The organism is Micromonospora vulcania, assembly GCF_042658605.1.
Taxonomy (GTDB): Bacteria; Actinomycetota; Actinomycetes; order Mycobacteriales; family Micromonosporaceae; genus Micromonospora; species Micromonospora vulcania.
Window position 1 is genome coordinate 6,849 of the sequence record NZ_JBHSQS010000034.1, and the last position, 40,575, is coordinate 47,423.

At 71.4% G+C, this 40,575-nt stretch carries 35 protein-coding genes; 24 read left to right on the forward strand and 11 right to left on the reverse strand.

Going from position 1 to position 40,575, the window contains the following annotated elements:
* Positions 1 to 2,087: tetratricopeptide repeat protein (locus ACFQGL_RS29850; protein WP_377515965.1), on the reverse strand; the 2,087-nt coding region annotated here is incomplete at its 3' end.
* A gap of 208 nt (positions 2,088 to 2,295) precedes the next feature.
* Here ACFQGL_RS29850 and ACFQGL_RS29855 point away from each other — a divergent pair.
* On the forward strand, positions 2,296 to 4,437 hold the full coding sequence (locus ACFQGL_RS29855; protein WP_377515966.1) for an FUSC family protein: 2,142 nt from the start codon (positions 2,296 to 2,298) through the stop codon (positions 4,435 to 4,437).
* A 6-nt stretch (positions 4,438 to 4,443) separates the two neighbouring features.
* Here the strand turns inward: ACFQGL_RS29855 and ACFQGL_RS29860 are convergent, their stop codons facing one another.
* The 4 genes from ACFQGL_RS29860 to ACFQGL_RS29875 form a co-directional block, all read right to left on the reverse strand.
* On the reverse strand, positions 4,444 to 5,385 hold the full coding sequence (locus ACFQGL_RS29860) for a redoxin domain-containing protein (RefSeq protein WP_377515967.1): 942 nt from the start codon (positions 5,383 to 5,385) through the stop codon (positions 4,444 to 4,446).
* Positions 5,386 to 6,606: an epoxide hydrolase family protein gene (locus tag ACFQGL_RS29865; protein ID WP_377515968.1), complete on the reverse strand. Its 1,221-nt coding sequence runs from the start codon at positions 6,604 to 6,606 to the stop codon at positions 5,386 to 5,388.
* A gap of 70 nt (positions 6,607 to 6,676) precedes the next feature.
* Positions 6,677 to 7,393, reverse strand: a complete 717-nt coding sequence (locus ACFQGL_RS29870; protein WP_377515969.1) for an ElyC/SanA/YdcF family protein — start codon at positions 7,391 to 7,393, stop codon at positions 6,677 to 6,679.
* 106 nt (positions 7,394 to 7,499) lie between these two features.
* Positions 7,500 to 7,928, reverse strand: a complete 429-nt coding sequence (locus ACFQGL_RS29875; protein WP_377515970.1) for a hypothetical protein — start codon at positions 7,926 to 7,928, stop codon at positions 7,500 to 7,502.
* 105 nt (positions 7,929 to 8,033) lie between these two features.
* Between ACFQGL_RS29875 and ACFQGL_RS29880 the strand changes: the two genes are divergently transcribed.
* The gene (locus ACFQGL_RS29880) at positions 8,034 to 9,071 is read left to right on the forward strand and encodes an aminotransferase class V-fold PLP-dependent enzyme (protein WP_377515971.1); all 1,038 of its coding nucleotides are present in this window, start codon (positions 8,034 to 8,036) and stop codon (positions 9,069 to 9,071) included.
* 45 nt (positions 9,072 to 9,116) lie between these two features.
* On the opposite strand, the gene ACFQGL_RS29885 is transcribed toward ACFQGL_RS29880, so the two are convergent.
* Positions 9,117 to 10,289, reverse strand: coding sequence for an acyl-CoA dehydrogenase family protein (locus tag ACFQGL_RS29885; protein ID WP_377515972.1), 1,173 nt, complete (start codon positions 10,287 to 10,289; stop codon positions 9,117 to 9,119).
* Positions 10,290 to 10,387: 98 nt separating this feature from the next.
* Here ACFQGL_RS29885 and ACFQGL_RS29890 point away from each other — a divergent pair, with 98 nt between their 5' ends.
* From ACFQGL_RS29890 to ACFQGL_RS29900, 3 genes are read left to right on the forward strand one after another with little or no spacing between them, the layout of a single operon-like run.
* Complete coding sequence (locus ACFQGL_RS29890; RefSeq protein WP_377515973.1) at positions 10,388 to 11,044, forward strand: TetR/AcrR family transcriptional regulator C-terminal domain-containing protein; 657 nt, start codon at positions 10,388 to 10,390, stop codon at positions 11,042 to 11,044.
* Between the two features lie 56 nt (positions 11,045 to 11,100).
* On the forward strand, positions 11,101 to 12,558 hold the full coding sequence (locus ACFQGL_RS29895) for an aldehyde dehydrogenase family protein (protein WP_377515974.1): 1,458 nt from the start codon (positions 11,101 to 11,103) through the stop codon (positions 12,556 to 12,558).
* Positions 12,555 to 13,697, forward strand: a complete 1,143-nt coding sequence (locus ACFQGL_RS29900) for an alcohol dehydrogenase catalytic domain-containing protein (protein ID WP_377515975.1) — start codon at positions 12,555 to 12,557, stop codon at positions 13,695 to 13,697. Before ACFQGL_RS29895 ends, ACFQGL_RS29900 begins: the two co-directional genes overlap by 4 nt.
* Positions 13,698 to 13,740: 43 nt before the next feature.
* Here the strand turns inward: ACFQGL_RS29900 and ACFQGL_RS29905 are convergent, their stop codons facing one another.
* Complete coding sequence (locus ACFQGL_RS29905) at positions 13,741 to 14,598, reverse strand: SPFH domain-containing protein (RefSeq protein WP_377515976.1); 858 nt, start codon at positions 14,596 to 14,598, stop codon at positions 13,741 to 13,743.
* 224 nt (positions 14,599 to 14,822) lie between these two features.
* Here ACFQGL_RS29905 and ACFQGL_RS29910 point away from each other — a divergent pair, with 224 nt between their 5' ends.
* The 8 genes from ACFQGL_RS29910 (at position 14,823) to ACFQGL_RS29945 (ending at position 22,535) form a co-directional block, all read left to right on the forward strand.
* Positions 14,823 to 15,584: an ABC transporter ATP-binding protein gene (locus tag ACFQGL_RS29910; protein WP_377515977.1), complete on the forward strand. Its 762-nt coding sequence runs from the start codon at positions 14,823 to 14,825 to the stop codon at positions 15,582 to 15,584.
* On the forward strand, positions 15,571 to 16,263 hold the full coding sequence (locus ACFQGL_RS29915; RefSeq protein ID WP_377515978.1) for an ABC transporter ATP-binding protein: 693 nt from the start codon (positions 15,571 to 15,573) through the stop codon (positions 16,261 to 16,263). Before ACFQGL_RS29910 ends, ACFQGL_RS29915 begins: the two co-directional genes overlap by 14 nt.
* 51 nt (positions 16,264 to 16,314) lie before the next feature.
* Complete coding sequence (locus ACFQGL_RS29920; RefSeq protein WP_377515979.1) at positions 16,315 to 17,565, forward strand: ABC transporter substrate-binding protein; 1,251 nt, start codon at positions 16,315 to 16,317, stop codon at positions 17,563 to 17,565.
* A gap of 55 nt (positions 17,566 to 17,620) precedes the next feature.
* Entirely contained in the window at positions 17,621 to 18,502 is an 882-nt protein-coding gene (locus ACFQGL_RS29925) for a branched-chain amino acid ABC transporter permease (protein ID WP_377515980.1), read from the forward strand.
* Entirely contained in the window at positions 18,499 to 19,512 is a 1,014-nt protein-coding gene (locus ACFQGL_RS29930) for a branched-chain amino acid ABC transporter permease (protein WP_377515981.1), read from the forward strand. Before ACFQGL_RS29925 ends, ACFQGL_RS29930 begins: the two co-directional genes overlap by 4 nt.
* A gap of 76 nt (positions 19,513 to 19,588) precedes the next feature.
* Positions 19,589 to 20,266, forward strand: coding sequence for a transcriptional regulator (locus tag ACFQGL_RS29935; RefSeq protein WP_377515982.1), 678 nt, complete (start codon positions 19,589 to 19,591; stop codon positions 20,264 to 20,266).
* A gap of 80 nt (positions 20,267 to 20,346) precedes the next feature.
* Positions 20,347 to 21,915: an MFS transporter gene (locus ACFQGL_RS29940; protein WP_377515983.1), complete on the forward strand. Its 1,569-nt coding sequence runs from the start codon at positions 20,347 to 20,349 to the stop codon at positions 21,913 to 21,915.
* 11 nt (positions 21,916 to 21,926) lie between these two features.
* A complete protein-coding gene (locus ACFQGL_RS29945) occupies positions 21,927 to 22,535 on the forward strand; it encodes a TetR/AcrR family transcriptional regulator (protein WP_377515984.1) in 609 nt (202 codons plus the stop codon).
* Between the two features lie 207 nt (positions 22,536 to 22,742).
* On the opposite strand, the gene ACFQGL_RS29950 is transcribed toward ACFQGL_RS29945, so the two are convergent.
* Together ACFQGL_RS29950 and ACFQGL_RS29955 are read right to left on the reverse strand one after the other, a co-directional pair.
* On the reverse strand, positions 22,743 to 24,665 hold the full coding sequence (locus tag ACFQGL_RS29950) for a helix-turn-helix domain-containing protein (RefSeq protein ID WP_377515985.1): 1,923 nt from the start codon (positions 24,663 to 24,665) through the stop codon (positions 22,743 to 22,745).
* A 14-nt stretch (positions 24,666 to 24,679) separates the two neighbouring features.
* Positions 24,680 to 25,462 (reverse strand): 3-hydroxybutyrate dehydrogenase, encoded by a 783-nt coding sequence (locus ACFQGL_RS29955; protein ID WP_377515986.1) that lies wholly within the window; start codon positions 25,460 to 25,462, stop codon positions 24,680 to 24,682.
* A gap of 280 nt (positions 25,463 to 25,742) precedes the next feature.
* Between ACFQGL_RS29955 and ruvC the strand changes: the two genes are divergently transcribed.
* The 8 genes from ruvC to ACFQGL_RS29995 all read left to right on the forward strand — a co-directional run bounded on the left by ruvC (position 25,743) and on the right by ACFQGL_RS29995 (position 35,158).
* The gene (gene ruvC / locus ACFQGL_RS29960; protein ID WP_377515987.1) at positions 25,743 to 26,270 is read left to right on the forward strand and encodes a crossover junction endodeoxyribonuclease RuvC; all 528 of its coding nucleotides are present in this window, start codon (positions 25,743 to 25,745) and stop codon (positions 26,268 to 26,270) included.
* On the forward strand, positions 26,267 to 26,869 hold the full coding sequence (gene ruvA, locus ACFQGL_RS29965) for a Holliday junction branch migration protein RuvA (RefSeq protein ID WP_377515988.1): 603 nt from the start codon (positions 26,267 to 26,269) through the stop codon (positions 26,867 to 26,869). Before ruvC ends, ruvA begins: the two co-directional genes overlap by 4 nt.
* Entirely contained in the window at positions 26,866 to 27,933 is a 1,068-nt protein-coding gene (gene ruvB / locus ACFQGL_RS29970) for a Holliday junction branch migration DNA helicase RuvB (RefSeq protein ID WP_377515989.1), read from the forward strand. The genes ruvA and ruvB overlap by 4 nt, the downstream gene beginning before the upstream one ends.
* Before the next feature lie 122 nt (positions 27,934 to 28,055).
* The gene (yajC, locus tag ACFQGL_RS29975) at positions 28,056 to 28,412 is read left to right on the forward strand and encodes a preprotein translocase subunit YajC (RefSeq protein WP_377515990.1); all 357 of its coding nucleotides are present in this window, start codon (positions 28,056 to 28,058) and stop codon (positions 28,410 to 28,412) included.
* Between the two features lie 280 nt (positions 28,413 to 28,692).
* Positions 28,693 to 30,609, forward strand: coding sequence for a protein translocase subunit SecD (secD, locus tag ACFQGL_RS29980; RefSeq protein ID WP_377515991.1), 1,917 nt, complete (start codon positions 28,693 to 28,695; stop codon positions 30,607 to 30,609).
* A 1-nt stretch (position 30,610) separates the two neighbouring features.
* A complete protein-coding gene (gene secF, locus ACFQGL_RS29985; RefSeq protein WP_377515992.1) occupies positions 30,611 to 31,804 on the forward strand; it encodes a protein translocase subunit SecF in 1,194 nt (397 codons plus the stop codon).
* 106 nt (positions 31,805 to 31,910) lie between these two features.
* Entirely contained in the window at positions 31,911 to 32,477 is a 567-nt protein-coding gene (locus ACFQGL_RS29990; protein ID WP_377515993.1) for an adenine phosphoribosyltransferase, read from the forward strand.
* A 170-nt stretch (positions 32,478 to 32,647) separates the two neighbouring features.
* The gene (locus tag ACFQGL_RS29995; protein WP_377515994.1) at positions 32,648 to 35,158 is read left to right on the forward strand and encodes a RelA/SpoT family protein; all 2,511 of its coding nucleotides are present in this window, start codon (positions 32,648 to 32,650) and stop codon (positions 35,156 to 35,158) included.
* Between the two features lie 78 nt (positions 35,159 to 35,236).
* Here ACFQGL_RS29995 and ACFQGL_RS30000 read toward each other — a convergent pair whose 3' ends face one another.
* Positions 35,237 to 36,076: a peptidylprolyl isomerase gene (locus tag ACFQGL_RS30000; RefSeq protein WP_377515995.1), complete on the reverse strand. Its 840-nt coding sequence runs from the start codon at positions 36,074 to 36,076 to the stop codon at positions 35,237 to 35,239.
* 56 nt (positions 36,077 to 36,132) lie between these two features.
* The gene (locus tag ACFQGL_RS30005; RefSeq protein WP_377515996.1) at positions 36,133 to 37,017 is read right to left on the reverse strand and encodes a peptidylprolyl isomerase; all 885 of its coding nucleotides are present in this window, start codon (positions 37,015 to 37,017) and stop codon (positions 36,133 to 36,135) included.
* A gap of 266 nt (positions 37,018 to 37,283) precedes the next feature.
* Between ACFQGL_RS30005 and ACFQGL_RS30010 the strand changes: the two genes are divergently transcribed.
* From ACFQGL_RS30010 to ACFQGL_RS30020, 3 genes are all read left to right on the forward strand, one after another.
* Entirely contained in the window at positions 37,284 to 38,003 is a 720-nt protein-coding gene (locus ACFQGL_RS30010) for an MBL fold metallo-hydrolase (RefSeq protein ID WP_377515997.1), read from the forward strand.
* A 68-nt stretch (positions 38,004 to 38,071) separates the two neighbouring features.
* Positions 38,072 to 39,400, forward strand: coding sequence for a histidine--tRNA ligase (gene hisS / locus ACFQGL_RS30015; protein ID WP_377515998.1), 1,329 nt, complete (start codon positions 38,072 to 38,074; stop codon positions 39,398 to 39,400).
* Between the two features lie 71 nt (positions 39,401 to 39,471).
* A complete protein-coding gene (locus ACFQGL_RS30020) occupies positions 39,472 to 40,413 on the forward strand; it encodes an acyl-ACP desaturase (protein WP_377515999.1) in 942 nt (313 codons plus the stop codon).
* Positions 40,414 to 40,575 lie beyond the last annotated feature (162 nt).

Sequence of the window (40,575 nt, forward strand, 5' to 3'; positions counted from 1 at the left end):
TGTTCGTTGCCCAGGGTCCGTTCGCGTGCGGTGAGGGTGGTTTCGTAGAGCGGGATGGCTTCGGTCAGCCGCCCTGCTGTTTGGTAGGCGCTGGCGAGGTTGTTTCGGGACGTGAGGGTGCCGGGGTGTTCGTTGCCCAGGGTCCGTTCGCGTGCGGTGAGGGTGGTTTCGTAGAGCGGGATGGCCTCGGTCAGCCGCCCTGCTGTTTGGTAGGCGCCGGCGAGGTTGTTTCGGGACGTGAGGGTGTCGAGGTGTTCGTTGCCCAGGGTCCGTTCGCGTGCGCTGAGGGTGGTTTCGTAGAGCGGGATGGCTTCGGTCAGTCGTCCGGCTGCTTGGTAGAGGGCGGCGAGGTTGTTTCGCGATGCCAGGGCGTTCGGATGCTCCTCGCCGAGCAGGCTTGAGGCCTTGGCGCTCACCTGCTCGCCGTGGTCGATGGCGGTCAGATAGAAGCCGCGGGCAAACAGGTGATAACTCAGGCCATTGTTGACTCCGACCACGGCAGAGACCACGTCGGTGCCTATGTCGATGGCCACGTCCAGAACCATTCGTGCGTGTGGTGCGAGCACCTGCCACGCAGCCCGCTGTTCGGGATTGGTGGGGCCAAGTGGCCTGGCTGCGGCGATGACCAGCCTGGCTGCCGCCTCCGTCAACGCGGTGCGTTGCCCATCCCGATCTGCCCACCAGCGGGACACCTCGGCCACCAGCGGATGCACCACGAACCCGTCCCCACCGTCGCCCACTCCCGTCGGTGCGCTCTCCAACAGACCCACGGCCCGCAGCCCCGCCAGCCCGCCGGACAACTCCGCGCGTCCCTCCTCCCCCTCGGCAAGCAGCCCCAACTCCGACAGCACTGCCGCGTCCACCATCGACACCGGGATGACCGACCCGGCCGCGAGGTACGACAACACCCGCAAGAGGATCCGTGCCCGCGTCCGGCCCTGCTTCTCCAGGGCATCCAGCGAGATCTCCCACGTCGACATCACCAGCCGGCGGGGATCCTGCTCGCCCCAGCCCGGGGCGCCCTGGTTGAGCAGGCTCACGGATCGCCTCTCCAACAGGCCCAGGTAGCCCTCCAGGCCGACCTCGGCCATCCCGGAGCCCAGGTACGAGCCCGCCAGGTGCACCGCCAACGGCAGGCGCTGCAACCGATTCACCACCTCGGTCGCTGCGGGAACCAACTCCGGCTCATCGGAGCGCGCCATCCGGTCCAGCAGCATCAACGCCGCCGGCTGCTCGTCCAGATCCCGCAACGGGAACCAGGCCGCCCGCTGACCCCAGGTGCCCCGGTCGGTCACCCGACTGGTCACCAGCACGATTCCCCGCTCGACCGACCGGAGCCAACCCGTGCCCCCGGCCACACTCGTGCCGCCCGGGGCGAGCAAGGCGGGTTCATCGGCGTTGTCGATCACCAGCAGCCACTGGCCCGATATCCGCTCCAGGCACCGCCACACCAGCCCGGCCAGGGCCAGATCTGAATCGGCCCCGGTCACCTCCTTCTCGGCCGCCCCCGCCTCCCGGGCCACCGCCGACATCCCAGCCACCAGCGTCGACTGGTCCGCCGCCGACACCCACCACACCCGCCAGCCGGCGGTGCGCGCCTCTCGGGCTGCCGCCAACGCCACCGTCGTCTTCCCGCGACCACCCATCCCCGCCACCACGCGTACCCGGGACGAGCCGGCGGTGGGCGGCGCCAGCAGGTCTCCGACCAGACCGTCGCGGCCCCGGACCACCAACGGCAGCTCACCCACCGGCGCATCCACCAGGCCGGTACCGCCCGGCAGGCTGCGGTCCTCAGGGGCAGGCAGCACCGCAGCGACATCAGGGGGAGGCGTGGCGGTGGGCGCCCGCTTGACCGACATCGCCATGACGCTCAACGCGGCGAACAGAATCGTCAGCACCAGCAGCGCGGGGAACGGATAGTCCTGGATCACGTGCAATCCCCACGGCCATCTCTTCTCGCCGCTACTCGCCTCGTTGACCGCCAGTGCCACCACCGACGTCACGGCCGCGATCAGGACCAGCACCAGGGCGGACAGCAGGGTTACGAACAGACTCGACCATCGCTGACCCCGACTGCTCGTCGTCAACGCGATCACACTCCGCCACGATCGGTTCACCTGAGGCTGACCGCCCATTGAACCGCATCAGAGCAACGGCCGCCCATCGGCCGGTGGTGCTGGTCGGGACGCCAGCTGGTGGCCGATCGCCGCGAAACGCGCCCCCGCCGCAAGGCTCGGTGGAGAATGGTTGGCCGGGGGAGGGGGAGGGGCTGCGACGAACCCGGGGGAACCAGGCGTGCTCGGAACCAGCCTCCTGGGCCGGCTTCGTCGCCGTGACCCCGGGGATGCCGTCCTGCGGCGTGCGGCACGGCTGACACTCGTCGCGTCCGGGGTCTTCTACGCCTGTCGCTACGGCGTCGGGAGCCCGATGCTCGCCACCTACGGGCTGTTCGGCGCGGTCGCCGCCGGGGCGTTCGCGCAGCTGCCCGGCCCTGCGCCGCAGCGGGCGCGAATCCTCGTCACCGCGCTGCCGGTGGTCTGGGCGCTGCTCGCCGCGGGCACGCTGCTGGCATGGAACACCTGGGCGGCCGCCGGGGGAATGCTGGTCATCGGGTTCCTGGTGGCGTTCGCCGGGGTCGGCAACCCGCGCCTGGTGGGACTGGCCAGCGCGTTCCAGCTCTTCTACATCCTGGCGTCCTTTCCGCCGTACGAGCCGGGCGCCCTGCCGGAGCGGCTGGTCGGGGTCACCATCGCCATCGTGCTGCTCGCCCTGGCCGAGGTGTTCCTGTGGCCCGATCCGGTGCCGATCTCGTACCGGCGACGAATCGCCGACGCGGCGCAAGGCGTCGCGGCGTACCTCGACGCCACGGCCGAGGAGCTGACGAACCCGCGGCCCGGTCGGGAGGCGCGGCGCCAGCGGGCGTACGACGTGGTGGCCGGGCTGTCGCTGGACCGTACCTCTCCCGAGTTGGCGCCGACCGCGGCGGACGCCCGCGACCGGGCGTTGCGGATCTGCGGTGCGGCCCTGCGCGAGGTGCTCGGCGAGGCGGACCGGCTGGCGGCGGACGTCCCGCCGGAGCCGATCCCGGCTCTGGCGGCGGTACGGCTGCTGCGGACCTGCGCCGATACGACCCGTGCCGCCGGCCGGAGCATGTCGCCCGGTGCGCCGCCGGTCGACCTCGGCGAGCTGGACGCCGCGATCGGGCGGGCCGAGGCGGCGTACCCCGTGGGGCCGGACAACCGGCGTGAGTTGCCGGACGTACCCCGGTTGTGCCGGGACGCGACCGCGCTGGCCCTCGCCGACCACGTCCGGGTGCTCGCCGTCGGCGCCCAGGTGGCCGCCGGGTCGCGGCCCGGCGGCGCGGATACCGACGCGGGGGTGTTCGAGTACGCGCGGCACGGCCCCTGGACGCTGTACTGGCGACAGTTCCGCGCCCACCTGGCACCCCGCTCGGCGCACCTGCACAGCGCGCTCCGGCTGGCCGTGGCGCTGGCGATCGCCCGGGTGGCCGCCGGAGCGTTCCAGCTCACCCACGGCTTCTGGGTGCTGCTGGCCACCCTCACCGTTCTGCGGACGTCGGCGGCGGACACACGGATGGCGCTGCGGCCCGCCGTGCTGGGCACGATCGCCGGTGCCGCCGTCAGCGGCCTGCTGCTGTTCGTCATCGAGGAGCCGATCGTCTACGCCGTCGCGTTGCCGGTGACGGTGATGCTGGCCTTCGGGGTCGGGCGGCTGCTGGGGCCGCTCTGGCAACAGGCGCTGTTCACGCTGCTGCTGACGGTCGTCTTCGTCCAGCTCAGCCCCGAAGGGTGGCGGCTCGCCGAGGCTCGTCTGGTGGACGTCGGGCTCGGCGCGGTGATCGGTGTGCTGGTCGGCGTGGCGATGTGGCCGCGCGGCGCGAGCCACGACCTGCGGCGCAACGCCGCCCGCTACCTGACGGTCAGCGGGGACGCGGTGGAGCAGACCGTCCGGGCGGTGCTCGGCGGCGCTCCGCCCGACGACGTCCTCGGCCGCGTCCGGGAGCGGATGATCCTGGTCGACTCGTCCCGCTGCCAGTACCACTTGGAGCGGCACCACCCGGCCAACCGACGGGTGGACTGGGACGCGTCGCTGGGCGTCGGGCACCACGTGCTGTCCGGCGCGGAGTCACTGCTGCGGCGCAACCCAGCCGGCTGCCTCGCCGGCTGGCCGGCCGCGGCGACGCTGCTGCGCCGCTCCGCCGCGGAACTGCGATCGGCGTACGACGACCTGGCCGACCGGGTCGCGGACGGCCGGCCCCCGGGTCCGATGCCCACCCCGGTCGGGTGCGTCGACGAACTCGACCGGATCCGTCCACTGCTCGGCGAGGTCGACTCCCACACCGCGGTCCGGCATCTGGTGGAGGTCGACGGGTGGCTCGCCAGCCTCGCCGCCGGCCTGGCCCGGATCCGCCGGTGAGGTCCGTTAACCGAAGGTGAAGGCGTACGCCTCGGCGCCGGGCCCGCCGAAGGTGATCTCCAGGGTCCGTTCGTGGACCGCGCCGGGCTCGCGTACGAGCTGGTAGAGGCGACCGTCGCGGAGCACGCCGTTGCCGTCCTCGTCGACGTCGACGCCGTGTGCCGGGCCCGGAGCCGCCCCGTCGACGAGCACCCGGAAGGGGATCGGCTCGCGTGCCCCGCAGGACAGCACGAGGTGCGCGTCGCGTGCGTGGTACCGGCAGACGAGGCTCCCGCCAGCCCGGTCGAGCAGGACGTTCTCCGACCCGATCGTCCACTCGCCACCCAGGGCCCAGTGGTTGAGGCGCAGGCGCTCGGGGACCTCGTAGCCGCGGTGTTCGTCGAGCGCGGCACCGCCCGGCGACGCGAAGTGCTCGCCGCGCCCGTAACCGAGGTACGTCTCGGGCGTACGCAGGTTGCTCCAGTCGGCCTCGGCCTCCACGCCGACCCCGGCGACGGGAACGGGCTCGCGCTCGATGCCGAGCAGTTGCTGGATGACACGCTCGGACTTCTCGTAGCGTCCCTCACCGAAGTGCTGGTCCCGGATCACACCGTCTCGGTCGACGAAGTAGAGCGCCGGCCAGTAGTGGTTGTCGAAGGCACTCCAGACCCCGTAGTCGGTGTCGATCGCGACCGGGTAGTCGATCGCTCGCGCCGCGACCGCCGGTCGTACCCGGTCGGTCTCGTACTCGAACGAGAACTCCGGTGTGTGCACCCCGATGACGACCAGCCCGTCACCCCGGTAGGCCTGTGACCAGGCACGGACGTACGGCTCCTGGCGCAGCCAGTTGATGCAGGTCAGCGTCCAGAAGTTCACCAGGACGACGTGGCCGCGCAGCTCGGCGGGGCCGAGTGGCTCGGAGTTGAGCCACTCGGTCGCCCCGCCGAACGACGGCAGGTGCACGGCCATCTACCGAAGCGACCGGAACGCGGTACGCAGTTCCTGGGTGAAGAGCGCCGGCTGCTCCCAGGCGGCGAAGTGCCCGCCCTTGTCGAGCCTGTTGTAGTAGATGAGATTGGGATACGCCTGCTCGGCCCAGCTCTGCGGGGCCTGGTAGAGCTCGTCGGGGAAGACGCTCACGGCGACCGGGACGGAGGAGACGCCCTTCGCGGCGAAGAAGGAGAGCTTGTTCTCCGCGTACAGGCGGGACGAGGAGATCGCCGTGTTGGTGAGCCAGTAAAGCGTGATGTTGTCCAGGATGTCGTCCCGTGACAGGCCCACGGTCTTCCCGTCGAAGGCCTGCGAGATCAGCTTCAGGCTGGCCGCGTCGTGGTCGAGCAGGAAGGCCGCCAGCCCGACCGGCGAATCCACCAACCCGGTCAACGTCTGCGGTCGGGTCGCCATCATGAGGGCGTACGCCACGTGCTTCCAGACGTAGTTCAACTGCTCGCACGCGCGCTTCTCGTCGGCGGACAGGTTGGACGGCAGCTTGCCGGGCGCGTCGTTCGCGCCGGTGGTGTCGGACTGGAACAGGTTGTCGATCTCGGGTGGGACCGCACCGGGCATGTTGGAGTGGATGCCGGCCAGTTCCGGAGGCGCCTGCAGGGCCATCTGGTCGACGACGAGCGCACCCCAGTCGCCGCCCTGCGCCACGAACCGCGTGTAGCCCAGGCGCTTCATCAGCTCGGTCCAGGCCTGCGCGGTGTGCTCGGCGCCCCAGCCGGAGGCGGTCGGCTTGCCCGAGAAGCCGTAGCCGGGCAACGACGGGATCACCAGGTGGAAGGCGTCCGATGCGTTGCCGCCGTGTGCCGTGGGGTCGGTCAGCGGCTCGATGATCTTCATCTGCTCGATGATCGAGCCGGGCCACCCGTGCGTGACGATGAGCGGCATCGCGTCCTCATGCTTCGAACGGACATGGATGAAGTGAATGTCCAGTCCGTCGATTTCCGTCATGAACTGCGGCACGGCGTTCAGTCTCGCCTCGACCTTGCGCCAGTCGTACTCTTTCTCCCAGTAGCGGGCGAGTGCCTGAATCGTCGCGAGCGGCACGCCCTGCGACTGGTCCGCGACGGTTTCCTTGTCGGGCCAGCGTGTGGCCGCGACGCGCGTGCGCAGATCGTCGAGTTCCGCCTGCGGAATCTCTACAGTGAATGGCCGGATATCGGTACGTGCCTTGGTTTTGACGGCCATACGTGCCTCCCTATCCGCTTTTCATTGACCGGAGGTCGAGCGGGCCTCATCTTTCGCAGCGTAGGACGGCTTACCCCGTTGTCGTGGCGATACGAGCAGGTCCTCGTGTGCTCACGAAGGGGACGAGTAGGGGTGCGTGGTGGCTCCACAGCCACCGCAGATACTGCTGAAGTTCCTCGGAGGTGGCCACCCATCCCTTGTCCTGATAGCTGAGGATGCGGGTCACTTCTCCCGGTATGAGGTCGTAGGTGTCGGCTCCGGTCTCCGGGACGGGCGCGTCCGGTGCGACGGCCACCGGGACCGGGATTACGGGGATACGCAACCCACCGTTGTCGAGCGCCTTGAGGACGGTGAGGTAGGCGCGGGGCAGGTGATAGGGCGAGACGACGAGCCCGAGGCTGGCGATGCCCAGGCCCTGCACCTGGTCGGCGATCCACGCTGCTTGCAGGCCGGTGTTGGGCGCCGGCTCGGCCTGCAAGCAGACGCCTTCGGTACGACGGAGGCCGAAGCCCCGCAGGTAGTCGAGCGTGATCTCGACGTAGGTCTTCTCGGCCGGGTTCCCGTTCGCCACCAGCAGGTGACGCAGGTCGGGGTTGGCCTCCCAGCTCCGGATCGCATGGCTGAAGCGCCATTCCTCACCCTGACCGCTCGCGATGGCGAGGGCGTCGACCTGCTCGGCAGCCGACTGCGGCAGGGCAAGAATCACCGTGAGGGCCTTCAGCACGTCCAGGATCTGGCCCGCGGTGAAGCCGGCGAGGTCCTCCTCGCGCACGATCCGACCGGTCACGGCTCCCCCTGCTGGTTACTCATCACCCCAACGGCCCAAGCTCCGCAGATCTTGGACAGTTACCGCTAGCGCCGAACGGTAACTGTCCAAGATCTCGTCGTGGTCCTCAACGCGGAGGCCCGGCGCTGTCGGGATCGGTGGGATCCCGGGTGACGAGCGCGAAGCGGCGGGCGAACTCGACGCTCTCTTGTAGGTCGAGGCTCACGGCTGGCACCTGGCTCAACGGCGGTGTGTCGATACGGACCAGGTAGCGGGTACGCACCAAAGCGTCGTCCGGGCCCTCCTCGTCGACCTCGACGAACGTCGGCGGTGTGCCAGGGAAACCGGTGCCCGAGGCCGTCCAGGTGTACCGCAGCTCCAGTTCCGCCTCGTGCGGGCAACTCCAGGTCAGTTGACTCACCGAGGCGCCGCCCGCGGCGTTGGCCCATGCGGTCCAGCCGGTGCCGTTGCCGCGCAGGCACAGCCAACTCGACTCCATCGAGCCGTAGTCGTACGGGCCGCTGTCCCACAGCCCGACCAGGTCCGCGTCCCGCATGGCTCGCATGATGTCAGGAAGCTCGTCCCCTCGCTGCTGCGCCGCAGACCGCCGGTCGTCGATTGGCCGTGCCGGTACGCGTACCGCTGGCCTAGCGTCGACGCCATGGATATCGAGCAGGCGCAGAAGCTGTGGCGGCCGGAGCCCGGCTGGCTGAACACCGCCTCCTACGGGTTGCCGCCCGACCCTGCGTGGTCGGCCATGCAGGAGGCGTTGGCCGACTGGCGGGTCGGCCGTACGTCGTGGGAGGGCTGGGGCGACTCGGTGCAGCAGGCCCGCGTGGCGTTCGCCGGTCTGATCGGCGTATCGGCCGGTGATGTGGCGGTCGGCGCGACCGCCTCGCAGATGCTCGCGCCGGTCGCGGCGGCGCTGCCGGGAGGCACCACGGTGCTGGTCCCCGAGGTCGAGTTCACCTCGAATCTCTTTCCGTGGCTGGTGCAGGAGGATCGCGGCGTCAAGGTCCGGACCGTGCCCGCGGACGGGCTGGTCGACGCGATCGACGGCGGGACCGACGTGGTCGCGTTCAGCCTGGTGCAGTCGTCCGACGGCGCGGTCGCGGCGTACGACGAGATCGTGGCCGCGGCCCGTGCGCACGACGCGTTGGTGGTGATCGACGCGAGCCAGGCGTGTGGCTGGCTGCCGTTCGACGGGAGCCTGGCCGACGTGGTGGTGGTGAGCGGCTACAAGTGGCTGATGGGCCCGCGCGGCTGCGCGTACGCCTATCTTGCCCCGGCGCTGCGCGACCGCCTGCGCCCGGACGCCGCCGGCTGGTTCGCGGGTCGCGACCCGCACGACTCCTACTACGGCCCGCCGCTGCGACTGGCCGATGACGCCCGCCGGTTCGACATCGCGCCGGCCTGGTTCAGTTGGGTCGGCGCGGTACCGGCCCTGGAGTTGATCGCCGAGATCGGTGTGCCGGCGATCCGTGAGCACGACGTGGCGCTTGCCAACCGGTTCCTGACCGGGCTGGGCCAACCGCCGGGGGAGAGCGCCATCGTCACGGTCGACGTGCCCGGGGCGCAGGAGCGGCTGGCGGCGGCCAACATCCGGGCGGCGGTACGCGCCGGGCGGGTCCGGGCCTCCTTCCACGTCTATTCCACCGAGGCCGATGTGGACGCCGCGCTGACGGCGCTGACGAGCTAGGCCGACGCGGCGCGGGCTGGCTGAGCCGGCCCGCGCCGCAGCAGCTCAGGCCAGGTGACCGCCGATCTTCGTGTATCCGCGCAGCAGGTCCCGGGAGATGATCAGTCGCTGCATCTCGTCGGTGCCCTCGAAGATCCGGTAGAGCCGGACCTGCCGGTACCAACGTTCGATGGGCAGCTCCCGGGTGTAGCCCATGCCGCCGTGGATCTGGAGCACCCGGTCGACCACCCGGTTGACCATGCCCGCGCCGTAGAGCTTGCCCATCGACGAGGCGTGCCGGGGGTCCAGGCCCTGGTCGACCGTCCACGCCGACTTCAACACCAGCCAGCGGGCCGCCTCCAACTCGGTCTCCGAGTCGGCGATCATCCACTGGATGGCCTGGTTGGTGCCGATCTTCGCGCCGAAGGTCTCCCGGGTGTTGGCGTAGTCGATCGCCATTTGCAGGACCCGTTCGGCGATGCCGATGGCGTGCGAGGGGATGGTGTAGCGGCCCTTGCCGATCCACTCCATGCCGAGCGTGAAGCCCTGCCCGATCTCACCGAGGATGTTGCGGTGCGGCACGCGTACGCCGTCGAAGATCAGCGACGCGGGCCCGCCCTCGCCCATGGTCTGGATGAACTCCGAGCGCCAGCCCATCGACCGGTCCACCAGGAACGCGGTGGCCCCGCCGTTGCGGGCGCCCTTGTCCCGGTCGGTCACCGCCACCACGATCGCGAAGTCGGCGTCGTGGCCGCCGGTGATGAAGGTCTTCTCACCGTCGAGGACCCAGTCGTCGCCGTCGCGGCGGGCGGACAGCCGGATGTTCGCCGCGTCCGAGCCGGCCCCCGGCTCGGTGATCGCGAAGCAGGAGCGCCGCTCGCCCTCGATGGTCGGGATCAGGAACTCCTGCTTCTGCTCCTCGGTGGCGTGGAACAGGATGTTGTCCGCCTCGCCGCCGAAGCGGAACGGCACGAACGTGTGGCCCAGTTCGGTCCAGATCAACGACTGGAGGACGGCCGGCAGGGCCATCCCGCCGTACTCCTCCGGCGTGGCCAGCCCCCAGAAGCCGAACTTGCGCGCCTTGAGTTGCAGCTCGCGCAGCTCCGAGTGGTCCAGGCCCGGCTGGTGCGCGCGCTCGCGGCGGAGCACCTCCGCCTCCAGCGGCATCACCTCGCGGCGGATGAACGACCGGACGGTGTCCCGTACAGCCCGCTCCTCGTCAGTCAGCGAAAAGTCCACGGTGGTCCTCCTGGCGTCGGTGCTGCCGGTCACCCTTAAACTAGCGGTGTAAGTTTTGCCGCGTCCAGACCCCACGGCCGAGACCCGCGAGGAGCGCAGTGCCCCGACCACGTCAGCCCCGGCTCACCCGCCAGCTCATCGTCGAGACCGCCACCGCGGTCATCGATGCCGAGGGCCTGCCGGCGCTGTCCACCCGTCGGCTCGCCGCCGCGCTCGGCGTGCAGGGTCCCTCGCTCTACAACCACTTCGCCACCAAGGACGAGATCCTGGACGCGGTCGCCGACACGGTCACCGCCGCCGTCGACACCAGCGGCTTCGTCAGCCGGGACTGGGTCACCGCACTGCGCGACTGGGCCTGGTCCTACCGGCGGGCGCTCACCGCGCACCCGAACATCGTGCCGTACCTGGCCCAGGGGCCCGGCCGTCGACCGGCCGCCCTGGCCATGGCCGACGCGGTCTACGGCGGGCTGGTCCGCGCCGGCTGGCCACCGGCCCGGGCCACCCACATCGGCGCTGCGCTGCGCTACTTCGTGGCCGGGTCGGCGCTCGGCTCGTTCGCCCGCGGTTTCGTCGAGGACCCCGAGCTGTACGCCGCCCACTACCCGCACCTGCGCCAGGCACACCGGCTCGCCGAGCACCAGCAGAGCGTGGACGAGGGCGCCTTCGCCCTCGGCCTGGACGCGCTGCTGCACGGCCTGGCCGCCGAGTACGCCCGCACCGTGGGCCCGGTGGAGTCCGGACGGCCCAACGGGTAGCGTCGAAACTCCCAGCGCTAGTTTCCTCGCCCATCGCCCACCCCCGAAGGGACGACATGGATCTCGCCGCCCCGCCGTCGCAGCCGCTGTCCGACGCCCTGCGCCTCCGGCACCACCTGCACATCGCCGGCGAGTGGACCGAGTCCACCGCCGACGACGTGATCGAGGTGGAGAACCCGAGCACCGGTGTGCCGATCGGGCAGGTGCCGGCCGGTACGCCGGCCGATGTGGACCGTGCCGTGGCCGCAGCCCGCGCCGCCTTCCCCGGCTGGTCGGCCGCCGCCCCCGCCGAGCGCTCCGCCCACCTCGACCGGCTGCACACCGCGCTCGCCGCGCGCGCCGACGACCTCGCCCGCACCATCGCCGTGGAGCTGGGCGCCCCGCTCAAGCTCGCCACCCGGGTGCAGGTCGGGCTGCCGCTGATCGTGCTGCGCGACCACGTCGCGCTCGCCGCCCGGCAGGAGGCCGAGGAGGCCATCGGCAACTCGCTGGTGGTCCACGAGCCGATCGGCGTGGTCGGCGCGATCACCCCGTGGAACTACCCGCTGCACCAGGTGATGGCCAAGTTGGCACCCGCGCTGGCCGCCGGCTGCACGGTGGTGCTCAAGCCCAGCGAGCTGACCCCGCTGACGGCCTACCTGCTCTTCGACGCCGTGGCCGAGGCCGGGCTGCCGCCGGGTGTGCTCAACCTGGTCCCCGGCACCGGTCCGGTGGTCGGTGAGGCACTGGCCGGGCACCCCGACGTCGACCTGGTCTCGTTCACCGGCTCCACCGCCACCGGCGGGCGGATCATGCGGCTCGCCGCCGACCGGATCGCCCGGGTCGCTCTGGAACTGGGCGGCAAGTCGGCCAACGTGATCCTTCCCGACGCCGACCTGGCCACCGCGGTCAAGGTCGGCGTCGGCAACGCGCTGATGAACTCCGGGCAGACCTGCACGGCCTGGACCCGGATGCTGGTGCACCGCGACCGGTACGCCGAGGCGCTCGACCTGATCGCCTCGGCGGTGGCCGGCTACCGCCTCGGCGACCCGTTCGACCCGGCCACCCGGCTCGGCCCGCTGGTGTCCGCCGCCCAGGCCGAGCGGGTCCGGGGCCACGTCGACCGGGCGCTCGTCGACGGTGCCCGACTGGTCACCGGTGGCCCGGACGCCCCGGTGCCGGCCCAGGGGCACTTCGTCGCACCGACCGTCTTCGCCGACGTACACCCGGACAGCGCCCTCGCCCAGGAGGAGGTCTTCGGCCCGGTGCTCGCCGTCATCCCGTTCGCCGACACCGACGAGGCGGTGGCCATCGCCAACAACTCCAGGTACGGGCTGGCCGGCGCGGTGTGGTCCACCGACACCGACGCCGCGCTCGCGGTGGCCCGGCGAATGCGTACCGGCGCGGTCGACATCAACGGTGCCCCGTTCAACCCGCTCGCCCCGTTCGGTGGCTACAAGCAGTCCGGCCTCGGCCGGGAGTTGGGCGTGCACGGGCTCGCCGAGTTCTGCGAGCTGAAGGCGATCCAGCGATGAGCGGCACCGAGCTGTCCCCGGCCGCCTCGCCCGGCGGCACCGAGCCGGCGGGCACGCCGGTCACCGTCCGCGCGCTCGTCGCGCGTGGGTCCGGTGCTGAGCTGCGGGTCGAGCAGGTACGCCTGCCCGCGCCCGGCCCCGGCGAGGTGCGGGTGACGATCAGGGCGGCCGGCGTCTGCCACTCCGACCTGTCGATGGTCAACGGCACCCTCGCCGCGAGGTTCCCCCTGGTGCTCGGGCATGAGGCGACCGGAGTGGTGGCCGCGGTCGGGCCGGGCAGCCGGCTGGCGGTCGGTACGCCGGTGGTGCTCAACTGGGCGCCGGCCTGCCGGGCCTGCTGGTGGTGCCGGCGCGGCGAGCCGTGGCTCTGCGCCGCCACCACGGCCCCCACCGTGCCGCGCGGCGAGACCGACGACGGCGTCCCGCTGCACCTGACCCTCGGCCTCGGCGCGCTCGCCGAGGCGGTGGTGGTACCCGAGCGCGCCGTCATCCCGATCCCCGCCGGGCTGCCGCCCGAGCAGGCCGCACTGCTCGGCTGCGCGGTGCTCACCGGCGTCGGCGCGGTCCGTAACACCGCCCGGGTAGCGCCCGGCGAGTCGGTCGCGGTCGTCGGGCTCGGTGGCGTCGGGCTCGCCCTCATCAGCGCGGCCCGCCGGGCCGGTGCCACGACGATCCTGGCCATCGACGTCGCCGAGGCGAAGCGGGACCTGGCGCTCGCCGCCGGGGCGACCGACTTCCTGCTCTCCGACGACCGGCTCTCCAAGGAGGTACGCGCGCGCACCGAGAGCCGCGGCGTCGACCACGCCTTCGAGTGCGTTGGCCGGGCCGCCACCATCCGGGCGGCCTGGCGGCTCACCCGGCGCGGCGGAGCGGTGACCGTGGTCGGCATGGGTGCCAAGGACGACATGGTCAGCCTCGGCGCGTTGGACATCTTCCACTCCGCCCGCACGTTGCGCTCCTCGGTGTACGGCTCGTCCGACCCGGACCGCGAGGTGCCGGTGCTGGCCGCCGAACTGGCCGAGGGCGCACTGGACCTGCGCGTGCTGGTCAGCGGCACGATCTCGCTGGAGGAAGCGCCGACGGCGTTCGACCGGCTGGCGCGGGGCGAGGGCGCTCGCTGGGTGGTCACCCTCGACTGAGGTACGGCTGACCGGCCCACCCGTGTGGGTGGGCCGGGTCCGGTCACTTGCCGGTGACGATGCCCGGGTTGATGCAGAGCCCCGGGTTGGCGCCGTTCTTCTCGGCGATCTCCAGGCAGCGGGTCACCTTGTCGACCTTCGCGTTGGTCTCGGTGATCTGCTTGGAGATCTCCGCGTTCTTACGGTCCTGCTCCAGGTTGCGGGTCTGCGCGAGCTTGTCCTGGAAGGCCCGGATGTTGGCCTCGGTCTTGTCGTCGTGGTTCACCCGGGTGATGGTCACCGAGAGGATGTCGACGTCGACGGCGAGCCGGGTGTCCGCGCTGGCCTTGATGTTCGCCGCGAACGGCTTCAGGTCCACGTTGAGGTCGCCGGTCTTGGCGTCGATCTTCTCCAGCGGGTTGTACGCGGCGAACGCGTCGTTGACCGCGCTGTCGAGCTGTACGCCCACCCGCTGGCCACGGAAGCTGTCGAAGTCTCCCTTGTAGTCCATGAACTGCTTCGGCGCGTTCTCCGGTTTGACCTGCCACTCGATGAGCACCTCGACGCAGGCGTCGGCGAGCGTCCCGGTACGGACCCGTACGCAGCTGTTGCCGCCGATGTGGTCGTACTTCTGGCGGCCGGCGTCCCACTCGCCGACCTTCTGCCAGGGTGCCACCCACTTCAGGCCCGAGCCGGTCACCTCACCGGTGGGCTTGCCGAAGCTGGTGACGATGCCGACCGAGCGGATCGGCACGGAGTGGGCGCTGGAGGTGATGCCCAGCAACAGTGTCCCGGCGAGGAGGGCGAGCGCCGCGAGGGCGGCCGTCCGCTTCACGGCACTTCTGGGGGCGACGAGCGCCAGGACGGCGCTGACCGCCATGGCGACGGCGAACACGATCGCCATGGTGAAGCCGACGGGCATGGGGTGAGGACCTTCCGCTGGGCTGTGTGGATCATCAACCTAGGAGGCCCGGTCAAGCGGGCGACGCCGGGGAGTGGGGCGCGCGCACGTCCTTCGCTGGCTGAATATGGAGTCGATCGACATGGCTCGACTCGCGGAACCCGCCGTAGGTTTCCTCCACGCGACGGGCCTGTGACCACGGTCACCGAATCGACCGTCGCCGAGACCCTGCGGAGGATGAGGCGATGGCCGGGCAAGCGCTCCTGTCGGCCCGTGGGCTGACCCGCGACTTCCGGGGCTTCCGAGCGGTCGACGACGTCGACCTCGACGTCGCACCGGAGAGCGTGCACGCGCTGGTCGGGCCGAACGGTGCCGGCAAGACCACGCTGTTCAACCTGCTCACCGGCTTTCTGCGGCCCAGCGGCGGGCGGATCGAGCTGGCCGGCCGGGACGTCACCGGGCTGCCGCCGGAGCAGGTCGCCCGACTCGGTGTGGCCCGCTCGTTCCAGATCACCAGCCTCTTTCCGCAGTTGTCCGCCCGGGAGCACGTCGCGCTGGCCCTCCAGGCCTCCAGCGGCCTGGGCTGGCGGTTCTGGCGTTCGGCGAAGCTGATGGGCCGCTACACCGAACGGGCCGACGAACTGCTGGGCATGGTGGGGTTGGCCGAGTTGGCGGACGCACCCTCCGAGTCGTTGGCGTACGGACGCAAGCGGGCCCTGGAGCTGGCCATCGCCCTGGCGCTGGACCCGAAGGTGCTGCTGCTCGACGAGCCGACCGCCGGGATGGGGCTGGAGGACGTCGACCGCACCGTCGAGCTGATCGGCCGGGTCCGCGCCGGCCGGACCGTGGTGATGGTCGAGCACAACATGAGCGTGGTCGGCCGGCTCGCCGACACGGTCACCGTGTTCCAGGCCGGCAAGGTCCTGGTGGAGGGCCCGTACGAGCAGGTCCGCGCGGACGAGCGTGTGATCGCCGCCTACCTGGGAGCCGCTGATGCTGCGCATTGAGAACCTCTCCGCCTGGTACGGCGAGGCGCAGGTGCTGCGCGACGTCAGCCTGCAGGTCGCCGCCGGCGAGGTGGTCACCCTGGTGGGGCGCAACGGCGCCGGCAAGTCCACCCTGCTGCGCTGTGTGATGGGGCTGCACTCGGGCCAACGCGGCACGGTGGAGCTGGACGGACGGGACATCGGCCGGCTCCCGGCGCACCGGCGGGCCCGGCTCGGGTTGGGCTGGGTGCCCGACGACCGGGGCAGCTACGCCACCCTGACCGTCACCGAGAACCTCACCCTGCCACCCACGGTCGGTCCCGACCCGTGGTCGCTGGAGCGGGTGTACGAGGCGTTCCCCGCGCTCTACACCCGGCGCGACTCGGCGGCCACCATGCTCTCCGGCGGCGAGCAGCAGATGCTCGCGCTGGCCCGGGTGCTGCGCATGGGCGCCCGACTGCTGCTCTGCGACGAGCCCACCGAGGGGCTCTCGCCACTGCTGGTGCAGCAGGTCGGTGACCTGCTGCGGGAGGCCAAGAAGCACGGGGTGACCGTGCTGCTGGTCGAGCAGAACCTGCACTTCGCCACCGGCGTCGCCGACCGGCACTACCTGCTGGCCGAGGGACGCGTCGCCGAGGCGATGGACAACTCCGAGGTGCGCTCGCGGGAACGCGAGCTGCTGGCGTACCTCGGGATCTGATTTTTTCTCGCAACGACGACCCGCGCGACGCGCGGAATGGATGGAGTGGGCATGCGGAGGACGGTGGGTGTGGCCGCGGCGTCGGCCGCGGTGGTGCTGGTCGCCGGCTGCGGCGGCGGTGGTCCCCAGTCCGGCGGCGACCAGAAGCTGACCGGCGACAAGATCGTGCTGGGCGTGCTCAACGACCAGTCCGGGGTGTACTCGGAGCTGTCCGGAAAGAACTCGGTCACGGCGGTGGAGATGGCCATCGCCGACTTCACCGCGAAGTACGGCGACAAGGCGGTGACCAAGAACATCTCCGCGGAGACCGCCGACCACCAGAACAAGCCGGACGTGGCCAACTCCAAGGCCCAGGAGATGTACGACCGCAAGGGCGTCGACCTGATCCTGGACGTGCCCACCTCGTCGGCAGCGCTGAAGGTCGCCGACGTGGCCAAGGAGAAGAAGAAGCTCTATTTCAACATCGGCGCGGCGACCACCGACCTGACCGGCAAGAGCTGCAACAAGTACACCTTCCACTACGCGTACGACACGTACATGCTGGCCAACGGCACCGGGAAGACCACCACCGAGCAGATCGGCAAGAACTGGTACATCCTGTACCCGAACTACGCGTTCGGTCAGGACATGGAGAAGAGCTTCTCGACCGCCATCACGGCGGCCGGCGGCAAGGTGGTCGGCAAGGACGGCGCGCCGTTCCCGAACACCAGCGGCGACTTCTCCACCTTCCTGCTCAAGGCGCCGAACCTGACCCCGAAGCCGGACGTGCTGGGCACCATGCAGGCCGGCGCCGAACTTGTCAACGTGGTGAAGCAGTACAACGAGTTCAAGCTGCGGGAGAAGGGCGTCGACCTCGCGGTCGGGCTGATGTTCCTCACCGACATCCACTCGCTCACCCCCGCCGCGCTGGCCGGAACCACCTACACCGACGCCTGGTACTGGAACTTCGACGCGAAGAACCGGGAGTTCGCCGACCGGTTCCAGCAGAAGACCGGCACCCGGCCCACCTTCGCGCACGCGGCCAACTACTCCGCCGCGCTGCAGTACCTGGAGGCGGTGCAGGCCGCCGGCACCGACGACGCGGACACCGTGGTCAAGGGCCTGGAGGGCAAGACGGTCGAGGACGTCTTCCTGCGCAACGGCAAGATCCGCGCCGAGGACCACCGGGTGGTGCACGACGCGTACCTCGCGCAGGTGAAGCCGCAGTCCGAGGTCGCCGAGCCGTGGGACTACGTCAAGGTGCTCAAGACGATCCCGGCCGCGGAGGCGTTCCGGGCGCCGTCGGCGGACTGCAAGCTGTGAGCGCGAGGAGTGCGCCGGTTCTGCGAGCCCCGCAGTCGCGAACAAGGATGACGCTGTGAGCGGATTCGCCCAGAACACGTTCAACGGGTTGGTGAGCGGGGCGTTCTACGCCCTGCTCGCCCTCGGGCTCGCGGTCATCTTCGGCATGCTGCGGGTGGTCAACTTCGCCCACGGCGCGTTCTACATGCTCGGCGCGTTCGGCGCGTACGTGCTGCTCACCGAGGCGGGCGTGCCGTTCTGGGCGGCCCTGGTCATCATGCCGGTGGGGCTGGGCCTGCTCGGCATGGCGCTGGAGCGCGTCGTGATCCACCGGCTGACCAAACTGGACCCGCTCTACAACTTCCTGCTCACCTTCGGCCTGACGCTGATCCTGCAGGACCTGGTCAAGCTGCGCTACGGCGTGCAGTCCAGCCCGTACGCGACCCCGTCGCAGTTGAGCGGGACGGTGGACTTCGGGCTCTTCGACTTCCCGACGTACCGGGTGTTCATCCTCGGCTTCGCGGTGCTGCTCTGCGTCGTGGTGTGGTGGGTGCTCAGCCGGACCCGGATCGGCATGGTGGTCCGGGCGGCCACCGAGCGGCCCGAGTTGACCCGGGCGTTCGGCATCGACGTCAGCCGCTGGGTGACGCCGGTCTTCGGCTTCGGGATCGGGCTGGCCGGGCTCGCCGGCGTACTGGCCGCGCCGATGCGGGCCGTGAACCCGCTGATGGGCGCCGACCTGATCATCGTGGTCTTCGCGGTGGTGGTGATCGGCGGGTTGGGCTCGATCTTCGGCTCGGTCGCCGCCGGCTTCGGCATCGGCCTGGTCCAGTCGTGGGGCGAGGCGTACCTGTCGGACTTTCCGATCGTGTCGCAGACGATCGTCTTCCTGGTGATGGCCGCCGTGCTGCTGTGGCGCCCGGCCGGCCTGTTCGGTCGTGAGGAGGCGCCGGCATGACCAGCACCGTGGACACCCCGCCCGACGCGAGCAGACCGGCGCCGCCGTCCGGGCTGGTCGCCGTGGCCCGCGCCCCCGGTTGGGTGCGGTACGCGCTGCTCGCCGTCGGGCTGGCCGTCGCCGCGTGGCTGCCCAACGGCCTCTATCCGGCGGTGGCGGTGGACATCCTCTGCTGGGCGCTGTTCGCCGTCGCGGTGGACCTGCTGCTCGGCTTCACCGGGCTGATGTCGTTCGGGCACGCCGCGTTCTGGGGCACCTCGGCGTACGTCACCGGTCTGGTGGCCATCCACGCCGGCCTGCCGTTCCCGGTGGCCGTGCTGGCCGGTGCGCTCGCCGCCGCCGTGCTGGCGGTGCCGATCGGCTACCTGGCGGTCAAGCGGACCGGCATCTACTTCGCCATGGTGACCCTGGCCTTCGCGCAGATGGTCTACTACATCGCCAACGACTGGCGTTCGGTGACCCAGGGTGAGAACGGCCTGCAGGGCGTGCCGCGCGAGCTGTTCGGTGCCGACCTCACCGACGACTACTACTTCTACTACGCGATCCTGCCGATCGTGCTGCTCGGGCTGGCCGCCGCCTGGCGGATCGTGCACTCGCCGTTCGGTCGGGTGCTGGTCGGCATCCGGGACAACCCGGCCCGTGCCCGGGCACTGGGCTACCCGGTGCACCGCTACAAGCTCACCGCGTTCGTGCTCTCCGGCTTCATCGCCGGTCTGGGCGGAGGGCTGTTCGCGGTCGGGCACCGGTTCGTCTCGCTGGACGTGCTGCACTGGACCACCTCCGGCAAGGCCGTCATCGTGGTGGTGCTCGGCGGGATCGGCACGCTCTGGGGCGGGGTGCTCGGGGCCGCGATCGTGGTCCGGCTGGAGGACTGGCTGTCGTTCTCCGGGTTCGAGGCGATCGGCCTGGTCACCGGCGGCATCTTCGTCCTGGTCGTGGTGTTGTTCCGGCGCGGTCTCTGGGGCAGCGCCGCCGCGCTGGCGCACCGGTTGGCGGCGCGCCGCCGGTAATTCCGACCCAGGCGCATCCACCGCGCGTCGTTCCAGCGAACCCCCGGGTAGTGAAAACTTCCCGGGGGTACGTCTGGTGCTGACCGATCCGATGCCGGCCGAGGCCGTCCAGGCCGCGCACAAGCGGGTCTCGCTGGCGGCCGAGGACCTGGATGACACCCACGTCGCCGCCGTGCTGCTGGAGTTGGCCGACGCCTGGGGTGTGCCGACGCTCTGGGAGCAGGTCTGCCAACCGCTGCTGACCCGACTGCGCGGCCGGACGCCCGCCGACATCGCCGTCGAGCACGCCCTCTGCGAGGGAGTCCGGGTCGGGCTGGACGTGTACCGCCGCGAGCCGGGCCGGTCGTTGCCCGCCGGCGGGGTGCTGCTGGCCGGCGCCGAGCAGGAGGCGCACTGCCTGGGCCTGCACGTGCTCGCCGCCGCGTTGCGGGAGCAGGGTCGCGGCTGTCTGCTGCTCGGCCCGGCGCTGCCGTGGGCCGCGCTGACCAGCGCGGTGCGCCGGGCCCGCCCGCACACCGTGGTGCTCTGGGCGCAGACGCCGGTCACCGGCCGCGCGTACCGCCTGGTGCGCTTCGCCCGGGACTTCCCGGTGCTGCGGGTGTACGGCGCCGGGCCGGGCTGGATCGAGCCGCTCAGCGAGCCGGCGCTCCACCTGCGTACGCTGCCGGCCGCCGTGGACGCCTGCCTGGCCGCCAGCCGCTCCTCCGGGGGTGACGCCCACCACATTCGATACGGATCGGTGTCGTATCGTTAATGCCGGTCGTACGCTGTCCCGAGTTACGAGTCTGACCCGTATCGTATTGCGCGGCGGGTGAACCCGGGGGAGAACTGGGCATGGAACTGCACGAGAACACCGGACACCCGAGGAGGTGGGCGATCCTGGGGGTGCTGGTGATCAGCCTCCTGGTGGTCGTCCTCGACAACACGATCCTCAACGTCGCACTGCGGACCCTCGCCGACCCGGTGCACGGCCTCGGCGCCAGCCAGGGTCAGCTGGAGTGGGCGATCAACTCCTACACGCTGGTCTTCGCCGGGCTGCTGTTCACCTTCGGGGTGCTCGGCGACCGCCTCGGCCGCAAGCGCTTCCTGATGGTGGGGCTGGCGGTGTTCGGCCTGGCGTCGTTGCTCTCGGCGTACTCGCAAGGCCCCGGCCAGCTGATCGCGGCCCGCGCCCTGATGGGCGTCGGCGGCGCGGCGATCATGCCGGTGACCCTCTCGATCATCTCCAACGTCTTCGACCCGCGTGAGCGTGGTCGGGCGATCGGTGTCTGGGCCGGCGCGGTCGGCCTCGCGGTGGCGATCGGCCCGGTCCTCGGCGGCACGCTGCTGGAGCACTTCTGGTGGGGCTCGGTCTTCCTGATCAACGTGCCGGTGGTGGTCGCCGGCGTGGTCCTGGTCGCCCTGCTGGTCCCCGAGTCGCGCGATCCGCGTCCGGGCCGCGTCGACGTGCTCGGCGTCCTGCTCTCCGTGGTCGGCCTGGTCGCCCTCTCCTACGGCATCATCGACGGCGGCGAGCACGGCTTCGACCGGCCGCTGGCCTGGGGTTCGATCCTGGTCGGCCTGGCGGTGCTGGCCTGGTTCGTGCAGCACGAGCGGCGCAGCGACCACCCGTCGCTGGACGTCCGGCTGTTCCGCCTGCCGCGCTTCGCCGCGCCGGTCGCCATCGTGGGCCTGGTCTTCTTCGCCGCGATGGGTTCGATGTTCTTCGGATCGTTCTACCTGCAGCTGGTACGCGGCTACAGCCCGCTGCAGACCGGTCTGCTCTTCCTGCCCTTCGCCGGTGCTCAGCTGATCTTCGCACCGCGCAGCGCCGCGATGGTCCGCCGCTTCGGCGGTCGGGCGGTCGCCGCCACCGGGCTGGTGCTGACCGCGGCGGCACTCGCCGCGTTCATCTTCATCGGCGCGACCACCCCGATCTGGATCGTGCTGGTCGTCTTCTTCTTCCAGGGCGCCGGGATGGCCAACATCATGGCGCCGGCCACGGAGTCGATCATGTCGGCGCTGCCCCGGGAGAAGGCCGGCGTGGGCTCCGCCGTCAGCAACACCGTCCGCCAGGTGGCCGGCGCGCTCGGCGTGGCGGTCCTCGGCTCGGTGCTCTCCGCGGTCTACCGCAGCGACATCGGCGACGCGTTGACCGGCCTGCCCGCCCAGGCCCGCGACGCGGCCAACGAGTCGATCTCCGGGGCGTACGCGGCGGCCGGGCAGCTCGGCCCGGCGGCGCCGAAGCTGATCGCGGCGGCCAACGACGCGTTCGTCACCGCCATGCACTGGGCGGCCGGGCTCTCCGCGGTGGTCGCCGCGCTCGGGATCCTCGTGGTGCTGCGCTGGATGCCGGGCCGGGAGGCCCCGGCCGCCGCCTCGGCGATGCCGGCCGCCGAGCCCGAGTTGGCCGAGACGGCATAGGTTCGGGGACAATGTCCGACATGACGTCTACTGCTGATGCTCCGCGGTCGCCCGGGCGACCGCGGAGCATCCGCGCCGATGAGGCGATCATCGAGGGCACCCTCGATCTGCTCGCCGAAGGCACCACCACCGAGGCGCTCTCGATCGAGGCGATCGCCGCCCGCGCCGGGGTCGGCAAGGCCACCATCTACCGCCGCTGGGCCGGCAAGGACGCGCTCCTGCTGGACGCGCTGCGCCGGCTCAAGGGCATCATGCCGCAGCCGGCCGGCCACTCCGTCCGGGACGACCTGGTGCTGCTGGTCGGCGCGATCGGCAAGAACGCCGATCCGCGAGCGGCGAAAATCATGCCGTGCCTGGTGCCCGCGGTGAACCGCAGCAAGGACCAGTTCCAGCTCTACCAGAACATCATCGCCCCACGCCGGCAGCTGATGCGCGAGGTGCTGCGGCGCGGCATCAGCGAGGGATCCCTCCGGCCCGACACGGACCTCGAAGTGACCATGGCGCTGCTCACCGGGCCGATGCTGATCCAGCGGGTACTGCAATGGAACCCGGAACTCGACGAGCAAACCCTCCCCGGCCAGGTAGTCGACGCCGTACTAGAGGGCATCCGCGCCCGCTAACCCGCCCCGCCCGCGCCGCGCGCCGCGCCGCGCCCCGCCCCGCGCGCGCCCCGCCTGCCGCGTCGATCTAGGGCATATCGTTGCTGATGGAGATCGACAAGCAGCGATTTGCCCTAGATCGACGCGGGGGGTGGGGGTGGGGGTGGTCGTGGGGGCGTGGGCTCGACGCGCGGGGCGGGGGCGTGGGTGGGTGCGTGGGGGTGGTGGTTAGGTTGTGGCTGGGGCGCGTAGGCGGTGTAGGCGCAGCGCTAGCTGGACCTCCAGTGCCCGTTCGGGCTTCTGCCAGTCCGCGCCGAGTAGTTGACCGACCCGTTCCAGCCGCTGGGTCACCGTGTTGACGTGGACGTGCAGTTGCTCGGCGGCCCGGGCCAGGCTGCCACCCACTCCGAAGTACGCCTCCAGCGTCCGTACCAGCGCCGTGCCCCGCCGGGCGTCGTAGTCGACCACCGGACCGACGGTGGCGGTGAGGAACTGCGCCACGTCCCGGTCGCCCTGGTCGCCGACCGTGCCGAGCAGCAGCCCGACGAAGCCCAGCTCGGCCGTGCTCGCACCCTGACCGGAGCGGCCCAGCGCGCCGAGCGCGGTGAGGCAGCGGTCCGCCTCGTGAAACGTGCCGGCCAGTGACGCCGGCCCGTCCGCGGGGCCGCTCGCCCCGGCGGTCACCGGCCGGCCGGTCACCCGGGCCAGGTCCCGGGCCACCGCCCGGGCGCTGCCACCGGCGTCCTGCCCGGGCAGCATGAGCACCACCCGTCCGTCGCGCGCCGCGGCCAGCCCGCCGCGTGCCGAGGCGTACGTGGTGGCCCAGGAGAGCACCCGCTGCCGGGCCGAGCCGGTGGCGGCGATCGCGTCGTCGCCCACCGCCACCAGCACGTGCGGCGCGTCGAGATCCACCCCGAGCCGGCGGGCCCGGTTGCGCAGCGCGTCGGTGTCGCGCAGCGGCCGGGCGATGAGGTCGTCCAGCAGTTCGCCGCGCACCCGCCCCTCCGCCTCGGCGACCGTCCGCCGGAACAGCAGCAGCAGCGCGGTGACCAGCGCGGCCCGTTCCAGGATCCGCTGGTCGGCGTCGACCAGCTCGTCGTCGGGGCGCAGCACCAGGGCGCCCAGGTTCTCGGCGCCCGCCACCACGGCCGCGTACCAGAGAGGCCCCCGGCGTACGCTGCGCCCCTCGGTCCGGGACGCCGCAACCGCCTCGACGATGTCCGAACGGTCCGGCTCGTCGATCTCGCCGACCCGGGCCAGCAGACGTCCCTCGGAGTCCAGCGCCAGCAGCGCCCCGCCCAGCACCTCCGTCACCGCCGCCGCCACGTCCTCCACGCCGCCGCCGCGCAGCACCAGGGCGGTCATCCGGTCGTGCGCTGCCGCGGCCCGCTCCACCGAACTGCTGTGCGCCCGGATGGTGGTGTTCGCCGCGGACAACTCGGCCAGCGCCGAGCGGGTTTCGGCCAGCAGCCGGGCGGTGTCGATCGCCACCGCCGCGTGCGCGGCCAGCGAGACCAGCAGCGTCACCTCCTCCCGGGCGAACGGTCGGGCCGAGCGGTTGGCCGCGTAGAGCACCCCGATCGAGGTGGAGCCGAGCCGCAGCGGCACCCCGAGGATCGCCACCAGGCCCTCCTCGCCGACCCCGGCGTCGATCTCCCCGGTGTGGTGGAAGCGCGCGTCCTCGCCGTAGTTGGCGGTGACGTACGGGGCGCCGGACTGCGCCACCAGACCGCCGAGGCCGGCACCCATCGGCAGGCGCAGCCGTTGGAACCGCGCCGAGACCGACCCGTCGGTCACCCGCATGTAGGTGTCGCCGCGTTCGTCGTCGTTGAGCGTCATGTAGGCCACGTCGGCGCCGAGCAGGTTGCGGGCCCGGTGCACGATCGCCCGCAGCACGTCGTCCAGGTCGCGCAGCCCGGCCAGGTCGCTGACCGTGTCGTACAGGCCGGACAGCTCGGTCTCCCGGCGTCGCCGGCGCTCCAGTAGCGCGCGTACCCGCAGTGCCACCGTCTTGGCCTGCTCCAGCTCGGCCAGCCGGGCGGCGGGTACCCCGGCGGCCCGCGCGGCCACCAGCGGCCCCTCGAACTCCACCGCCGCGGCCTCGCGTGCGAGCAGCTCCAGGAACTCCACCGGCGACGACATGGTCGACATTGTGCGCAGCCCCACTAGTTGGCCGTCCAGCCCCCGTCGAGCGCGATGGACGCGCCGGTGATGAACGCCGCCGGCGGCGAGCAGAGGTACGCCAGCAGCTCGGCCACCTCCTCCGGCTCGATCAGTCGCTTGATCGCGGCCCGGGCCAGCATGATCTTCTCGACGACCTCGGTCTCGCCGATGCCGTGGCTGGCCGCCTGGTCGGCGATCTGGCTCTCCACCAGCGCGGTACGCACGTACGCCGGATTGATGCAGTTGGCGGTCACACCGTGCGCGGCGCCCTCCAGCGCCACCACCTTCGACAGGCCCTCGAGGGCGTGCTTGGCCGAGACGTAGGCCGCCTTGTACGGCGAGGCGCGCAGCCCGTGCACCGAGGAGATGTTGATGATCCGACCCCAGCCCCGGGCGTACATGTGTGGCAGCGCGCGGCGAATGATCAGGAACGGCGCCTCGACCATCACCCGCTGGATGTACTCGAAGCGCTCGACGGGGAAGTCCTGCAGCGGCGCCACGTGCTGGAGCCCGGCGTTGTTCACCACGATGTCCACGTCCACGTCGAGCTGGTCCACCGCCGCCGCGTCGGCCAGGTCCACCCCCTCGGCCCGGCCACCGGCCTCGGCGGCCACCGCCTTCGCCGCCTCCAGGTTGCGGTCCACCACGAGCACCTTGGCGCCGGCCGCGCCCAGCCGTAGGGCACACGCCCGCCCGATGCCGCTGCCGCCCCCGGTGACCAGGGCGGTCCGACCGGCGAGGTCGACCTGTACGACGTGGGGGACCGCCACGGGTTCTGCCGTCATGGCGCAAGAAGTTACGAGCTGTGTGGCCCCCGGCACATGGGCCAGCAACACATACTCCAACCCAAACCTGTGTGCCCGCCCCGCCCCCACCCCGCCCCGCCCCCGACCTCCACCGTGGTCGATCATGGAGTCGTGGTGCCCGGTCGCTGGGCGTTCGGGCCCTCTGTCACCCACGGCAACTTCATGATCCACAGGGGCGGGCGTGTCTGTTGGGGCTCGTGGGGGAGCGGGCAGTAGGGTGTCGAACACACGTACTGCTGACGGGTGGGGAAGGGGCGGCGTGCGGGTGCTTGGAGTGGACCCCGGGTTGACCCGGTGCGGGGTGGGCGTGGTCGAGGGCGTGCCCGGCCGGCCCTGCACCCTGGTCGCCTACCACGTGGTCTACACCGATCCCGCCGACGAGCTGCCGACGAGGCTGTTGCACCTGGACCGGGCGCTGACGCAGTTGGTCGCCGAGCACCGTCCGGACAGCGTCGCCGTCGAGCGGGTGTTCAGCCAGCACAACGTCCGTACGGTGATGGGCACCGCGCAGGCCAGCGGCATCGCGGTGCTCGCCGGGGCGCGCGCCGGGCTGCCGGTGCAGACGTACACCCCGAGCGAGGTGAAGGCGGCCGTGACCGGTTCCGGTCAGGCCGACAAGGCGCAGATGACCGCCATGGTGACCCGGCTGCTGCGGCTGGCCGAGCCGCCGAAGCCGGCCGACGCCGCCGACGCTCTCGCCCTGGCCATCTGCCACGTGTGGCGCGGCGGGACCCGCTCCAAGCTGGCCGCGGCGGCCGACCGGGTACGACGAGGAGGAGCACGATGATCGCCAGCGTGCGCGGCACGGTGACCGCGACGGGTCCGGACCAGGCTGTGATCGAGGTCGGCGGGGTCGGCCTGGCCGTGCACTGTGCCCCCGGGACGCTGGCCGACCTGCGGGTCGGTCAGACCGCCCGGCTGGCCACCAGTCTGGTGGTCCGGGAGGATTCGCTGACCCTCTACGGCTTCGCCGACGACGACGCCAAGGCGCTGTTCGAGCTGCTGCAGACCGCCAGTGGGGTTGGCCCGCGGCTGGCCCAGGCCGTGCTGGCCGTGCACACGCCGGACGCGGTGCGCAAGGCGATCGCCAACGCCGACACCGCCGCGCTCACCCGGGTGCCGGGGATCGGTAAGAAGGGCGCCGAGCGCCTGGTACTGGAACTCCGGGACCGGATCGGCCCGGTGTCGATCGGCGCCGACGGCGTCGGCGGGGTGACCGGTGGCGCCTGGCCCGAACAGGTCCGCCAGGCGCTGGTCGGGCTGGGCTGGACGGCCGGTCAGGCGGACCAGGCGGTGGCCGCGGTGGCGGAGACCGTGGACGGCGAGACCCCGCAGGTGCCGGTACTGCTCCGGCAGGCCATCCGCCTGCTCGGGCGTACCCGATGAGCGAGACCGACGGTCTCATCTCGGCGTACGTCAGTGACGCCGAGCGGGACGCGGAGGCCACCGTACGGCCACGACGGCTGGCCGAGTTCATCGCCCAGGACCGGGTCCGCGACCAGCTCGACCTGTTGTTGCAGGGCGCGATGCGCCGGGGGTCACCGCCGGATCACATCCTGCTCTCCGGCCCGCCCGGTCTGGGTAAGACCAGCCTCGCCAACATCGTCGCCGCCGAGCTCGGCGCGGGCATCCGGGTGACCAGCGGCCCGGCGATCGAGCGCTCCGGCGACCTGGCGGCCATCCTGACCAGCCTCGCCGAGGGCGACGTGCTGTTCATCGACGAGATCCACCGGATCGCCCGGCCGGCCGAGGAACTGCTCTACAGCGCGATGGAGGACTTCCGGGTCGACGTGGTGGTCGGCAAGGGGCCGGGGGCCACCGCCATCCCGCTGGACGTCGAGCCGTTCACCCTGGTCGGCGCCACGACACGGTCAGGTCTGCTGACCGGGCCGATGCGGGACCGCTTCGGCTTCGTCGCGCACCTGGACTTCTACGCTCCGGCGGACCTGGAGACGCTGCTGCACCGTTCGGCACGGATCCTCGGCGTGCCGATCACCGGCGAGGGCGCGGCGGAGATCGCCGGCCGCTCGCGGGGCACCCCCCGGATCGCCAACCGGCTGCTGCGCCGGGTCCGCGACTACGCCGAGGTCCGGGCCGACGGGGTGGTCACCCTGGAGACCGCCCGTGCCGCTCTGACGGTGTACGACGTGGACGGGCTCGGCCTGGACCGGCTGGACAAGGCGGTGCTGACCGCGCTGGTCGACTCGTTCCGGGGCGGCCCGGTCGGCCTGTCCACCCTGGCCGTGGCGGTAGGGGAGCAGCCGGACACGGTCGAGGAGGTCTGTGAGCCGTTCCTGGTCCGTGCCGGTCTGCTGGCCCGCACCCCGCGTGGGCGGGTGGCGACCGAGGCAGCCTGGCGGCACCTGGGGCGTACCCCACCGAATGGTACATTTGGGATTGATGTCCCACCGGCGCCCGATCTGTTCTCGTTGGACGCCGATCGGCCGTGACGTGAACGTGATCTGTGCCGCATTCGGTGTTCTCAGGTGCAGGGATTAGACTTCGCCGCGGTCTGTACAGGATGTGAGAATCCGCCTCCGCTCCGGCACCCCCCGTGCCGGACAGGTGGTCAATGGGAAGGTCAGTAACCGTGCATTACGCAGCAGCGGGTGGGGGAGCCGGCGGTTTCACGCCGATCCTCATGATCGCCCTGCTCTTCGGTGTCATGTACTTCATGATGATCCGCCCCCAGCAGAAGCGTCGCCGCGAGGCGGAGTCGATGCAGTCCGCGCTCGGTCCGGGCGACGAGGTGGTCACCATCGGCGGGCTCTACGGCACCGTCACCGGCGTCGAGGACGACACCGTCCTGCTCGAGGTCGCCCCGGGCGTGCAGGAGCGCTACGCCCGTCCGGCCATCGCCCGGGTCGTCACCCGCGCCGAGCTGCCGAGCGAGCCGGTCACCGAGGACGCGGACACCGTCAAGGAGTGACCCCTTCCTCCCGGGGGTGGCGGGTCCGGCGTACGGCCGGTCGACCGGCCTTCGGGGCCACCGCGCCCGACGGGGCAGCGGATTCGACGTGAAAACTGGATAGTTGGGCCGACGCCGGGCGTCGGCACGTCCCCGTGACCGTCGGCGTTTCGCGCCGGCGTGTCCGGCCATCGTGTCGGCACCTCGTCGGCCCAGGTCAGACCCGTCGGCCGGGACCCCCGGCCCGACCCCCGTCGCCGCTGCACCCAGCGGCGCGACCGTACAGGGAGACAGGACAGCCGTGGCACCACCTCAGGGACAGATGCGCCCCGGGCGGCAGCTCGCCGTGCTCGGGTTCATCTTCGTCGTCCTCTATCTTTTGGTGTTCTTCTCGGGCGGCGCCAGCGGCGGCTTGAAGGACCGGCTCGAGCCCAAGCTCGGCCTGGACCTCATCGGCGGCACCCGAATGACGCTGGAGGCGACCAACAGCGTCGACGGCAAGCCCCCGACGGCCGAGAACCTTGAGGAGGCCCGGCAGATCATCGAGAACCGGGTCAACGGGCTCGGCGTGGCCGAGGCCGAGGTGGTCACCGAGGGCAACCGGAACATCGTCATCTCCCTGCCCGGTGAGAACCGGAACCTCGACGAGGTGGGCAGCGCAGCCGAGCTGCGCTTCCGCAAGGTACTCAAGGCCGCCGACGGCAGCGGTGCGGTCGCCGCGCCGCCGGCCGCCACGCCGACCCCGTCCGGCAGCGCGTCGCCGACCCCGTCGGGCAGCGCCTCGCCGAAGGCGACCCCGTCCGGCAGCCCCGCGGCGAAGGTGACCTCGTCGCCCAGCGGCGGCCAGGGTGGGATGGCCCCGGCGTCGCCCAGCGCCACGCCGACCCCGTCGGCCTCGGCCTCGCCGAGCGCGGCCGCACCGTCGCCCAGCGCCAGCTCCGAGCCGGTGCCGGCCAGCATCGAGCAGCAGCGCAAGGCCGTCGAGCAGAAGGTCGGCGCTCCCGCCTGGCAGGCCGCCAGCGCGCTGCAGGCGCCGGCCGACCTGACCGCCGACCCGTCGCTCGGCGACAAGCTCAAGCCCTTCGGCGCGTTGTCGCCGCAGGAGGTCGCGGTCCTTCCGGCGCAGATGCAGTTCAACGTCCCCGCGATCAGCTGTGCGCAGCTCGACAAGCGCCCGCCGGCGTCGATCTCGGACCCGAAGCAGCAGGTGGTGTCCTGCGAGGACGGCGCGGCCAAATACCTGCTCGACCAGGCCAAGGTGCTGGGCACCGACGTGGACGACGCCGACGCGGTGCTGGACCAGACCAACTCCTGGGTGGTCAGCCTGGACTTCACCGGCTCCGGCCAGGACAAGTGGACCGCGCTCACCGGTGAGGCGTTCCGGAACGAGGGCGGGGGCTGCGACGCGACCGCGCTGGGCCAGGACGGCAAGTGCCGGGTGGCCGTCGTGCTGGACAACACCATCGTCTCGTCTCCGGAGATCCAGGGTGTGCTGACCGGCAACTCGCAGATCACCGGCAACTTCACCCAGAAGGACGCCAGCGCGCTGGCCGGCCAGCTGCGCTACGGCGCGCTGCCGATCACCTTCGAGCCGCAGGAGTCGCAGAACGTCACCGCGACCCTGGGTGCCAGCCACCTGCGGGCCGGTCTGCTCGCCGCCGGTATCGGCATGCTGCTGGTCATCATCTACGCGTTCTTCTACTACCGGCTGCTCGGCTCGGTGATCTTCCTGAGCCTGATCCTCTCCGCGCTGCTGGTCTTCGGCGCGCTGGTGGTGCTCGGCCGGTCGATCGGCTTCACGCTCACCCTCGCCGGCATCGCCGGCATGATCGTCTCGCTCGGTGTGGCGGCGGACTCGTTCGTCATCTACTTCGAACGGTTGAAGGACGAGATCCGGGAAGGTCGTAGCCCGCGCAGCGCGGTGCCGCGGGCCTGGATCCGGGCTCGTCGGACGATCATTTCGGCCAACGCGATCACCCTGCTCTCGGCGGTGGTGCTCTACGTGGTCTCGGTCGGCACGGTCAAGGGCTTCGCGTTCGCCCTCGGTCTGGCCACCGTGCTGGACCTGGTCGTGGTCTTCCTCTTCCGGCACCCGATCATGACGATGTTCGCCCGCACCCGGGCGTTCCTGTCCCCGCGGGTCAGCGGTCTGGGTCGGGCGCTTCCGGCCCGCACCCAGCAGACCCAGCCCCGCAACCCGCGCGCCAAGGAGGCCTGAGATGGCTGCAAACGGTTTGGCGAGCCGTCTCTACAACGGTGAGGCCGGCCTCAACATCGTCGGCCGGCGCAAGCTCTGGTTCGGCGTCGCCGGGGTCCTGGTCCTGATCGCGATCCTCAGCTTCTCGGTTCGTGGCTTCAGCCTCGGCATCGAGTTCGCCGGCGGCAACTCGTTCCAGGTGCCGGCCAGCGTCGGCACCCTTGAGGATGCCGAGCGGGAGGTCGACTCGGCCCTCGCCGCCGAGAACACCGGCGTCACGGTGGCCACCGCCCAGAAGGTCGGCGGCCCCGGCGGCGACACCTACGAGCTGCGCACGCCGCAGCTCACCCCCGAGCAGGCCACCGCCGTGAAGGCCCAGATCGCCGATGACCTCGGCATCAATGCGGACCAGATCAGCGGCAACCAGGTCAGCGAGGCGTGGGGCAGCCAGGTCACCGAGCGGGCCATCCTCGGCCTGATCATCTTCATCGCGCTGGTGATGGTCTACCTGATCCTGCGCTTCGAGTGGCGGATGGCCGTCGCCGCGGTCTCCTCGCTGTTCATGAACCTGATCCTCACCGCCGGCATCTACTCGCTGGTCGGGTTCGAGGTCACCCCGTCGACGATCATCGGCTTCCTCACCATCCTGGGCTTCGCGCTCTACGACGTGGTGGTGGTCTTCGACAAGGTGCAGGAGAACACCCGGGGCATCACGGCCAACAACAACCAGACCTACGGCGAGGCGGCCAACCTGGCCGTCAACCAGAGCCTGATGCGGTCGCTGAACACCTCGGTGGTCGCCCTGCTGCCGGTCGGCGGTCTGCTCTTCATCGGTGCCGGCCTGCTCGGTGCGGGCACCCTGAAGGACCTCGGCCTGGTGCTGTTCGTCGGTATGGCGGTGGCGTTCCTGACCTCCATCCTGGTGGCGTCGCCGCTGCTGGTGCTGCTGAAGAACTACGACCCGCGGATCCAGGCGCACAACAAGCGGGTGCTGACCCGCCGGGGTGCGCTGGCCCGTGGCGAGGTCACCTCGAAGGGTGCGCCGAGCCCGGCCCAGGCCGACGCGGGCGACGCCCCGCTCGACCCGGAGTCCGCCGCGCTGGCCGGTGCCGCCCCCAAGGTGGGCGCTCGGCCGGCGGGCAAGCGGCCGACCGGCACCCGGGGCGGTCGCCCGGCTGGCGGCGGCAACCGGCCGGGTGGCGCCAAGCGGCGCTGATCGGCCCCGGGGCTGACCCGGGAGGAAACGCCCGGACGGCGTCCGGCATGCTGTGCGAGCAGCATCGCCGGACGCCGTCGTCGTGTGAAGGGAAAGCGAGACAGTCGTGACGGAGACCCACAGCACCGCGGCACGCGGGGACAGCGGCCCGGAGGCCGCCCGGCTGGTCGCCAGCCGGGTGCTGGACGTGCCCGACTTCCCCAAGCCCGGTGTCCTGTTCAAGGACCTGATGCCGCTGTTCGCCGACGGTGTCGCGTTCCGCGAGGTCATCGACGGGATCGTCGCGTACCACGGGCGGGACGGCTTCGACGTGGTGGTCGGCATCGAGGCGCGCGGGTTCGTCGTCGCGGCGGCCGTCGCGTACGCGGCCGGGGTGGGCGTGGTGCCGGTACGCAAGGCCGGCAAGCTGCCCCGCCCGGCGCACTCGGTCTCGTACGCCCTCGAGTACGGCGAGGCCACCCTCGAGGTGCACGAGGACGCCTTCACGGCCGGGCACCGGGTGCTGGTGGTCGACGACGTGCTGGCCACCGGTGGCACCGCCGAGGCGACGCTGGACCTGGTCGAGCGGGCCGGGGGGACCGTCACCGGCTTCACCGTGCTGCTGGAACTCGGCTTCCTGGGGGCGCGTCAGCGGCTGGCCCCGCGTCCGGTCCATGCCCTGCTGACCGTTTGACCCCGAAGCCGTCGGGCGGACCGGGCGCCGACCGTCCGGCGGAGCGGCAGGGGACCGTGCGTGCGGGTAGCATTGCCCATTGCTGACGCCGGCGGTACGCCGTCCGGCGGCGCGAGACCAGGCCGGCCGAGGTTCGGCCGGTGTGTTTCCGGCGAGCGGTGAGGAGGCCGGTGTCCCACGATGTCGTCCCTCCGGTGGAGGGCACGGTGCACCCGACAGGCGACGCTGACGGCTCGGTGACCGACCGGAACGAGGACGCGCCGGCCCGGGTGACGGGCTCCGGCAAGGCCCCGGTCGAGGGCGCGGTGCTGTCCAGCGGTGGCACACCGACCGCCGAGGCGTCCCCGGACGCCGACGGGGTCGTCGTCCCGTTCCCGACCGACGCCGGCATCGACCCGTCGCCGAGCGGTGGCTTCGGGCTGTCCAACGCGCCCACCGGCCGCCGGGTGCGGGCCCGCCTGGCCCGGTTCAACGCTCCGTGGCAGACCTCGCAGGTCAGCGAGGTGCTGGAGCCGCTCATCTCGAGCCACCGGGAACACCACCCGAAGGCCGACGCCCGGCTGCTCCAGCGCGCCTTCGACACGGCCGCGCGGTGGCACTCGGGGCAATATCGCAAGTCCGGTGACCCGTACATCACCCACCCGCTGGCGGTGGCCACCATCCTGGGCAACCTGGGGATGGACACCACCACGCTGGTCGCCGCGCTGCTGCACGACACCATCGAGGACACCGAATACACGCTCGACCAGATGCGCGCCGACTTCGGTGGCGAGGTCGCCCTGCTGGTCGACGGCGTCACCAAGCTGGACAAGGTCAAGCTGGGCGACGCGGCCAAGGCCGAGACGATCCGCAAGATGGTCGTGGCGATGGCCAAGGATCCGCGGGTGCTGGTGATCAAGCTGGCCGACCGGATGCACAACATGCGCACGCTGACCTTCCTGCCCCGCCCCAAGCAGGAGCAGAAGGCCAAGGAGACGCTGGAGATCCTTGCCCCGCTGGCCCACCGGCTGGGTATGAACACGATCAAGTGGGAGCTGGAGGATCTGGCCTTCGGCACGCTGTTCCCGAAGCGTTTCGAGGAGATCAACCGACTGATCGGGGAGCACCAGCCGCAGCGTGAGGCACTGCTGCGCCAGGTGACCCAGAAGGTGCAGACCGACCTCAAGGCCGCCAAGATCAAGGCGGAGACCACCGGCCGGCCGAAGCACCTCTACTCGATCTACCAGAAGATGATCGTGCGAGGTCGCGACTTCAACGACATCTACGACCTGGTCGGGGTGCGGATCCTGGTCGACACGGTGCGGGACTGCTACGCGGCGCTGGGCGTGATCCACGCCAACTGGCAGCCGGTGCCCGGCCGGTTCAAGGACTACATCGCGATGCCCAAGTTCAACATGTACCAGTCGTTGCACACGACGGTCATCGGGCCCACCGGCAAGCCGGTGGAGATGCAGATTCGCACCTACGCGATGCACCGCACCGCGGAGTTCGGCATCGCCGCGCACTGGAAGTACAAGGAGCACAAGGGCACCCAGATCGTCGGCCCGCCGGCGCACATCGACGAGATGACCTGGCTGCGGCAGCTGCTGGACTGGCAGCGCGAGGCCGCCGACCCCAGCGAGTTCCTGGACGCGCTGCGCTTCGACCTGTCCAGCCAGGAGGTGTACGTCTTCACCCCCAAGGGTGACGTCATCCCGCTGCCGACCGGGTCGACGCCGGTGGACTTCGCGTACGCGGTGCACACCGAGGTGGGGCACAAGTGCATCGGCGCGCGGGTCAACGGCAAGCTGGTGCCGCTGGAGTCGACGCTCTCCAACGGCGACGTGATCGAGATCTTCACGTCGAAGTCCGAGACGGCCGGCCCGACGCAGGACTGGCTGGGCTTCGTCAAGAGCCCGCGGGCGCGTACGAAGATCCGCCAGTACTTCAACAAGGAGCGGCGCGAGGAGGCGATCGAGGCCGGCAAGGACTCGATCGTCAAGGCGATGCGCAAGCAGGGCATGCCGTTGCAGCGGATGCTCACCTCCGACGCGCTGATGTCGATCGCTCGGGACCTGCACCTGGCCGACGTGGCGTCGCTCTACGCGGCGGTCGGCGACAGCCAGGTCTCCGCGCAGTCGGTGGTGCAGAAGCTGATGGCCGCGTACGGCGGCGAGGAGGGCGCGGCGGAGGACATCGCCGAGACCGCCGTCGCCACCCGGCCGCCCCGCAGCCGGCAGAGCAGCAGCGACCCCGGCGTGGTGGTCCGCGGCGTCAGCGACGTCTGGATCAAGCTGGCCCGCTGCTGCACGCCGGTCCCACCGGACTCGGTCTTCGGCTTCGTCACCCGCTCCGGCGGGGTGAGCGTGCACCGCGACGACTGCGCCAACGCCGAGGATCTGCGGGCGCAGAGCGAGCGGGTGGTCGAGGTGAGTTGGAAGCTCACCTCCGCCTCGACGTTCCTGGTGGCCATCCAGGTGGAGGCACTGGACCGGCACAAGCTGCTGGCCGACGTCACCCGGGTGCTCTCCGACGAGCGGGTCAACATCCTCTCCGCCACCGTCACCACCACCCGGGACCGGGTGGCGGTGAGCCGGTTCAGCTTCGAGATGGCCGACCCGAAGCACCTGGGCCACCTGCTGGCCACGGTCCGCAAGGTCGACGGCGTCTTCGACGCCTACCGGGTCACCTCCGGCGCCTGACCGCACCCGCCCCGTACCCCGGACACACGACAGCGCCCGCCGGCTCAGCCGGCGGGCGCTGTGTGGTCTGCTCGGGCGTCAGCTCTGCGGCGGGCCCATCGTGAGGTCGGTGATGACGACCTCCTTCTTGGGGTGGCCGCCACCGGCCTGCTGGGCGAACGCCCCGTCGTCACCGGCCTTCGCCACGTCCTTGACGATGTCCAGGCCACCGGTGACGGTGCCCAGCACGGTGTACGCGGCGTCCAGCGGCGAGTCGCCGTAGACGATGAAGAACTGGCTGCCCGTGCTGCCCGGCTGGCCGGAGTTGGCCATCGCGATGACGCCCTCCGGGTACGGGGGCCGCTTGTCGGTGGGCAGGTTCTCCTCGGGCAGCCGGTAGCTCGGGCCGCCCGTGCCGTCGGTGTCCCGCCAGCCCTTGCCGGTCGCGCTCGGGTCACCGCACTGCAGCACCTTGATGCCCTCGGTCACCAGGCGGTGGCACTTGCTGTTGTCGAAGAAGTCCTTGCCGGCGAGGTAGGAGAAGCTGCCCGCCGTGCACGGCACCAGCGACCGGTCGACCTTGGCGGTGATCGGGCCCAGGTTGGTGGTGATCGTCATGGTCTGCACACCGGTGCCGGACTGCTCGTTGCTCGGTACCCCGACGTCCTTGATCTGCTTGGTCCGCTGCTCCGCGGGCAGTTGGTTGTAGACGCACTCGGACGCGCCGGGCGCCGAGGCGGCGTTGTCGGTCTTGTCGTCGTCGCCGCCGAGGGTCACCGCAAGCCAGACGGTGCCGGCGACCACGAGCAACAGCACGGCGGCCGCGGCGACGACGGCCTGCGTCTGCCGGCGCTTGCGGGCCTTGGCCGCGCGCTCGGCCATATCCTTCTCGAGCCGGGCGCGTGCCGCCGCGCGCTGCCGCTCTCTGGTGGACGTCACGCCTGGATCCTCCTGGCTGTCTGTTTCTGGGTGCCGCTGGGTGGGTTGGGCGACCGTCAGCCGGCACTCGGGCTGCTGGCCGGGGTGCCGGAGGCCGACGGCGCCGGTGCCGCGGCGGTGACCGGCTCACCGACGGTGAGGCTCTGGATCACCACGTCGGTCTTGGGCTTGACCTTGGCCCCGGTCCCATTGTCCACGGTCGGCAGGGCGCCGATCTTCTCGACCACGTCCAGCCCGCCGGTGACCCGACCGATGACCGGGAACTTCGGGTCGGTGGTGGTGAAGTCCTTGAAGAAGATCAGGAACTGGCTGCCGTTGGCGCCGGGCGGGTTCGCGATCATCGCCACGGTCCCCTTCGGGTACGTCGGCGGCTGGTCGGGTGCCGGGCTGGCCGACGGCGAGGGCGACGGCACGGTCGGCACGTTCTCGTCGTAGAACGAGTAGGTCGGGCCGCCCAGGCCGGTGCCGCTGGGGTCGCCACAGCGCAGCGCGCCGTCGGCGGTGATCTCGTGGCAGTTGGTCTTGTCGTAGAACGACCGGCTCGCCAGGTGCGCGATGCTCGCCGCGGCACACGGGGAGCTGGTCAGGTCCAGCTCGGCGGTGATCGGCGAACCCTGGTTGGTGCTCACGGTCATGGCCCGGGTGCCGTCGGTGGGCAGACCCTTGGTCTCCGGGGTGCCGACGTCCTTGAGGTTGGTGTTGGCCGTGGCATCCTGCGGCGTCCAGAGGCAGATGTCCTCGGCGGCCGCGTTCTGCTTCGGTTCGGAGTCGAACGCGCCCAACGCCCAGGCCGAGCCGGCCACGATCAGCACGAGGACCAGGACGGCGCCCGCGCCGGCCTGGATCCGCCGACGGCGCCGCACGGTGGCGGCCCTGCGGGCCATCTGCCGGTCGAGCTTGGCCCGCGCCAGTTTGCGCTGCCGGTCCCTGCTGGAAGCCACCCGTGCTCCCCTTTCGTCTACCTGGTCGTCGCCGGCGGCCGGGCGTCCCGGCCCGTCAGGCGTCACGTGTGCCGCGCCACACGCCCGCCAGAGTGTACGGCTAGCGACTGGGAATGTGGTGTACGAGGTCCACCCCGCCACGAGCAGCCCTTATCGGAAGATGTCACTGTGCCCGGCGGGGCGCGAGGGACGGACGGGCCAAACCGGTTCGCCGGGCCGGTTAGGCTGCTGGGCAGGACGACAAGCTCGACGGAAGGACAGCGCCCGTGCTCGTGGCCGGCTTTCCCGCGGACGCCTTCGGCACCAACTGCTACGTGGTGGCCACCGCGCCGGGGGAGCAGTGCGTGGTGGTCGACCCCGGTATCGGGGTGCTCGACCAGCTCGACGCGCTGCTCGCCGAGCACCGCCTGCACCCGGCCGCCGTGCTGCTCACCCACGGCCACATCGACCACACCTTCTCGGTCGCGCCGGTCTGCGGCGCCCGCGGCATCACGGCGTACGTCCACCCCGGCGACCGGGAGATGCTGGCCGACCCGGTCAGGGGCCTCTCAGCCGACCTGACCGCGCTCTTCGGTGGCCGGCTGACCTACACCGAGCCGGAGGACGTGGCCGAGCTGACCGACGGCGCCAGCCTCGCGCTCGCCGGCCTGGAGATCACCGTCGACCATGCCCCGGGCCATACCGGCGGGTCGGTGCTGTTCCGGCTGCCCGGTGCGGGGTCGAGCTGGGAGGCGGACGAGATCTGCCTCTCCGGTGACGTGCTCTTCGCCGGCTCGATCGGCCGCACCGACCTGCCCGGGGGCAGCATGCCGGCGATGCTCACCAGCCTGCGCGACAAGATCCTTCCGCTGGCCGACGACACCGTCGTACTGCCGGGCCACGGCCCCACCACCACCATCGGCCGCGAGCGCGCCAGCAACCCGTACCTCATCGAGGTGGCGGAGGTCGGCGGCGGCCTGCCCTCGGCGCCCACCCGGGGCCTCTAGATCCGTCCGCGCCGCGCGCGGACCCACGACCGCACCGCGTCGCGACGCGGGACCGCAAGGAGTACGTGATGAGTAAGCCCACGCCCATCTCCGGCTTCCCGGAGTGGACGCCCGGCCAGCGGATGATCGAGCAGTACGTGCTCGACCGCATTCGGGCCACCTTCGAGCTGTACGGCTTCGCCCCGCTGGAGACCCGCGCGGTGGAGCCCCTGGACCAGTTGCTGCGCAAGGGCGAGACCTCGAAGGAGGTCTACGTGATCCGGCGGCTGCACGCCGACGCCGAGGGTGCGACCGGCGACGACCAGCTCGGCCTGCACTTCGACCTCACCGTGCCGTTCGCCCGGTACGTGCTGGAGAACGCCGGCAAGCTGCAGTTCCCGTTCCGCCGCTACCAGATCCAGAAGGTGTGGCGGGGTGAGCGGCCGCAGGAGGGGCGCTACCGGGAGTTCGTCCAGGCCGACATCGACATCGTCGACCGGGACACCCTGGCCCCGCACCACGAGGCGGAGATGCCGTTGGTGATCGGGGACGCGCTGCGTTCGCTGCCGATCCCGCCGGTCGTGATCCAGGTGAACAATCGCAAGGTGAACGAGGGCTTCTACCGGGGCATCGGGCTGACCGACCCCGAGGCGGCGCTCCGCGCGGTGGACAAGCTCGACAAGATCGGCCCGGACCGGGTCGCCGAGTTGCTGGTCGAGACCGCGGGTGCCACCGACACACAGGCCAAGGCATGCCTGGCCCTGTCGACGCTCCGCGGGTCGGACGGCTCGATCGCCGACGCGGTCCGCGCCATCGGGGTGGAGCACCCGCTGCTCGACGAGGGGCTCGCCGAACTCGTCGCCGTGGTGGAGACCGCCGCCGAGCACTCGCCCGGCCTCTGCGTGGCGGACCTGCGCATCGCCCGCGGTCTGGACTACTACACCGGCACGGTCTACGAGACCCAGCTGCGCGGGTACGAGCGGTTCGGCTCGATCTGCTCCGGCGGTCGGTACGACAGCCTGGCCACCGCCGGCAACGTCTCGTACCCCGGAGTGGGCATCTCGATCGGCGTGACCCGGCTGCTCGGGCTGCTCTTCGGCGCGGGGGCGCTGTCGGTCTCCCGCGAGGTGCCGACCGCCGTGCTGGTCGCGGTGACCAGCGAGGAGTGGCGTGCGGCCAGCAACCGGGTGGCCGAGGCGCTGCGCCGGCGCGGGATAGCGACCGAGGTGTCGCCCAGCGCGGCGAAGTTCGGCAAGCAGATCCGCTACGCCGAGCGACGTGGCATCCCGTACGTCTGGTTCCCGGGAGCCGACGGCGGGCCCGACGAGGTGAAGGACATCCGCTCGGGCGAGCAGGTCACGGCCACTGCGGGGGACTGGACGCCAGCCGCGGAGGACCTCAAACCGCAGGTTCGCTGAGCGTCACTACTGGCGCGTACGGCCGAAGCGACCTACGGTGGCGTAAGTTACGCCACCGTAGGGAGTTTCTCGTGACCGTGAGCACCACACTGAGTCAGACCGCACTGCTCCTCGAACTGGAGCCCGTGGTCGCGCGCAACCTCGATCGCCACCTCGCGATCGCCAAGGAGTGGTTCCCACACGAGTACGTGCCGTGGAGCGAGGGGCGCACCTTCGACGGGCCGCTCGATGGTGAGGCGTGGTCGCCGACCGACTCGACCATCCCGGACGTGGCGCGTACCGCGCTGATCGTCAACCTGCTGACCGAGGACAACCTGCCCTCGTACCACCACGAGATCGCCACCCTGTTCGGCCGGGACGGCGCGTGGGGCACCTGGGTGCACCGGTGGACCGCGGAGGAGGGCCGGCACGGCACGGCGATCCGCGACTACCTGACCGTCACCCGGGCGGTCGACCCGGTGGCGCTGGAGCGGGCCCGGATGACGCACATGTCCGCCGGCTACGTCAACGTGCACGACGACGAGGTGCTGCACTCGCTGGCGTACGTTTCGTTCCAGGAGCTGGCGACCCGGATCTCGCACCGCAACACCGGCAAGGCCACCGGCGACCCCGCCTGCGAGGCGCTGCTCGCCCGGGTTGCCGCCGACGAGAACCTGCACATGGTCTTCTACCGCAACCTGCTCGCCGCCGCGTTCGAGCTGGCGCCGAGTCAGGCCATGCGGGCGGTCGCGGACGTGGTGGCCGACTTCCAGATGCCGGGCAACGGCATCGACGGTTTCGCCCGCAAGTCGGTGGCGATCGCCCTGGCCGGCATCTACGACCTGCGCCAGCACCGCGACGAGGTGCTGCTGCCGGTGCTGCGCCAGTGGGACGTCTTCAACGTGACCGGCCTGGACGCCGACGGCGAAGCCGCCCGCGAGCAGCTCGCCGCCCAGCTCGACACCCTGCAGACCGCCGCCACCCGCTTCGAAGAAAAGCGCGCAGCCCGAGCCGCCCGCCTAGCCCCCCGCTAACCCCCGCCCCCGCCCCCGCCCGCCCCCTTTCCCCGCCCGCCCCGCGCCCCCTTTCCCCGCCCCGCGCCCCCCTTTCCCCGCCCGCCCCTCCGCGCACCCCTCTCCCCGTCGATCTAGGGCAAATCGTTGCTAGTGGATCTCAATCCACGATGATTTGCCCTA

Bases quoted from the DNA above. Each gene is read 5' to 3' on its own strand.
- secF (WP_377515992.1), top strand. From the start codon at position 30,611: ATGGCTGCAAACGGTTTGGCGAGCCGTCTCTACAACGGTGAGGCCGGC.
- ACFQGL_RS29865 (WP_377515968.1), bottom strand. From the start codon at position 6,606: ATGGCCGTCAAAACCAAGGCACGTACCGATATCCGGCCATTCACTGTA.
- ACFQGL_RS29880 (WP_377515971.1), top strand. From the start codon at position 8,034: ATGGATATCGAGCAGGCGCAGAAGCTGTGGCGGCCGGAGCCCGGCTGG.
- hisS (WP_377515998.1), top strand. From the start codon at position 38,072: ATGAGTAAGCCCACGCCCATCTCCGGCTTCCCGGAGTGGACGCCCGGC.
- ACFQGL_RS29915 (WP_377515978.1), top strand. From the start codon at position 15,571: ATGCTGCGCATTGAGAACCTCTCCGCCTGGTACGGCGAGGCGCAGGTG.
- ACFQGL_RS29860 (WP_377515967.1), bottom strand. From the start codon at position 5,385: ATGGCCGTGCACCTGCCGTCGTTCGGCGGGGCGACCGAGTGGCTCAAC.
- ACFQGL_RS29940 (WP_377515983.1), top strand. From the start codon at position 20,347: ATGGAACTGCACGAGAACACCGGACACCCGAGGAGGTGGGCGATCCTG.
- ACFQGL_RS29945 (WP_377515984.1), top strand. From the start codon at position 21,927: ATGTCCGACATGACGTCTACTGCTGATGCTCCGCGGTCGCCCGGGCGA.
- ACFQGL_RS29950 (WP_377515985.1), bottom strand. From the start codon at position 24,665: ATGTCGACCATGTCGTCGCCGGTGGAGTTCCTGGAGCTGCTCGCACGC.
- ACFQGL_RS29895 (WP_377515974.1), top strand. From the start codon at position 11,101: ATGGATCTCGCCGCCCCGCCGTCGCAGCCGCTGTCCGACGCCCTGCGC.
- ruvB (WP_377515989.1), top strand. From the start codon at position 26,866: ATGAGCGAGACCGACGGTCTCATCTCGGCGTACGTCAGTGACGCCGAG.
- ACFQGL_RS29905 (WP_377515976.1), bottom strand. From the start codon at position 14,598: ATGCCCGTCGGCTTCACCATGGCGATCGTGTTCGCCGTCGCCATGGCG.
- ACFQGL_RS29920 (WP_377515979.1), top strand. From the start codon at position 16,315: ATGCGGAGGACGGTGGGTGTGGCCGCGGCGTCGGCCGCGGTGGTGCTG.
- ACFQGL_RS29900 (WP_377515975.1), top strand. From the start codon at position 12,555: ATGAGCGGCACCGAGCTGTCCCCGGCCGCCTCGCCCGGCGGCACCGAG.
- ACFQGL_RS29930 (WP_377515981.1), top strand. From the start codon at position 18,499: ATGACCAGCACCGTGGACACCCCGCCCGACGCGAGCAGACCGGCGCCG.
- ACFQGL_RS29875 (WP_377515970.1), bottom strand. From the start codon at position 7,928: ATGCGGGACGCGGACCTGGTCGGGCTGTGGGACAGCGGCCCGTACGAC.
- ruvA (WP_377515988.1), top strand. From the start codon at position 26,267: ATGATCGCCAGCGTGCGCGGCACGGTGACCGCGACGGGTCCGGACCAG.
- ACFQGL_RS29955 (WP_377515986.1), bottom strand. From the start codon at position 25,462: ATGACGGCAGAACCCGTGGCGGTCCCCCACGTCGTACAGGTCGACCTC.
- yajC (WP_377515990.1), top strand. From the start codon at position 28,056: ATGGGAAGGTCAGTAACCGTGCATTACGCAGCAGCGGGTGGGGGAGCC.
- ACFQGL_RS29910 (WP_377515977.1), top strand. From the start codon at position 14,823: ATGGCCGGGCAAGCGCTCCTGTCGGCCCGTGGGCTGACCCGCGACTTC.